A 56,844-nucleotide genomic window follows, 5' to 3' on the forward strand; every position below is an offset into this window, starting at 1 on the left:
GCGACTGGCGACTGGCGACTGGCGACTGGCGACTGGCGACTGGCGACTGGCGACTGGCGACTGGCGACTGGCGACTGGCGACTGGCGACTGGCGACTGGCGATGGTGGCCGGTCTATGGCGCCCGGTCAAGGTCGCCCGTGGCCGGTCGATGGTCTACGGTCGACGGGGGCCGGGGGCCGGGGGAAAGAGCCCGCCGACGCCGGGAAGCCGGCGGCGGCCAGGCGGCGGCCTCAGGTCGTCTTCTCGCGCCGGGCCCGGCTCGGTTGGACCCGCTTCGGTTCGCCGGGCATCTTCGGGTACTCCGGCGGGTAAGGCAGGTCGCCCAGGCCGTGGTCGTGTTCGTCGCGGCGGGCCAGTTCCAGCAGGGCGTCCAGGGAGAAGGCGTGGTCGTCCATGTCGGCGTGCACATCGCCGAGTTCGGCGAAGCGGCCCGGCATGGTCGCGAGGTCGAAGTCGGCGGGGTGGGCCACGCCGACCTCGTCCCAGCGCAGGGGCGCCGAGACGGGGGCGTTGGGCCGGGGACGTACGGAGTAGGCGGAGGCGATGGTGCGGTCGCGGGCCGTCTGGTTGTAGTCGAGGAAGATACGGCGGCCCCGCTCCTCCTTCCACCACTTGATCGTCACGTGGTCCGGCATCCGGCGTTCCATCTCGCGGCCGACGGCGATGGCGGCGCGGCGCACCTGGGTGAAGGTCCAGCGGGGTTCGATGGGCACGAAGACGTGCAGGCCGCGCCCCCCGGAGGTCTTGGGCCAGCCGCGCAGCCCGCCGAACTCGTCGAGAACGGCGCGCAGTTCGTGGGCGGCGCGGGCGGCGTCCGCGTAGTCGGTTCCGGGCTGCGGGTCGAGGTCGATGCGGAGTTCGTCGGGGCGGTCGACGTCCGTGGCGCGCACCGGCCAGGGGTGGAAGGTGAGCGTGCCGTACTGGGCCGCCCAGACGACGGCGCCCTCCTCGGTGGGGCACATCTCGTCGGCGCTGCGACCGCTGGGGAAGGTGATGTGGGCGGTCGGGATCCAGCCGGGCATGCCCTTCGGGGCCCTCTTCTGGAAGAACCACTCCCCGCCGACGCCGTCGGGGTAGCGCTCCAGAGTGGTGGGGCGGTTGCGCAGCGCACGCAGGATCCCGGGGCCGACGGCGACGTAGTACCGCGCCAGGTCCAGCTTGGTGAATCCCCGCTCCGGGAAGAAGACCTTGTCCGGGCTGGACAGCCGTACCGTCCGGCCGCCGACCTCCAGTTCCACCGCATCACCCATGCGGCCACGGTAGGCGCACCCCGCACAGCTCGCATACCGGGCAACAAGGGGCATATGCGAGCAGAATCAAGGGCATGGACCTGCCGGTGATGCCGCCTGTGAAGCCCATGCTCGCCAAGCTGGTGGCGAAGATCCCGCCGGGTATGCACTACGAGGCGAAGTGGGACGGGTTCCGTTCGATCGTGTTCCGGGACGGGACGGAGGTCGAGCTGGGCAGCCGTACAGGGAAGCCGCTGACCAGGTACTTTCCTGAGCTGGTGGGGGCGCTGAGGGAGCGGGTGCCGAAGCGGTGCGTGCTCGACGGGGAGATCGTGATCGCGCGGGAGGGGCATCTGGACTTCGACGCGCTGACCGAGCGGATTCACCCGGCGGACTCCCGGGTGCGGATGCTGGCCGAGAGGACCCCGGCGTCGTTCGTCGCCTTCGACCTGCTCGCGCTGGACGACGAGTCACTGCTCGACGTGGAACTGACCGACCGCCGGGCGCTGCTGGACCGGGCGCTCGCCGGGGCCACACCGCCCGTGCATGTGGCGCCCGCGACGACGGACCTCGGGGTGGCGGAGCAGTGGTTCGAGCAGTTCGAGGGCGCGGGACTCGACGGGGTCGTCGCCAAGCCGCTCGACCTGCGCTATCTGCAGGACGAGCGGGCCATGTTCAAGATCAAGCATGAGCGGACGGCGGACGTGGTCGTGGCCGGGTACCGCTTCCACAAGAACGGCCCGGTGGTCGGCTCGCTGCTGCTGGGGCTGTACGACGACCACGGCAGTCTCCAGCACGTGGGCGTGTCGGCCGCCTTCGCCATGAAGAAGCGGGCCGAGCTCGTCGAGGAGTTGGAGCCGCTGCGCATGGACGACGTGGCCGGGCATCCGTGGGCGGCCTGGTCGGACGAGGCCGCCCATGAGACGGCCCGGCTGCCAGGGGCACCGAGCCGCTGGTCCGGCAAGAAGGACCTGTCGTGGGTGCCGCTGCGGCCGGAGCGGGTCGCGGAGGTGGCTTACGACCACATGGAGAACAGGCAGCGCTTCCGGCACACCGCCCGCTTCCGCCGCTGGCGCCCGGACCGGACACCGGAGAGCTGCACCTACGCCCAGCTGGAGGAGCCGGTCCGCTACGACCTCGCGGAGATCCTCGGCGAGAAGGACCGGGGCTGAGGGCTCAGGGCTCAGGGCTGCATGAGGACCTTGATGGCGCCGTCCTGCTTGCGCTGGAACATCTCGTAGGCGTGCGGTGCCTCGCTGAGCGGCAGCCGGTGAGTGGCGAAGTCCTCGACACCCAGGGGGTCCTCGTCGGTCAGATACGGCATGATCAGGTCGGTCCAGCGGCGGACGTTGGCCTGGCCCACGCGCAGCTGGATCTGCTTGTCGAACAGGGTGAGCATCGGCATCGGGTCGGCCATCCCGCCGTAGACGCCGCTGAGCGAGATGGTGCCGCCGCGCCGGACGAGATCTATGGCCATGTAGAGGGCGCCGAGCCGGTCGATGCTGAAGCGCTCGGCAAGGGGCCCACTGAGCTTGCGGGGCAGGAGCCCGGTGGCGGTCTGGGCCAGCTTGGCGGCGGCGCTGCCGTGGGCCTCGGTGCCGACGGCGTCGATCACGGCATCCGGGCCCCGGCCGCCGGTCTCGTCGCGGATGGCGTTGACCAGCGCCTTCTCGTCGTCGAAGGCCCGGAGGTCGTATGTCTCCACGCCGTCCCGGGCGGCTCGCGCGAGCCGTTCCGCCACCAGGTCGACGCCGAACACCCGCTCCGCACCGCGTGCCTTCGCGATCCGGCAGGACATGTCGCCGATGGGGCCGAGACCGAGGACGGCGAGGGTGCCGCCGGGCGGGACGCCGGCGTACTCGACGGCCTGCCAGGCGGTGGGCAGGACGTCGGAGAGGTAGACGAAACGGTCATCGGGCGGGCCCTCGGGTACCTTGATCGGGCCGAACTGTGCCTGTGGGACACGCAGGTACTCGGCCTGGCCGCCGGGGACGGCGCCGTACAGACGGGTGTAGCCGAACAGCGCGGCGCCCATGCCCTCGCCGGTGACCTGGGTGGTCTCGCACTGCGTCGGCAGTCCGGTCAGGCACATCCAGCAGTTGCCGCAGGCGATCTGGAACGGCACCACGACCCGGTCCCCCGCCGCGAGGTCCGGCACACCCGGGCCGACCTCCTCGACGATGCCCATCGGTTCGTGGCCGAGGATGTCGCCCGGGGTCATGAACGGGGTGAGCACCTCGTACAGGTGCAGGTCGGAGCCGCAGAGTCCGGTGGATGTGACGCGGATGACGGCGTCCGTGGGTTCCTCGATCCGCGGGTCGGGGACGTCCTCGACCCGGACGTCCCGCTTGCCCTGCCAGGTGACTGCCTTCATGGGGTCGCGCTCCCTCGGTGTCCGGCGTGCGGTGGCGCCCGGGTACCCGTGCCCACCTGCACCGAACCCCGGCCGGGACCTTGCTGGGAAGAACGATGCTGACGAGGAGGCGGGGCGGGCCGACGGGACTGGGGTGACCCTGTTCCGGTCGCCGGAATGCAGTCCACCGAATCCGGTCAGGTGTATACGGCTCGCCTGAATCCGGTCAGCTGTATACGTCCGCCTGAATCCGGTCAGCTGTATACGTCCGCCTGTATCCGGTCGGCTGTATACAGTCCGTTTCCAGTATTCCGGTCAGCCGCTAAGTCGTCCGCCTGTATGCAGTCGACCGTATGCGGTCAGCTGCATACGGTCGACCGTAGCCCGCTACCGCAACCCCCGCCCCGTCTCCAGTACCTCCCTCGCCTGGGCCACCAGCCCCTCCGCCCCGCACGCCCGGGCGAGGTCCAGGCCCCGGCCCAGTTCCGCGACGGAGCGGGCGGCGATGCCGTATTCGACGCGGGCCGCCGCGTGTTCGTACTGGCAGGGTGAGGCCTCCAGGTAGGTGACGGCCTGGGCGGCGAGCTGGACCGCGCGGCCGCCTGTCTCCAGGGCGGCGGCGCAGCGCAGGGCCTCGCCGATGGCGGTGTCCGTGCCGAAGCGCTCGGCCTGCCGGCGGGCGTCGGCGGCGAGCTGGGCGGCGCGGGCGGGGTCCTGGCCGGCGAGGGCCTTGGCGAGGTCGATGGACCAGGGTGAGAGGACGGGGTTGTGGCCGCCGCGTGAGGCGGCCGTCTTCTCGGCGGCTTCCAGTTCGTGGATGCCTTCCTCGGTGCGGCCGACGGCGAGCAGCAGCCGGCCGCGGACGCAGCGGATGTCGGGCAGCACGATGGTGGACGGGTAGGGCGGCGCGAAGCCGTACTGCTCGGCGATCGACCAGGCCTCGTCGATGCGGCCGCGGGCCAGCAGGGTGTCGACGAGTCCGCAGGTCGCCGACCAGTACAGCGGCAGGCGGCGGCCGACGCGCTCGGCGAGGACGAGGGCCTCGCGCAGGGTGGACTCGGCGTCGCGCAGCCGGCCCTGTCTGCGGTAGGCGAGCCCGAGGAAGGCGTTGGCGAGGGAGAGGTGGCCGCCGCGCCAGCCTGCGGTGGTGTAGGCGCGCAGGGCCTCGGCGAAGAGGCTCTCGGCGCGGTCGAGCCGGTCGGCGTAGGCGTACGCGCTGCCGAGCATCATCAGCAGCTCCATGCCCCACTCCTGGTCGGTCCAGCCGAGGCCGGGTGCGAGGCGGCCGTTGACGAGGGCGCGGTCGCACAGTTCGAGGACTTCGTCGGCGCTCTCGCCGTGGGTCATGGCGTCGAAGCCGCGCAGGATGAGCAGGGCGCGTTCGGCGTTGTCGCGGCCGGCGCAGGTGCGCGCGAGGTCGGCCAGGCTCTTGGAGCGGGCCGGGGAGACGGTCTCGCCGTGGATGGCCTCCCACATGAACTGCACGGCCTGGAGCCGCAGCTTGACGGGGCCGGGTTGGTGCCGGGCGGCCTCGGCCTCGATGGTGCGGACGGCCTCCTCCAGCTGGTCGTTGTGGAGCAGCGCCCGGGAGAGCCGGACCACCGCGTCGACGCGCCGCTCGCCGTCGAGGCCGGGCATGCCGAGGGCGTGCTGGAGGTGTTCGACGGTGACGGCGGGTGCGGTGAGCAGGGTGGCGCAGCCCAGTTCGTAGAGGACGTGTGCGTGGACGTCGGGGAGCGGGGGTTCCTGCAGGGCGCGTTCGAGGCAGGTGCGGGCGGCGTCCGGGGCGCCGACGGCGAGGTGTTCGCGGGCGGCTTCGCGCAGCTGCTCGACGAGTTCCTCGTCGCCGTCCGGGTGCACCTTCAGCAGGTGCCGGGCGGCCTGGGCGGCGCCGCGGCCCAGCTCGGTGATGATCTGGGCGGCGACGCCGTGCATGGCGGTGCACACGCCGGACGGGATGGAGTTGTAGACGGCGGTGGCGATGAGCGGGTGGACGAACTCCAGCTCGTCCTCCTCGCGTTCGGTGCCGGCGCCCGGCGTCTTCGCGGGCTCGGGTTCGGTGAGGATGCGCGCGGCGCGGAGCAGGTCGGCGCAGTGCCGGGCGACGGCCTCGTCCATGGTGGCGAGGCGGGCGACCATGTCGACGGTGATGCCGGTGCCGAGGATGGCGGCGGCCCAGGCGAACTGGGTGGCTTCCAGGCCGAGTCCCTTCAGCCGGTCGACCAGTCCGCCGCCGCGTGCGGCGCGGTTGAGGGCGCGCAGTTCGCCGGCCCGGCTCTCGACCGGCTGGAGTTCGCTGTCCTGCACCTTGGCGAGGAGTTCGACGGTCTCGTAGGGGTTGCCGGCGGTGACGGCCCAGACCTCGCGGCAGAACGCGTCGTCGGCGTGCCGGCCGAGGGTGGCGCGGGTGAGGCCGGCGGCGGCGTCCGGGGTGAGGGCCCTGAGGGTGGTGACGGGGCGGCGCGCGGCGGCGGCCACGGCGTCGAGGTGGCGGGCGCTGTCGCCGCTGACCTCGCCGGGCCGGCGGGCGACCACGACGAGGAGGGAGAGGTCGTCCAGGCGTTCGGCGAACGCGGCGAGCCAGCGCAGGGTCTCCTGGTCGGCCCAGTGGGCGTCGTCGATCAGCAGCACGAGCGGCCACTCGCGGCGGGCGAGCCGGCGTACGGCCGCGACGAGGCCGTCGCACACGTACTGGGGGTCGGCGCTGCCCTCCTGCGGGTCGGTGATGCCGAGGGCGGGCCCGGCGATGTCGTACCAGTCGCCGAGGTACTCGCGGGCCTCCTCCGGCAGCAGGGACAGCAGCGCGGGCTGGAGCAGCTGCCGTACCACGTTGAACGGGACGGACTTCAGGGTCTCCGCACCCCGCGCGGACCATACGGTGCAGCCGCGGCGTTCGGCGATGCGGCGCACCTCGGCGAGCAGCGCGGTCTTGCCGAGGCCCGCCTCGCCGCGGACGACCAGCAGGCTGCCCGCGGACGACTGGTCGGCACAGAGCAGGTCGAGTGCCCGTGCGACGGTGGCGATCTCCCCGTCCCGCTCCCACAGGGAAGCCGAGGCAGCCGCCGGCGGCCGTCCCTCCGTCATTCCGTTACCTCCCCAGGTCGCCCGAATGACGTACAGACCACGAGCCTAGCCGTCCGGTGGGATGTGTGGTGGCCGGTCGGGGCAGCTGTTGCCCCGGTGGGTGAAGACGGGTGCGGCCGGGCGACGCGTACCCGGCCCGAGCAGCCGGTCAGCAGCGGACGGAGCGTCAACCATGGTGGGCACGCAACCTGTTTCCGGCGCCCGGGCGCCCTCACGCGGCCCGGCGGTGCGCGCGGTGGCGGCGGGGTCGGTGGGCAATCTCGTCGAGTGGTACGAGTTCGGGGTCTACGGCTTTCTGGCCACGGTGCTGGCCGAGCGGTTCTTCGCACCGGCGGGCGGCGGCACGGCCGGGGCGCTGGTCCGCGCGTACGCCTCGTTCGCGCTGGCCTTCTTCTTCCGGCCGCTCGGCGCGGTGCTGTTCGGCCGGCTGGGAGACCGGTGGGGGCGGCGGCCGGTGCTGCTCGCGGTGGTCGGGCTGATGTCGGGGACGACGACGCTGATCGGTGTGCTGCCGACGTACGCCACGGCGGGTGCGCTGGCACCGTGGCTGCTGACGTTGCTGAGGGTGGTTCAGGGGCTGTCGGCGGGCGGTGAGTTCGGTGGGGCGGTGACGGTGCTGACGGAGTTCGCGCCGCCGGGGCGGCGGGGGCTGTACGGGGCGTGGCAGTCGTTCACGGTGGCGCTGGGGCTGCTCTGCGGGGCGGGCGTGGCGGCGCTGACGGCGACCGTGCTCTCCGGACCCCGACTGACGGCCTGGGGGTGGCGTCTGCCGTTCCTGCTGGCGTTGCCGCTGGGTCTGGTGGCGCTGTGGCTGCGGGCGGGGCTGGCGGAGACGCCGTCGTTCCTGGCGCACGCGGAGGAGGAGGGTGCGCGGACGGTGCGGCTCGGGCTCGGGGCGCTGCTGCTCGCGGCGGCGCGGGTGGCGGGCTGGGCGGCGGCCGGGTACACGTTCCTGGTGGTGCTGCCCTCCTACCTCCAGGTCTCGCTGCATGCGCACGCGCACCAGGCGCTGCTCTCGGCGGCCGTGGCCAACGCCGGGTTCACGGCGGCGATCCTGCCGGCGGGACTGCTCAGCGACCGGGTCGGGCGGCGCCCCGTACTGCTCGCGGGGGCCGCGCTGGTGGCGGTGTCGGCGCTGCCGCTGCTCAACGTCCTGCAGGATCCGGCCGCTTCGGTGTACGCGAAGGGGTGGGCGCTCGCCGCCGCGGGCGCGATGGTGGGCCTGATGGCCGGTCCGGGCCCCGCGCTGCTGGCCGAGACGTTCCCGACCCGGGTGCGCTGGACGGGCCTCGGTCTCGCCTACGCCCTGGCGAACGCGGTGTTCTCCGGCTGCGCGGGTCTGGTCATCACGGAGGCGGTACGCCGTACCGGCGACCCGGACGTGCCCGCGTACTACGCGGCGACGGCGTGCGCGGTCAGCGCGCTGGCCCTGCTCGTACCCCTTCGGCGCACGGGAGACACCCCTCGGAGAAGGCGGGTTGACCGATGCTGGTGATCGGTTTGATGTCGGGGACGTCGTACGACGCGGTCGACGCGGCGGCGGCCGGGCTGCGGCTCGACGGTGACACGCTGCTGCTGCGGCCCCTGGGGATGGTGAGCAGCCCGTACGACGCCGGTCTGCGCGCGGCGCTCGCCGGGGCGCTGCCGCCGGCCGCCGTGCCGCTCGCCGAGGTGTGCCGGCTGGACACCGGCATCGGGCGGGCGTTCGCGGCGGCGGCGGTGCGGGCGGACCGTGAACTGTGCGGGGGGCGGGCGGAGTTGGTGGCCTCGCACGGGCAGACCGTGTATCACTGGGCGGAGGGCGGCCGGGTGCACGGCACGCTGCAGCTGGGGCAGCCCGCCTGGATCGCGGAGGCGACCGGGCTGCCGGTGGTCGCCGACTTCCGGGCCCGGGACGTCGCGGCAGGCGGCCAGGGCGCGCCGCTGGTCAGCCTGGTGGACCTGCTGTGGCTGCGTGGACGGCCGGGCCGGGCGGTGGCCCTGAACATCGGCGGCATCGCCAATCTGACCGCGCCGGACGGGACGGCGTTCGACACCGGGCCGGGCTGTGCGCTGCTGGACGCGGCGGTCCGGGAGTTCAGCGGCGGGCGGCAGGCGTACGACGCGGACGGCGCGCTGGCCGGGCGCGGGCGGCCGGAGCGGCGGCTGCTGGACCGGCTGCTCGCGGAGCCGTACTACGCGCTGCCGCCGCCGAAGACGACCGGCAAGGAGGTGTTCCACGCCGGGTATCTGCGGTCGGCCGGGCTGTTCGACGGCATCCGCCCCGAGGACGCGCTGGCGACCCTCGCCCTGCTGACGGCCCGGACGGTCGCGGACGCGGTGCGGTCCGTCGGTGCCGGCGAGGTGATCGCGTCCGGCGGCGGCATCCGCAACCCGGTGCTGGCGGGGATGCTCCGGGAGGAGCTGGCACCGGTTCCGGTGCGTGCCTCGGACGAGCTGGGGCTGCCCGGCGCCGCGAAGGAGGCGTACGCCTTCGCGGTCCTCGGCTTCCTGACCGCCCATGGCCTGCCCGGTACCGATCCGCGGAGCACGGGCGCCCGCCGGGCGAGCGTGCTGGGGTCGCTGACGCCGGGCAGGGACGGGTTCCGGCTGCCGCGGGCCGGGGCGCGCGGACCGGTGCGGCTGGTGGTGGAGGGGGCCGGCGGGGGGCCGTGACGAGGGAGGGTGTGGATCCTCTCATCGCGCTTTCACCGTCGCCTCATACGGTAGGGGGCATGACGCAGGTGACTCCCCCCGGGTGGTATCCCGACCCCGGGCAGACGAACGACGGTCCGCCCACCGAGCGCTGGTGGGATGGCAAGGCCTGGACGGACCGGACCCGTCCCGCCGGGACGGCCGCCCCGTGGGGTCCCCCGGCACAGCAGCCGGCGCATCCGGCGATGCCCTCCGCTGCACCCGTGTACGGCGCACAGCCCGGGTATCCGGCGTATCCGGCCTGTCCGGCTCCGCCCCGGGGCGGGTCCCGGCGCCTTCGCACCGGCATAGCCGTCACGGTGGCGGCGGCGGTCCTGGCGAGCATCGCGGGGGGCGTGTGGGCTCTGACCAGGAACCACGGCGGCGGCGCCGACCGGGCCGGGACCCGGCAGGGGGCCGCGGACGGGCGGGGCGGCGGCCGGGGCGGCGGCCCGGACGGTTCCGGGGGTTCGGGCGGTTTCGGCGGTCCGGGCGGGTCGGGTGGCGGGTCCGGTGGCGGCTCGCCGTCGCCGGGTCCGTCCGGGGCGCCCAGGGTCAAGGGCGGCGGGACGGTGCCGGACCTGGTCAGCGGGATCAGCCTGCCGGTGCCCCAGGGCTGGACCGGGCAGACGATCGGCGTCGGCGCGGAGGTGACCTCCGACGACTCCTACAAGTGCCCGGGCGACTCCACCCAGACCTGCACCTCGGGCGGCGCCTACTCGGCTCCGGCCCGGGCGCTGCACATCAAGGGCGACACGGCGGAGAAGGTCGCCGAGGCGGACATCGCGGCGAACGCCAGGCAGTCCTACGGCGGGAGCACCTACGGCAGCATCACCTCGCACCAGGTGCTGGACTCGGGGGCGGTGACGGTGGCCGGGCAGAAGGGCTACATGGTGCGGTGGAAGGCGGTCACCAGCAAGGGCGCCGACGGATACGTCGAGTCGGTCGCGTTCCCCTCGCCCGACGACGCCCGGCAGATCGTGGTGGTGCGCTTCGGCATCGACGTCGGGCAGAAGACGTCGGTCATCGACCGGATCCTCAGGGGGATCAAGGTCTCGTCCGGCGGCGGGAACGGGCAGGACGTCTGATCCCCCGCCGGAAGCGATGTGGCCGGGCGGGGCTCCCCTCCGCTCAAGAGGAGCCCCGCCCGGCCGGGGGTGCGCGCCGCCCCCGTCCCCACGGTGCGGCGCGGGCAGGTCGCCGTCGAGTCATCCCGTGAACGGCGACCTGGGTCCTAGGTCAGCCCGAGCGCGGGCAGCACGGCGGCCTCCACGAACCGGGCGAGGTAGTCGGCGTCGGCGTACTGGCCGCTGAGCACGGGCCGCACGCGCAGCACGCCGAACATCATCGCGGGGATGTACTCCAGGGCCGGGTGGTCCGCGCGCACCTCGCCCCGGGCCACACCCCGCGCGAGCATCTCCTGCAACGCGGCGATCTCCGGGTACACCAGCGCCTCGCGCAGCGCCCGGGCCAGTCCCTGGTCGGCCGTCACCGCGTGCCCGAGCGCCTGCAGCAGCTTGGTGTCCTTGCCGGACCAGTCGCCCGCGGCCCGCGCGGCCCGGCGCAGGTCCCCGGCGAGCGATCCGGTGTCGATGCCGGCGAACCGCACCCGGCGGCTGGCGCGCAGCGCGGCCGCGACGAACTGGGGCTTGGTCTTCCACTGGCGGTAGAGCGTGGACTTGCTGCAACGGGTGCTGGCGGCGACGCCCTCCATGGTGACCGACTCATAGCCGCACTCGCGGATCTGTTCCAGCACGGCGTCGAAGAACTCCCGCTCACGCTCCGGCGTGATCTTGGAGCGGCGCGAGGCGACGACCGTCTCCGGTCCGTCCGCGGCCTGCGACGTCATGCGGTGTTTCCCCTCACTCGTGGGCCCGGGCCGACCCTGTCTCTCCAGTGTGTCGCACTTCAATCGATACGCCAGTGTACCGGTACGGAAGCGTATCGGTACACTGACGTATCGGTACGCAAGCGTATCGATGATGTGTACACCCGCACCACCGTCAGCGAAGGGGCCGGGGGATGAATGCCCGAACCGAGCCTGCAGAGGCAGAAGCGGAGCCGGACGCGACCGCGCGTCCGGCACTGATACGTGAGCTTCTGCTGGTCGCGGGGCTCTTCCTCGTCTACAAGCTCGGCCGGCAACTGGCCGTCGGACACACCGGGAACGCCTTCCGCAACGCGCACCGCGTGTGGGACGCGGAACGGACCCTGCGTCTCCCGCCCGAGACCGCCGTGCAGTCCGCACTGCTGCACGGCCACACCCTCGTCCGCCTCGCGAACACCTACTACGCCACCGTCCACTTCCCGGCCACGCTCGCCTTCCTGGTCTGGCTCTACCTCAGGCGGCCCGCGCACTATGTGTGGGCCCGCCGGGTCCTCGCGGTGGTCACCACGGCCGCGCTGGTGCTGCCGTTCACCTTCCCGCTGGCCCCGCCGCGGATGCTGAGCGGCACCGGCCTGGTGGACACCGCCCGCCGCTACGGCCCGTCCGTGTACGGCCCGCCGGCCGCCGACCACCTGTCCAACCAGTTCGCGGCGATGCCGTCGCTGCACTTCGGCTGGGCGCTGATGGTGGCGGTCGGCCTGATCGCGGCCACCCGGTCCCGCTGGCGCCGGCTGTGGCTGCTGCACCCGCTGATCACCCTGCTGGTGATCGTGGGCACGGCCAACCACTACTGGCTGGACGCGCTCGTGGCCACGGCCATGCTCGGCATCACCCTGGCCGTGATCCGTCCGCCGCACCGGACGGCCACCGCAGCGGGACGCGGCACCGGCCGGCTCGCGCCGCGCGAGCAGGTCCTCGCGGGAGCGGGCCGATGAGCGCCGCCGCCCTGGCCGCCGTAGCCCTCTCCCTCGTCTCGGCCGTCGCCTACGCGCTGGCCGCCGTCGCCCAGGAGCGCCTCGCCTCCCGCAGCCCCGGCACCGGCCTGCTGCGGCTGCTCGGCACCGGCGCCTGGTGGTCGGCGGTCGGCCTGAACGCGGTCGCCGCCCTGCTGCACGTCGCCGCCCTCACCTACGGTCCGCTCACCCTCGTCCAGCCGCTGGGCGCGCTCACCCTGGTCGCGGCCGTGCCGCTCGGGGCGCGGGCGGCCGGTCGCCGGGTCGGCACGGCGGAGTGGCGGGGTACGGCGCTGACGCTGCTCGGGCTCGCCGCGCTGCTCGTCACCGCCTCCGGCCCGGCGCCCGCGCGGGTGCTGACGCTGACCGAGGCGCTGGCGGTCGCCGGTACCACCGCCGCCACCATCGGCGTGCTCTCCTGGCCTGGCACCCGGCCGGCCCTCCGGCACGCGACGGCGTCCGGCTTCGCCTCCGGTGTCGCCTCGGCGCTGACCCAGACGGTGACCGTGGCGGCCACCGACCGCACCGGGCCGGGACTGGACACCGAGGTGATCGTCGTCGCCGTGCTCGTCGCCGCCTTCGCCGTCGGCGGGCTGCTGCTGTCCCAGGCCGCCTACCGCGGCGGCCTCGGCGCGCCGCTGGCGGTGGTCACCCTCGCCAACCCGGTGACCGCCGCGATCATCGGGCTCACCCTGCTCGGCCAGGGCCTGAGGGGCGGCCCGGCCGGCGTCCTGCTGGCCCTCGCCGGAGCGGGCCTCGCCTCCTGTGGCGTGGTCCTGCTCACCCGGGTCGCACCCCAGGCGGCACCCGAGCCGCCGGGCGGGGACGAGGAGCACCCCGTGGCCGCGGTACTGGCCCTGGAACCGGGTACGGCGACCGCCGAACCGGTGCTGGTGCCACGCCGGCCGGAACAGCCGGGGCACCTGACCGCACGGTGAGGAGACACGGCGGCGGCCGGTGCGCTTCCCTTCGCGCACCGGCCGCCGTCGCCGTACTCCCCCGCCCGGGGCCCGCTCAGTTCCAGCCCCGCGAGTCCTGCTTCAGCGCGGTGTCGACGGTCAGGGCCGTGGCCAGCACGAGGCTCAGCAGCGGCTCGGGCAGCTGGTAGTGGATCTGCAGGACGTAGTTGTCCGCGCTCGTGAAGAGCGTCTTGGCGAGGCCCTCCCAGGTCTTGGTGATGCGGGCGACCTCGTTGTCCGCGTGGTCGACGATGGCGAAGTTCCACGCCCGCCAGTTCTCCGCCTTGATCGCGCCGACCTGCTGGCCGTTCGCGTTCATCGCGAAGTTGATCTTCCCGATCATGTTCTGCTGGACGATCTCACCGACCGGCGAGCCGTCCGGGCGGGTCACGATCACCCGGGACTTGAAGATCTTCGCGGGCCGGGTCAGCAGCAGCTGCGGCTGGCCGTAGGCGTCGCGGATCTCCAGCTTGTGGGTCAGGAACTGGTCCCAGCTGGAGATGAAGCGGAAGATCTTCCTCAGCACACCCTGGCCGACCTCGGTGACCGAGCCGATGTCGCGGCCGTGCTGGTCCATGACCTTGTACTCGTTGGTCACCTCGATGAGCTTGGCCTTCTGGTTCACCACCAGCACGGGCTCGGTGAAGAGGGTGCCCCCACCGGGACCGCTGGGCGCGACCCCGGCCTGCTGCTGCACCTGGCGCTGCACCCTGGGGTCGGCGGCCTGCGCCTGCGGGGCACCGTACTGCTGCGGGGCGGCCTGCTGCTGCGGAGCGGCCTGCTGCTGCGGGACCTGACCGGCGGACGCCTGTGCCGGGTTGGTGTGCTGGGTCCACTGCGCGCCGTCCCAGTAGCGGAGCGTCTGCGGCGCTCCGTGCGGATCCGGGTACCAGCCTGCAGGAGTGTTCGATTGCGTGGTCACCGGGGCACACTACCCTGCGGTGACCGGTACCTGACCAGTCCGCACGGAGCGCTGTTCATCGCCCGTTCACTCCGTCGCGATCGCCGGGTCGCTGACGCCGGGGCGCCCGTTCTCGACGTGGCCGGCGAAGCCGCGCAGGAAGGCCGGGTCGGCGTCGCAGGTGACCGTCACGTCGTACCAGCGCTTGCTCGCCGTGAGGTCGACGGTGCGCCTGACGGTCGCGCCGGGCCGTACGGTCACGGTGGCCGGGCTGCCGCCGTATCCGCTGACGAGCTTCAGCCTCACCGTGCCGGAACCCTTGTTGGTGAAGGTGAGTTCCAGGTGGTCGCCCACGTGCCGGGCGGTCGCCTCCGGTCCCGCGGCCCTGCCCTTGCCCTTGAAGACGCGCAGGAAGCCGTTGGGACCGTGCACGGCGAGGTCGTGGACCCCGCCGGAGTAGGCCGAGTCCCAGGTGTCGGACAGGGACTTGCCGGCCTGGGTGGTGTAGGTCCAGGGGCCGTCGGCGCGGTTGCCGGAGGTCACGAGGAAGGCGGCGCCCGCGTGCGCCCCCGAGGCGAACGTGAGCGTGAAGGTGCCGGCCGCCGGGTCCGCGGAACCGTCCACCACCGGGGCGTACTTCAGCGGGCGGGTGGGCCGGCTGCCGCGCTCCTGCCCGGGCAGCGAGGGGTGGGCGGGCAGCTTGGGCACGTAGTCCGGGTGGCGGTCCCGGTCCGGCGGCTCATAGGCGGCCGTGGACGGCAGCGCGACCGGCTTGGTGTCCTTGCGGGAGAAGTCGAAGGCACTGGTCAGGTCACCGGTGACGGCGCGGCGCCAGGGCGAGACGTTCGGCTCGTGGACGCCGAAGCGGCGCTCGATGAACCGTATGATCGAGGTGTGGTCGAAGGTCTCGGAGCAGACATAACCGCCCTTGCTCCAGGGCGAGACCACCAGCATCGGCACCCGCTGGCCGAGCCCGTAGGGGCCGGCGACATGGCTCGCGTCGCCCTGGTACAGGTCGAGCGAGGGATCGACGGTCGACTTGCCCTGGGCGCCGGAGGACGGCGGGAAGGGCGGGACGACGTGGTCGAAGAAGCCGTCGTTCTCGTCGTACGTGATGAACAGCGCCGTCTTGCCCCACACCTCCGGGTCGGAGGTGAGCGCGTCCAGGACCTGGGCGATGTACCAGGCGCCGTAGTTGGCGGGCCAGTTGGGGTGCTCGGTGAAGGCCTCGGGGGCGACGATCCAGGACACCTGCGGCAGCTTGCCGGCCTTGACGTCGGCCTTCAGCCGGTCGAAGAAGCCCTCGCCCTTCTTCGCGTCGGTGCCGGTGCGGGCCTTGTCGTACAGCGGGTCGCCGGGCTTGGCGTCGCGGTACTGGTTGAAGTAGAGCAGTGAGTTGTCGCCGTAGTTGCCGCGGTAGGCGTCGTTGATCCAGCCCCAGCCGCCGGCGGCGTCCAGGCCGTCGCCGACGTCCTGGTAGATCTTCCAGGACACCCCGGCCTGCTCCAGGCGCTCGGGGTACGTCGTCCAGCCGTAGCCCTTCTCGTCGTTGCCGAGGACCGGGCCGCCGCCCTTGCCGTCGTTGCCGACGCAACCGGTCCACATGTAGTAGCGGTTCGGGTCGGTCGAGCCCATGAACGAGCAGTGGTAGGCGTCGCAGAGGGTGAAGGCGTCGGCGAGCGCGTAGTGGAACGGGATGTCCTTGCGGGTCAGGTACGCCATGGTCGTGGTGCCCTTGGCGGGAACCCATTTGTCGTACTTGCCCCCGTTGAAGGCGGCATGCGTGTCCTGCCAGCCGTGCGGCAGGTCCTGGATGAACGCCAGGCCCAGGTCGTCGGCGTCCGGGTGGAAGGGCAGGATGTCCTTCGTGCCGTCGGACTGCTTCCAGACGGACCGGCCGTTCTGCGTGACCGAACGGGGGTCGCCGAAGCCGCGGACGCCTCGGAGCGTGCCGAAGTAGTGGTCGAAGGATCGATTCTCCTGCATGAGGACGACGATGTGCTCGACGTCCTCGACCGTCCCGGTGCGGTGGTGCGCGGGCAGGGCGGCGGCGCGCTGGATGCTGCCGGACAGCGCGGTGAACGCGGTGGTGGCGCCCGCGAGTTGAAGGAAACGGCGCCGGTTGACTTCGGCCATGGGTGTGAGGGTCCTCTCGTCCTGACGTACGTGATGCCGCCGTGATGACGTACAGATGACGGAATCTGCGCGCAGCGAGTGTTCCAAGAGCAGCAAACGTCAGGGAAGGGTCTGGTGGCGCCTGTGTGAAACTCGGCGGTCCGTGCGGTGCGCGCCCCGGGGGACATGAGGCGGCGGCCGCCGGGGCCAACGCCTGTGCCGTGCCGACGACTTCGGGCTGCCGAGCGGTCTGCCGCACCAGGGCGGGGCCCGGTTGCGGCGGGTCCCGTTCGCCCTGCGCGTACAGGGCCGTGGCGAGTTCGGGGCGGCGAGGGCGAGGCCGGTCCGCGTCTTTCGCACCCCCCGCGGCTCCGCGGGGCGCGCTCCCCTTCCGGCCCGGTGCCGCCGGTGGCCTGAGCGCCGGCGGTGCCGGGTCAGTCCTCGGGGGTGCGGACGACCGTGAGGTGTCCCGCCGGGCCACGTGGCCGGCGCGGGCGGCGTACGGGGGCGGCGGGCCGGCGGTTCTCGCGGAGGACCAGGGAAAGGCGCCGGTAGCCGAGGCCGCGCAGGACCTCCGGCGTCTCCTCGACGATGCGGCACTCGGTGGGGCCGCGGCGCGGGTCGGGATGGACCAGCAGCCGCACGGCCCCGTCGAGCCGGGTCGCCGTCTCCCCCACGGCCCGGATCCAGTGCGGCAGGCCCTGCCGGTAGGCGGCCTCCATGAGCGGGTCCTGGGCGATGTCCCGGCGGACCGCCTGGAGTTCGGGATCGTGGCCGTACGTCTCCAGGGCGGACCTGAGATGGGCCAGCATCGGCAGGCACCAGCCCTGCTCGTGCTCACCGAGGACGTCGCCGGCGTCCGGGTGGAACAGGACGAACCGCAGGAAGTTGTCCCCGGGCATGGCCGCCGCGTGCCGGCGCACCCCGCGGAAGAGTGTCTCGAACGCGCCGTTGGCCATGACCACGTCCCAGCGGTGGTCGACGACCAGGGACGGGCAGCCGTGGGCCTCCAGCAGTACGCCGTAGTCCTGCAGATACGCCTGGGTCTCGCAGGTCTCGGGGACGGGCCGCGGTGCCGTCCGCCACCCTCCTGCCTGATGTGCCATCGGGAGGTCACCCCTCTTGCCTCTGCCGCCTTCACGCGGCTCTGCGATCCTGCGGCCCCCGGCAAGACCGTGTCAACTATCGTGGCATTCCAGGCCCATTGACGGCCGAAATTCGCCACAGTTGTGGCGACACCTGGATGTGAGTTCGAGGCACCCGCTACTCTCCGGGAAGTTCACGGCGATCGCTCGTGAGAAGCACGGACACATCTGAAGCCCGCGAGAGACCTAGGAGTTCTGTCGGTGACGGATGGCTACGAGGATCCGGGCGCCACGGCGACCGCCCAGCTGCCGGCCGTCGTCGCCCGCGTCACCGCACTCGCCGACCGGCTCGGCGTGCCGCAGGCCGAGGTCTTCGACGTCGGGCGGCTCTCCGTGGCCTGCGGTGTGCCGGAGGCGGTGGTCAAGGCCCTGCTCAGTGGCCGGCCGGCCGGTGAACCGGACGTCCAGGCCCGCTTTCTGCAGCGCCTGGGCCTGCTGCGGCGCACCCGGCTGAAACCCAACGGGCGCACGTACACCCAGCAGGAGATCGCCGACGGTGCGGGCATGTCCCGGCAGCAGGCCGGCGCCCTCATCAACGGCGACCGGCGGCCGACGATGGAGCACTGCGACGCGCTGCAGCGTTTCTTCCGGGTGCACGCCGGCTTCCTCACCGCCGAGGACCCCGAGGCGCTGGCCGGTGCGCTGCAGCGCACCGAGCAGGAGCTGCTGCAGAAGCTCGCCGACCGGGAGCGGGCCGCCGCCAGGGCCGACCAGGATCCGCTGGAGCGGCTGCTGCAGGACCACGGGGTGCGCGGCATAGCCTGGCGGGCCGCGCAGCTGCCCACCGACCAGCACCGGGACAAGGTCGCGGAGTGGCTCGACATGCTTCTGGAGAGCGTCAAACGGCCCGAGTCGTGAGCCTGGGGAGGACTGTGGGCATCGGCAGGGACATGCGCCGGCTCTGCAACGAGCTGGCGGGCGGGCTGAGGCTGCCCGTGCCGGCACCGCCGGGAGAGCTGTACCGCGCGCTGTGCGAGGCGATGAGCCGCCGCCGCGGCCGGCCGGTGCACTTCCGGGCCGCCGCGTTCCCGCCGGGCACGGCGAGCGGGCTGTGGCTGGACCTGGCCGACCGCGACCTCGTCGTCGTCGAGGAACGCACCGCGCCGGTCCACCAGTTGGTGATCCTCGGCCACGAGCTCTGGCACCTGCAGGCCGACCACCGCGGACACCACGTCGACGGCATCGGGGTCGCCGCGCGGCTGCTGCACGACGACACCGACCAGGACGCGTTCCAGGCCACGGTGCGGCGGGTCGCGGCGCGGACCCGCTTCGACCTCGCCGAGGAGCGGGAGGCCGAGGCCTTCGGTCTGCTGCTGGCCAGCAGGTGCCGTACCTGGCTGGCCGGTTCGGCGCGGGCTCCGGTGCAGCTGGACGACGTGGTCGGACGCATCGAGGCGTCCCTCGGGTACCACGCGGGCGCCCAGGGCTGACCCCAGGACGTCCGCCGCGGCGCCCTGGTCCGCGCGCCAGGGCGCACGCCGTCATGGGCACGGCTCGCTCTTCCGGCTCCGCTGAGCGGGCGAACCGGCGCGGAGCCGGACGGCGTTGTCAGTGGTGGGCGGCAAGCTGGAGGGGTGCGCCGTACTGCGCGGCGCGCGGCGCCGCAGGGCGCCCGACCGTGACGCCTACCCGGGGAGAGCCGACCGATGCCCACCGCCGTACTGACCGACCGTGAGCGCACCGCCGTACAGGCCTACCTCCGGCTGCTGCACACGGTGCGCGCCGCCTTCGACGGGCCCCCGGACGCGGGCCGGCCCGCCGTGGTGCCGCCCGCCGTGCTGGCCGAGGCGGAACGGGCCCTGGCGGGCGCGGGTCTGGCGGGCAACGAGGAGGAGTTCTTCCGTCTGCTGCGCGACTGGTGCCCGCCGGCCTGAGCGGACCTCCCGCGCCGGGGCCGCGCTCGCCGCGCCCCGGCGGGGCTTCAGGGGTGCGGGACGACCACGGCGGTGGCGACCAGCCCGTCGCACACGGCCCACCGGCCGTCGAAGACCTGAAGCCGGCGGTCGCCGATCCGGGGTCCGGGGACGAGGAGTTCGGCGCGCAGGGTGCCGTACGACGCGCCGTCGGGGCCCGGGTGGAGGGTGATGTCCGCCTCGGAGAAGTCCAGCCACAGGCGGGTGAGCGGGAACCACGCCTTGTAGACGGACTCCTTGGCGCTGAACAGGATCCGGTCCCAGTGCACGGCGGGCCGCTGCCCGGCGAGCCGGGCGAGCCGCTCGCCCTCCGCGGGCAGGAAGACGGAGGGACCGACGCCCTCCGGGAGCGGACCGTGCGGTTCCGCGTCGATGCCGAGGGAGGCCAGGTCGTCCGCGCGGGCCAGGGCGGCGGCGCCGTAGCCGTCGCAGTGCGTCATGCTGCCGATCAGACCGGCCGGCCAGCGCGGTGCGCCCCGCTCGCCGCTGAGCACGGGCTGCGCCGGCACGCCCAGCTTCTCCATGGCCTGCCGGGCGCAGCCGCGTACGGCGGTGAACTCGCGGCGGCGCCTGTCCACCGCGCGTTCGACGAGCGCGGCCTCCTCGGGATAGAGCGGGGCGTCCCACAGCGGATCGTCACCGTGTGCCTCCACGACCACGACCGACTCCGGGAGCAGCACCTCGATCACCGGTTCCGACCTCCATCGGCAGGATGCGGCGCAGCCTTCCCGGCGGTTCCGGGCGCTTGCGCCATTCGCGGGGGTAGCCTACGGAGACCTCTTCGAAGCGGACTCCGTCGTGCCAGGTGGTGCGCGGGATGTGCAGATGGCCGTAGACCATCGTGGCGACGGGGAAGCGGCGGTGCCAGTCGGCCGTCAGCTCGGTGCCGCACCACATGGCGAACTCGGGATACCACAGCACCTCGGTCGGATGCCGGTGCAGCGGATAGTGGTTGACCGGTACGACCGGCAGGTCCGCGGGGAGCGCGGCGAGCCTTCGCTCGGTCTCGGCGACCCGCGCCCGGCACCAGGCGTCACGGGTCGGATAGGGGTCGGGGTGCAGCAGGTACTCGTCGTTGCAGACGACGCCCGTGTCGTGCGCGTAGGCCAGGCCCTCGGCCTTGGTGGCACAGCCGGGCGGCAGGAACGAGTAGTCGTACAGCAGGAACAGCGGGGCGACGGCGACCGGTCCGCCGGGGCCCCGCCACACCGGGTAGGGGTCCTCGGGGGTGACGACACCCAGCTCCCGGCACAGCTCGACCAGGTGGTCGTAGCGGGCGACGCCGCGCAGGGTGACGGGATCCTTCGGGTGGGTCCACAGCTCGTGGTTGCCGGGCGCCCACAGCACCTTGCGGAACCGGCCGGCCAGCTTCTCCAGGGCCCAGCGGATGTCGGCGACCGTCTCGGCGACGTCACCGGCCACGATCAGCCAGTCGGCCTCGTTCGTGGGCCGCATCTCCTCGACCAGGGCACGGTTCTCCGGATAGCTGATGTGCAGGTCGCTGATGGCCAGCAGCTGTCCGGCCCCGGCCGCAGCCTCCACACCGCACCCCTTCCGATCATCCTCTGCCTGTTCCGATCATGCTCTGCCTGGACCACAAGAACACATTCCCGGACAGCGGAGCAAGCGGCAATCCGTCACACTCGCGTGACACGCGCGGGCGCTTGAAAGCCGTATGATCGCCCCGGCATCAGCACCCCAATCTCCCTTTTCGCAGGGGTTGTTCGGTGTCCCTTCCTCCCTCCTGCCCGGGCACGGGCCGCCGAGCCCTGCCCGAAAACCCCGAAAGGCGGCCTGCATGCTCTCTCGCGTACGCGTCTGGCTCAACCGCACGTACGCGGAGAACGTGTTCTTCATGGATCAGCTGCGCAGAAATCCCAGCGACCGCGCGGTGGAGATCCATGCCACGCACGGGGACCCCGACTCCCCCGTCCTGGCCGCCGCCGACACCGCCGACCTGGAGCCGGAGGGCCTGTCCCCGGCCGGGTACGTCGAGTACGCCCTCGACCAGTGCGTCCGGCGCGGCATCGACGTGTTCGTGCCCCGGCTGCACCAGGCGGCGATCGTCGCGCACCGCGCGGAGTTCGCGGCGGCCGGTACGGCGCTGCTGGCGCCGACTCGCGAGGCGGTGGCCGTGTTCGAGGACAAGGCGACCGCGTACGAGGCGGTCCGTTCGGTGGGCGTCCCGGTGCCCCCGTGGTGGCGGGTGCGCACGGCAGACGAACTCCTCGCGGCCGTCGGGGAGTTGGAGGCGGCCGGGTACACGCCGTGCGTCAAGCCGGCCGCCGGGGCCGGCGGCGTCGGCTTCCGGATGGTCACGCGCGCCCCGTTCTCGCTGGCCAATCTCGCCGGGTTCCCGAGCCCGTACGTCCAGCTGGACCTGGTGGTCGAGGCGCTGCGGCGGGCCGACGAGCAGGTGGACTGGCTGGTGATGCCGCGCCTGGAGCAGCCCGAGGTGTCCGTGGACTGCCTGACCGGACCGGACAACCGGCTGCGGCTCGCGGTGGGCCGCACCAAGAACGGCCGCCGGCGGGGCTTCACCCTGGACGAACGGTGGCTGGCACCGGCCCGGCTGATCGTGGAGGGCTTCGGGGTGCACCATCTGTCCAACATCCAGTTCCGCATGCTCGGCGACCGGCCGGTACTGCTGGATGTGAACACGCGGCCCTCCGGGGGCCTGCACCAGCTGGCCCTGTGTGGGGTGAACGCGCCCTGGGCCGCCGTGCAGTTGGCGCTGGGCGAGGAGCCGGGCGTGATCGAGCCGCCGTTCCTGGGACAGGACTACACCGTGGTCTCGGCGCCGCGGCCGGTGGGGCCCGCTTCGGTTCCTCGGCAGAGGGAAGCGGGGATCACCCTGCCGGCGGTGCCTGCGCAGGCGGGGTCGGCGGTTGCGGCGCTGCCGCTGTAGGCCGTGGGGCGGCCGCGGGTGCTCCGCCGCCCGGCGGGGTCGCGCGGCGGAGCCGCACAGGGAACACGGTTCCGCGATTTTTTTTCCGCGGGGGGTGTATCAGAGCGCGGGCCCGCCGCTCTCCATATGGCGACGGGGGAATCCACGGGGGGAAACGGGGGATCCACGGGGGACGGGGGAACGGGCCGGCCGGTCGCGGTCACGGGGGGCGACCGGCCGGCCCGGTGGGGTGCGGAACGCGATGCGGTGCCGCCCGTCCGGCGTCCGTACGCCTGGCCCGCACGGTCTACGACCGGCCCGCGCGGCCTACGACCGGCCCGCCCGGCCCCGCCGCAGACGCAGGGTCAGGATCTGGAAGGGCCGCAGCGCGACCGGCACCGAGCCGTCGCGGCGCACGTCCGCCTCGGCCAGCGGTCGCTCCAGCAAGTCGGTGACCTGGGCACCTGCCAGCGGGAACCCCGTGCGCAGCACTCCGGCGGTCCGGCCGCCCCGGCACTCGTACAGCCGTACCACCACGTCCCCGGAGCCGTCGTCGGCGAGCTTGACGGCTTCCACCGTCACGCCCTCGCCCTCGGCGGAGACGACCGGTTCCGGCTCGCCCGCCGAATCCGCCACGCGCAGCGGGAGGTTGAGGGCGTAGCCCTCGGCCACCGCGTCCTCGATGCCCGCGCCGGGCAGCAGCGCGTAGGTGAAGCGGTGCCGGCCCTGGTCGGCCTCCGGGTCGGGCACACGCGGGGCGCGCACCAGGCTGAGCCGGACCGTGGTGGTCGTGCCCCCGTCCTCGCGGACGGTACGGGAGACGTCGTGGCCGTAGGTGGAGTCGTTGATGAGGGCGACGCCGTAGCCGGGTTCGGCGATGTGCACCCAGCGGTGGCCGGAGACCTCGAAACGGGCCGCTTCCCAGCTGGTGTTGGTGTGGGTGGGCCGCTGGACGTGCCCGAACTGGATCTCGGCACAGGAGTGCGGGGCACGCAGGTCGACGGGGAAGCCCGCCTTGAGGATCTTCTCCTTCTCGTGCCAGTCGATGTCCGTCTCGATGTCGATGCGGGCGCTGCCGGCCCGGACGGTGATCGTCTGGGTGATGCCGGAGCCCTTGCCGAAGGAGCGCACCACTCGGATCGCGCCGACCAGAGGGGTGTCCTCGACCACGGTCACCGAGTCGGGCTCCAGCAGGTCGGTGTACCGGTTCTTGTAGTGCTTGTCGATGTCCCAGGCGTCCCAGCAGTTGGGCAGATCCGTGTGCAGGCGGAGCAGGTTGCCCTGGCCGGCGAGGACTTCGCGGGCCGACCGTAGATCGTATACAGACGACAGTGTTCCGTCGTCCGTCACCTGTACACGGACGATCCCGTTGTCCAGGGTGAGCCCGGTGACCGTGACCGGCCGCGGGGGTTCGGCCGGAGTGAGGGGCGCGGAGCCGTTCGCGGGCACCCTCACGTACACCGGTGCGCCCCCGGGAGCACGGACCACCTCGGCGCGCTCGAACGGGCCGGCGTTGAACACGCGGGGCCCGCCGGCACCCAGCGCGGCGATCGCCTCGCCCGTGAGCGCCTGCAGCTCCTCGGCGATCCGGGCGTACGCGGCCTCGGCCTCGCGGTGCACCCAGGCGATGGAGGAGCCGGGCAGGATGTCGTGGAACTGGTGCAGCAGAACCGTCTTCCACACACGGTCCAGCTTCTCGTACGGGTAGGTGTAGCCCGGCGCGTGCAGGGCGGCCGTGGTGGCCCACAGCTCGGTCTCGCGCAGCAGGTGTTCGCTGCGCCGGTTGCCCTGCTTGGTGCGGGCCTGGGTGGTGTAGGTGGCGCGGTGCAGCTCCAGGTACAGCTCGCCCGCCCAGACCGGGGCGTCCGGGTATTCCGCGCGGGCCTTGGCGAAGAACGCGTCGGGGTGTTCGATCTCGACCTTCGCCGAGCCCTCCAGGTTCTTCAGACGGCGGGCGCGTTCCATGATCTCGCGGGTGGGGCCGCCTCCGCCGTCGCCCCAGCCGAAGGGAGCGAGGGAGCGGGTGGCACCGCCCTTCTCGGCGTAGTTGCGGACGGCCCGGGCCATTTCCTCGCCGCTGAAGCGGGCGTTGTAGGTGTCGATGGGCGGGAAGTGGGTGAAGATCCGGGTGCCGTCGATGCCCTCCCACCAGAAGGTGTGGTGGGGGAAGGTGTTGGTCTGGTTCCAGGAGATCTTCTGGGTGAGGAACCACTCGTTGCCGGCGAGCCGGGCCAGCTGGGGGTAGGCCGCGGTGTAGCCGAAGGAGTCGGGCAGCCAGACGCCCTTGGTCTCGATGCCGAAGTGGTCCAGGAAGAACCGCTTGCCGTGCACAAGCTGGCGGGCGAGGGCCTCACCGCCGGGCAGGTTGCCGTCGGCCTCCACCCACAGGCCGCCGACGGGCGCCCACTGGCCCTTCGCCACGGCCTTCTTGATCCGCTCCCACACCTGCGGGTAGTGGTCACGCACCCACGCGTACTGCTGGGCCTGGGAGCAGGCGAAGACGAACTCCTCGTACTCGTCGGCGAGCGCGGTGGCGTTGGAGAACGTCCGGGCCGCCTTGCGCTTGGTCTCCCGGATCGGCCACAGCCAGGCGGTGTCGATGTGCGCGTGGCCGACGCCGGAGAGGAGGTGGGCGCTGGCATGGGCGGGCTTGGCGAGCACCGGGCGCAGGGCCTCGCGCACGGCGGGCGCCGAACCGGAGACGTCGTCCAGGTCGAGCAGGTCCATGGCCCGGTCGAGGGCGTGCGTGATCTCGTGCCGGCGCGGGTCGTGCTCGCCGAGTTCCACCATGAGTTCGCGCAGCACCTGCAGGTCGAGGTCGAGGTGCCAGACCTGCTCGTCGAGTACGGCGAGATCGGCGCGGCGGAGTGCATACAGTGGACGGTCGCCTGCCGTCCGTACATCGCCGAGCGGGGTCGGTCCGGCGAAGCCGTTCGCCAGGATGTCCGGGTTGGAGGCCGCCTCCACCAGATAGTCGACCGTCTCCCCGCCCGCCGCCGGGTGGGCGACCGGCACGTACTGGTTGAGCGGGTTGACCGCCTTCAGCGGGGTGCCGTCGGTGCGGTGGACCAGCGCCTCGGCCTGGTTGCCGGGCCAGTCGCCGACGAAGCCGAGGTCGATGACCGACTCCACCCGCTCGCCCGCCCACTCGGCGGGCACCCGGCCCCGCATCCGGAACCAGGTGGTCCCCCACGGCGGTCCCCACGGCGTGTCCCTCGCGAAGGGCGTGTACGGGGCGGCCGCGGCCTCCTCGAAGGAAACCGGTTCCCCGGGGGCCTGCCAGGCCTCCACCTCCAGGGGGACGGCGGCGGCGTAGAGCGCGGGCCTGATGCGCTGGTGGTGGAGGCGTTCGACGCGCTCCTCGATCCGGCGGCGTTCGTCGTGCATGGCGGTCTCCCAAGGACGCTGGGGGAGCAGAGGACGCTGGGAAGGCGGAGGACGCTGGGGCGCAGGGACGCTCGGGGGCGGAGAGACGTGGTGGAAACGCTTACTTCAGGTACGCCAGGCCAGGATGGACCTCGGTGTACGCCTCGACCAGTCTGCGGGCCACATTGACCGAATCGACCAGCGGATGCAGCGCGAAGGCCTTCACGGCCGTCCGCCGGGATCCGGACTCGGCGGCGGCGAGCACCTCGCGCTCGACGGCCTTGACGGAGCAGACCAGCCCGGTGGCGTGGCCGGGCAGCGGGGCGACGGCGACCGGACGGGCGCCGCCCGCGTCGACCAGGCAGGGGACCTCGATGACGGCATCCGCGTCGAGCGCGGCGAGGGTGCTCCGGTTGCGCACGTTCAGGATCAGCGTCGTCCGCTCGTCCCGGGCGATGGCCCGCATCAGCGCCAGCGCCACCTTCTCGTAGCCGCCGGACAGGTCCTCGGGCTCGCGCTCCCCCGCACCGGCGCTCTCCCGGTTGTCGGCCATGTAGGTGGCCTCGCGTTCGGCGCGGGTGCGGTTCCACACGTCCAGCGCGGACCGGTCCGTGCGCAGGGCTTCAACGTAGAAACGGGCCTGCTGATCGCGCAGGAAGGCACCTCGGGTCTGCTCGGCCTCCTGGTAGGCGCGCACGGTTTCGCGGTTGAAGTAGTAGTAGTGCAGATACTCGTTGGGGATCGCGCCGAGCGACTGCAGCCAGTCGGCCCCGAACAGCCTTCCCTCCTCGAAGGAGCCGAGCAGGGCGGGGTCGGCGAGCAGGCGCGGGAGTTCGTCGCGTCCGGCGACGCGCAGGCCGCGTACCCAGCCGAGGTGGTTGAGGCCGACGTAGTCGACGAAGGCCTCCGCCGGGTCGGCGCCGAGGACGCGGGCGATACGGCGGCCGAGGCCGACGGGTGAGTCGCAGATGCCGATGACGCGGTCGCCGAGGTGCCGGGACATGGCCTCGGTGACCAGGCCGGCGGGATTGGTGAAGTTGATGACCCAGGCGTGGGGGGCGAGGCGGGCCACGCGCCGGGCGATGTCGACGGCGACGGGGACGGTGCGCAGACCGTAGGCGATGCCGCCCGCGCCGACGGTCTCCTGGCCGAGCACCCCCTCGGCGAGCGCTACCCGCTCGTCGTCGGCGCGGCCCTCCAGGCCGCCGACGCGGATCGCGGAGAAGACGAAGTCGGCGCCGGCGAGGGCCTGGTCGAGGTCGGTGGTGGCGGTCACCCGGGGCGCGTCGGAGAGACCGGCGGCTTGCGCATCCAGTACACGGGTTACCGCATACAGTCGACGGTCGTCCAGGTCGTGCAGAACGACCTCGGTCACCCGCCCTTCGGCGCGGTCGGTCAGCAGGGCACCGTACACAAGCGGCACGCGGAATCCGCCGCCGCCCAGAATCGTCAGCTTCACGTCTGCACCCTTCCCGGAGCTCCCGCCACGACCACCTCGACGCCCGCTTCCCGGGACGCGGACCGGCCGGCCGGGTCCACCGCCGCGTCCGCCACCGGTGCGTCCGTCATCGGTGCGTCCAGGACGGGCAGCGTGACACGCCGTCATCGTAGTGGCGCCGCATCAGCGACCCCTTCCCCGGATCACCCTCAGGGCCCGGACAACGGGCCACCCCCGCAACGGGCCGCGCTCGCGGACCACCGCGCCGCCGCCGAGTCCACCCCGGCGCTTCAGGGCGACTTCACCCGGCGGCCCCGTGACCACGGAATTCTGCACGGTGTGAGCGACGGAAATCCGGCCGGGCGCGGCGGTGCCCGGCCGTACGAGTACCAGGCGTGCCGGGCTCCGGTGCGTATCCGGTGCCACCAGCACGAGGGAATCGTGCTCGTCAACGACCACTACGTCCGGGGCCTCGGCCGGCTGGCGGCGGTCTGGGAGCTGGTGCGGGCCGACGGCCGGATCCTGACCGCTCCCGCAGGCCTGCCCGACCTGAGGCCGGGCGAGACGGCGGCCGTACTGCCGCCGTTCCGGCTGCCGCGGGAGTGCGGCGAGACGTGGCTGACGCTGCGGGTGGTGACGGCGGTGGACGAGCCGGGGGCACCGCGTGGTACGGAGCTGTGCGCGCCGCGGGTCCGGCTGCGGACGGCTCCCCCGGCAGCCCGGCAGGCCGATGCCGACGGTGTCGTACGGCCGTTCCCCCCGGCTCGGGCCGGGAACCAGCGCCGGAAGCGGCCCCTGCGCGCCCTCTGACCCGGCTCGCCTCCCTCCCCCGGCTCCCTCCCGCCGGCTGCCTCGGCTCCGTCATGAGCCGCTGACCGGGAGGCTTCACCCAGTGAACTCCCTTACGCTGAGGGGACTTTCTTTGTTTCAAGCCTTGACGGCCGTGGGGGCGGGGAGCACATTTGGCGGCACCTGAGAGCGCTCTCACAACTCGTGGAGGGCGCCCGGCGCAGAGTCCCGTACACCCCGTACCCGAGAGGCCTGCCATGAGCGATTCCTCCGGCATACCCGGAAAACGCCCCCAGCGGCACCGCCTGCGGCGCGCGCTCGTCGCCGTCGTCGCCACGTTCGGCCTGGCCGCGGCCGTCGCCACGGCGGCCGGCGCGCCCGCGAACGCCACCGCCCCCGCCCCTCCCGCGGGCTGGACCCAGCTCTTCCTGGACGACTTCGACGGCGCGGCCGGGTCCGGCGTGAACACCGCGAACTGGCAGTACGACACCGGCACTTCCTACCCGGGCGGCGCCGCGAACTGGGGCACCGGCGAGGTCGAGACGATGACCTCGGGCACGGACAACGTGGCGCTGGACGGCAAGGGCGATCTGCTGATCACGCCGCGCCGGGACGCCTCCGGCAACTGGACGTCCGGGCGGATCGAGACCACCCGTACCGACTTCCAGCCCCCGGCCGGCGGCAGGCTGCGCGTGGAGGCCCGCATCCAGATGCCGAATGTGACCGGGGACGCGGCGGCCGGCTACTGGCCCGCCTTCTGGATGCTGGGCGCCCCCTACCGCGGCAACTACCAGAACTGGCCGGGCGTCGGCGAGCTGGACATCATGGAGAACGTCCAGGGCCTGAACAAGACGTGGGCCACCGTGCACTGCGGCACCAATCCCGGCGGCCCGTGCAACGAGACGACGGGCCTCGGCAACTCGACCGCGTGCCCGAACACCACCTGCCAGGCGGGCTTCCACACCTACACGATGGAGTGGGACCGCTCGGTGAGCCCCGAGGCCATCCGCTTCGCCGTCGACGGCGTGACCTACCAGACGGTCACGGCGAACCAGGTGGACGCGACGACCTGGGCCAACGCCACGAACCACGGCTTCTTCATCATTCTGAACGTGGCGATGGGCGGCGGCTTCCCGGGGGCGTTCGGTGGCGGCCCGACCGGCGCGACGGAGCCCGGCCACCCCATGGCCGTCGACTATGTGCGGGTCCTTGAGTCCTCGGGCGGCGGGGGTGGCACCACTCCCCCGCCGTCCGGCAACCGCGACGCCTACAGCGCCGTCCAGGCCGAGTCGTACGACAGCCAGTCCGGCATCGACACCGAGACCACCACGGACACCGGCGGCGGCCAGGACATCGGCTGGATCGCGAACGGCGACTGGGCGCTGTACAAGGGCGTCAGCTTCGGCTCCGCGGCGGCCACCCAGTTCCACGCGCGCGTGGCGAGCGGGGCGACGTCCGGGGTGAGCGGTCTGGTGGAGGTGCGGCTGGACAGCCGGAGCAACGCGCCCATCGGCAGCTTCGCGGTGGGCAGCACCGGGGGCTGGCAGACGTGGAAGACGGTACCGGCCAACATCAGCGCGGTCACCGGCACCCACGACGTCTATCTGACGTTCAGCAGCGGCCAGTCCGCGGACTTCGTGAACGTGAACTGGTTCGACTTCGGTCACTGACCGCGACGGTCGTACGGCCGCGGGGCGAGCACCAGAACGGCCGTCACGGCGCCCGGCGGGGCGTTCAGCGCAGCTCCGCCCGGAACGCGACCGGTGTCTGACCGCTGTGCAGATGGAAGAACTTGGTGAAGTTCGCCGCGTCGGGGAAGCCCACCGCTGCCCCGACGCGGCCGATCGGCATGTCGGTGTGGGCGAGGAGGCGTTTGGCCTCCAGGACGACGCGTTTGTCGATGAATCCCTTGGGGGTCTCCCCGGTGGCGGCGCGGACGGCGCGGACGAGGGTGCGGCGGGAGTAGCCGAGGGCGTCGGCGTAGGCGCTGACGCTGTGGTTGGTGGCGAAGTCGTGCTCGACGGCGTCCCGGAAGCGGGTGAAGGTGCTGTCCGTCTGCTGCCGGGTGACCTGTGCGGAACTGGCCGCGAGGTGCGCGAGGCGCAGCAGGAACGCGGTGAGGGTGTGCCTGAGGACGGCGGTGTGCAGGCTGAGCGGGAGGGTGGCGGTGTCCTCGTACTCGCGGCGCAGCTGGTCGAGGGAGGCCTGCAGGGCGGTGAGCCGGTCCGGGCCGGGGTGCAGCAGGGGCGGGAGGTCGTAGCGGTACAGGCCGGTGGCCTCGACGGTGGCCCGCGGCAGGAAGCCGGGTTGCATGGTCAGGACGGTTCCGCGGTACACGGTCTCGCGGGAGAAGCGGTGGACCTGTCCGGGGCGGATCCAGAGCAGGTCGCCGGCGCCGGCCTCGTACTCGGCGAAGTCGATCATGTGCCGAACGGGGCCGTCGGTGAACAGCATGACGACGTGGAAGTCGATGCGGTGGACGCGGTGCAGGGGGGCGTCGGCGTGCCAGGTGCGGTCGGTTCCCATGGGGCCGATCTGCATGCCGACGCCGCCGACGGCCAGTTCCGTCGGGAAGGGGAAGGTTCTGATGCCGTCGCCGTCGGTGGGAGGGGTTCCGCCTGCCATGTCCTTTTCGTGCCGTCCCTGTCGCTGTCACTGTCCCAGATTCACCACAGGCTGACACACCCCCACCTTTCTTCGAAAAAGTCAGACTTTTAAGTTTGAACGCGTCAAGCCAGCAATCCCGCTCCGAACGAGGACTTCTTGAAGATGACCGCGCAGAATCCCGAAGGCTTCGAGTGGACCGACCTCGACCGGCGTGCCGTGGACACCGCCCGTCTGCTGGCGGCTGACGCGGTCCAGAAGGTGGGCAACGGCCACCCGGGCACCGCGATGAGCCTGGCACCTGCCGCGTACACGATCTTTCAGAAGGTGATGCGTCACGATCCCGCCGATCCCGAGTGGGCCGGCCGGGACCGTTTCGTCCTCTCCCCCGGCCACACCTCGCTGACCCTGTACACCCAGCTGTTCCTGTCCGGGTACGAGCTGGAGCTGGACGACCTGAAGGCGTTCCGGACCCAGGGCTCCAGGACGCCGGGGCACCCCGAGTACGGGCACACCGCCGGCGTCGAGACCACCACCGGCCCGCTCGGCCAGGGTGTCGCCAACGCGGTCGGCATGGCGATGGCGGCGCGCTACGAGCGCGGCCTGTTCGACCCGGACGCGCCGCGGGGCGAGTCCCCCTTCGACCACACCGTCTGGGCGATCGTCTCCGACGGCGACCTGGAGGAGGGCGTCTCCGCCGAGGCCTCCTCGCTCGCCGGTCACCAGAGGCTCGGCAACCTCGTCCTCCTCTACGACGACAACCACATCTCCATCGAGGGCGACACCGCGACCGCGTTCTCCGAGGACGTGCTGAAGCGGTACGAGGCCTACGGCTGGCACACCCAGCGCATCGAGCCCACCGCCGGCGGCGACATCGACGTGCCCGCCCTGTACGCGGCGCTGAGGGCCGCGCAGGCCGAGACCGGGCGGCCCTCGATCATCGCGATGCGCACGATCATCGCCTGGCCCGCCCCGAACGCGCAGAACACCGAGGCCTCCCACGGCTCCGCACTCGGCACGGAGGAGATCGCCGCCACCAAGCGCGTCCTCGGCTTCGATCCCGAGCAGACCTTCCAGGTCGAGGACGCCGTACTGAAGCACACGCGCCGGGCCCTGGACCGGGGCGCCGAGGCGCACGCCGCCTGGGACAAGCGGATCGCCGAGTGGCGTGCCGCCCAGCCGGAGCGGGCCGGGTTGTTCGACCGCGTCAGCAGGGGCGAGCTGCCCGAGGGCTGGGAGAACGCGCTGCCGGTGTTCGAGGAGGGCAAGTCGGTCGCCACCCGCGCCGCCTCCGGCAAGGTGCTGCAGGCGCTCGGCCCGGTGATCCCCGAGCTGTGGGGCGGCTCCGCCGACCTCGCGGGGTCCAACAACACCACCATCGACCGGACCAGCTCCTTCCTGCCGGCCGGCAACCCGCTGCCCGAGGCCGACCCCTACGGCCGTACCGTCCACTTCGGCATCCGCGAGTTCTCCATGGCCGCGGAGATGAACGGCATCGCCCTGCACGGCAACACCCGGATCTACGGCGGCACCTTCCTCGTCTTCTCCGACTACATGCGCAACGCGGTGCGGATGTCGGCGCTGATGCAGCTGCCGGTGACGTACGTGTGGACGCACGACTCCATCGGCCTGGGCGAGGACGGCCCCACCCACCAGCCCGTCGAGCACCTCGCGTCCCTGCGCGCCATCCCCGGCCTGAACATCGTCCGCCCGGCCGACGCCAACGAGACCGCGGTCGCCTGGGCCGAGATCCTGAAGAGGCACGCCACCAGCCCCGCCCCGCACGGGCTCGCGCTCACCCGCCAGGGCGTGCCGGTGTACGCGCCGAACGAGGACGCGGCCAAGGGCGGCTATGTGCTGCGCGAGTCCTCGACCGAGGTCCCGGAGGTGATCCTCATCGCGACGGGCTCCGAGGTGCAGCTGGCCGTGGCCGCGCGGGAGCAGCTGGAGACCGGGGGCATCGGCACGCGGGTGGTGTCGATGCCGTCCGTGGAGTGGTTCGAGGAGCAGCCGCGCGAGTACCGCGAGCGGGTGCTGCCGCCGGCCGTGCGGGCCCGGGTCGCCGTGGAGGCCGGGATCGGGCTGACCTGGTACCGGTTCGTGGGCGACGCGGGACGCATCGTCTCCCTTGAGCACTTCGGCGCCTCCGCCGACGCCGGGACCCTGTTCACCGAGTTCGGCTTCACCCCTGAGAACGTCGCCGCCGCGGCCCGCGAGTCGCTCGCCGCCGCGCGCGCCTGACACCGACGTCCGATACCGACGCAAGCAGAAAGATGATCACAGTGACCGAAGCAATCGCGCCCCCGGGAGCCCTCAAGCGCCTCGCCGACGAGGGCGTGTCGATCTGGCTCGACGACCTGTCGCGCAAGCGGATCACGTCGGGGAGCCTCGCCGAGCTGGTGGCGAGCGGCAGCGCCGTCGGTGTCACCACCAACCCGTCGATCTTCCAGGCCGCCATCGGCTCCGGCGAGGGCTACGAGGAGCAGCTCACCGACCTCGCCGTACGGGGTGTGACGGTGGAGGAGGCGGTGCGGATGATGACGACCGCCGACGTGCGGACTGCCGCCGATATTCTGGATTCTGTATACAGAACATCGAATGGTGTAGACGGCCGGGTCTCCATCGAGGTCGACCCGCGCCTGGCCCACGACACCGGGGCCACCGTCGCCGAGGCCAAGCAGCTGGCCTGGCTGGTGAACCGCCCCAACGTGATGATCAAGATCCCGGCCACCAAGGCCGGCCTCCCGGCGATCACCGAGGTCATCGGCCTCGGCATCAGCGTCAATGTGACCCTGATCTTCTCGCTGGAGCGCTACCGCGAGGTCATGGCCGCCTACCTGGCCGGACTCGAGAAGGCCCGCGAGCGCGGCATCGACCTGGCCACCATCCACTCCGTGGCGTCGTTCTTCGTCTCCCGCGTGGACTCCGAGATCGACAAGCGGCTGACCGCCCTCGGCACCGACGAGGCCCTCGCCCTCAAGGGCCGCGCGGCCCTCGCCAACGCCCGCCTCGCCTACGAGGCGTACGAGGAGGTGTTCGCCTCCGAGCGCTGGGTCGCCCTCGCCGGTGCCAAGGCCAACAAGCAGCGCCCGCTGTGGGCGTCGACCGGTGTGAAGGATCCTGCATACAAGGACACCCTGTACGTGGACGAGCTGGTCGCGCCGGGCACGGTCAACACCATGCCGGAGGCCACGCTGAACGCCGTCGCCGACCACGGCGAGATCACCGGCGACACGGTGACCGGCGGCTACGACCGGGCCCGCGCCGACCTGGCCGCCCTGGAGCGGCTCGGTATCTCCTACGGCGAGGTCGTCCAGCAACTGGAGGACGAGGGCGTCGCCAAGTTCGAGGCGGCCTGGCAGGAGCTGCTGGACGCCGTGGCGAAGTCCCTGAAGAGCAAGGGAGTTGACGCCCGATGACCGACAACGCACCCGCCGCCGCCCCGGCGCCCGAGGAGGTTCCGGCCCCGGCGGCCCTTCCGGCAGAGGGCGCCGCCGACTGGGTGAACCCGCTGCGGGACGCCCGTGACCGCAGGCTCCCGCGGATCGCCGGCCCGTCCGGGCTGGTCATCTTCGGTGTGACCGGTGACCTGTCCCGCAAGAAGCTGATGCCGGCCGTGTACGACCTGGCCAACCGCGGTCTGCTGCCGCCGGGCTTCTCCCTCGTCGGCTTCGCCCGCCGGGACTGGGAGGACCAGGACTTCGCCCAGGTCGTCCACGACGCGGTCCGCGAGCACTCCCGCACCCCGTTCCGCGAGGAGGTGTGGCAGCAGCTCGCCGAGGGCATGCGGTTCATCCCCGGTGACTTCGACGACGACACCGCGTTCAAGCAGCTCAAGGACGCCGTGGAGGAGCTGGACGCCTCCCGTGGCACGGGCGGCAACTTCGCGTTCTACCTCTCGGTGCCGCCGAAGTTCTTCCCGAAGGTCGTGCAGCAGCTGAAGAAGCACGGCCTGGCGAGCCCGCCGCAGGGCGCCTGGCGGCGCGCGGTCATCGAGAAGCCGTTCGGGCACGACCTGGACAGCGCCCGTGACCTGAACGCGATCGTGCACGAGGTGTTCGAGCCGGACCAGGTGTTCCGCATCGACCACTACCTCGGCAAGGAGACCGTCCAGAACATCCTGGCGCTGCGCTTCGCCAACCAGATGTACGAGCCGATCTGGAACCGGTCGTACGTCGACCACATCCAGATCACCATGGCCGAGGACATCGGCATCGGCGGCCGGGCCGGCTACTACGACGGCATCGGCGCCGCCCGTGACGTCATCCAGAACCACCTGCTGCAGCTGATGGCGCTGACCGCCATGGAGGAGCCGATCGCCTTCGACGCGGAGGCGCTGCTCACCGAGAAGCTGAAGGTGCTGAAGTCGGTGCGGCTGCCCGAGGACCTCGGCCGGCACACCGTGCGCGGCCAGTACGCGGAGGGCTGGCAGGGCGGCGAGAAGGTCGTCGGCTACCTCCAGGAGGACGGCATCGACCCCAGGTCGAAGACCGACACCTTCGCCGCGATCAAGCTGGGCATCGACAACCGCCGCTGGGCCGGCGTCCCCTTCTACCTGCGCACCGGCAAGCGGCTGGGCCGCCGGGTCACCGAGATCGCGGTGGTCTTCAAGCGGGCTCCGCACTCCCCGTTCGACTCCACCGCGACCGAGGAGCTCGGCCAGAACGCGATCGTCATCCGGGTCCAGCCGGACGAGGGCATGACCGTGCGGTTCGGCTCCAAGGTGCCGGGCACCTCGATGGAGATCCGCGACGTGTCCATGGACTTCGCCTACGGCGAGTCGTTCACCGAGTCCAGCCCGGAGGCGTACGAGCGGCTCATCCTGGACGTGCTGCTCGGCGACGCGAATTTGTTCCCCCGTCACCAGGAAGTGGAAGAGTCCTGGAAGATCCTCGACCCGATCGAGGAGTACTGGGCGGCGCACGGCCGGCCGGCGCAGTACGCGTCGGGCAGCTGGGGACCGAGGGAAGCGGACGAGATGCTCGCACGAGACGGACGGAGCTGGCGCAGGCCATGAAGATCGACCTGACCGACACCACGGCAAGCAAGATCAACAAGGCGCTGGTGCAGGGCCGCCGCGCCATCGGCACCCCGGCCGTGGGCATGGTCCTGACGATGGTCATCGTCACGGACGAGGAGAACGCCTACGACTCGGTCAAGGCCGCCGAGGAGGCCTCCCGCGAGCACCCCTCGCGGACCCTGGTCGTCATCAAGCGGCACGCCCGCACCCTGCGCGACCGCACCCACTCCCGGCTCGACGCCGAGGTCCGGGTCGGCTCCGAGGCCGGCACCGGTGAGACGGTCGTGCTGCGCACCTACGGCGAGGTGTCCGAGCACGCCGACTCGGTCGTGCTGCCGCTGCTGCTGCCGGACGCGCCCGTGGTCGTGTGGTGGCCGGGGGACGCCCCCGACGCCCCCTCCGAGGATCCCCTGGGCGCCCTCGCCCAGCGCCGGATCACCGACCTGTACGCGGTCGAGCGGCCGCTGGAGGTCCTGCAGACCCGGGCCCGCACCTACGCGCCCGGAGACACCGACCTCGCCTGGACCCGGCTGACCCTGTGGCGGTCGATGCTGGCCGCGGCCCTGGACCAGGCCCGGGTGAAGGTGACCTCGGCGGCCGTGGAGGCCGAGGCGGACAACCCCAGCGCCGAACTGCTCGCACGCTGGCTCGAAGCACGCCTGGGAGTCAAGGTGGACCGGGTGGTGAGCGCCGGCCCGTTCGTCACGGCCGTGCGCCTCGGCACCGCGAACGGCGAGATCGTCGTCGACCGCCCCGAGGGCCCCCTCGCGACCCTGACCCTGCCGGGCCAGCCGCCGCGCACCCTGGCCCTGAAGGTCCGCCCCACCTCCGAACTCATCGCCGAGGAACTGCGCCGCCTCGACGCAGACGAGATGTACGCCATCGCCCTCAAGGGCGAGGCCGCCAAGGAGAACGCCTGAGATGGCCCAGTCCGAGTGTGTGAAGCTCACCGACCGGCCCGAGTGGACGGCCCTCGCCGACCACCGCGCCGAGGGCCGGCCGAGGCTGCGCGAGCTGTTCGCGGCGGACCCCGGCCGCGCCGAGCGGTATGCCGTACGGGCCGGTGACCTGTACATCGACTACAGCAAGCATCTGATCACCGACGAGACCCTGGCCCTGCTCCAGGAACTCGCCACCGCCACCGGCGTGTTCGCGCTGCGTGACGCCATGTTCCGCGGCGAGCGGATCAACGTCACCGAGAACCGGGCCGTGCTGCACACCGCGCTGCGCGCCGCCCGGGACGCGGTGGTCGAGGTCGACGGCGAGAACGTCGTCCCGAAGGTGCACGCCGTCCTCGACAGGATGGCCGGCTTCGCCGACCGGGTCCGCTCGGGCGAGTGGACCGGCCACACCGGCAGGCGGATCAGGAACGTCGTCAACATCGGCATCGGCGGCTCCGACCTCGGCCCCGCCATGGCCTACGAGGTGCTGCGCCCGTACACGGCACGGGAGTTGACGTTCCGGTTCGTGTCCAACGTCGACGGCGCCGACCTGCACGAGGCCACCCGTGACCTGGATCCGGCGGAGACCCTGTTCATCGTCGCGTCCAAGACGTTCACCACGATCGAGACGATCACCAACGCCACCTCCGCACGCACATGGCTGCTCGACGGGCTGGGCGGCGACGAGAAGGCGGTCGCCAGGCACTTCGTGGCGCTGTCCACCAACGCCGAGAAGGTCACCGGCTTCGGCATCGACCCGGACAACATGTTCGAGTTCTGGGACTGGGTCGGCGGGCGCTACTCGTACGACTCGGCGATCGGGCTGTCCCTGATGATCGCCATCGGCCCGGAGCGGTTCCGGGAGATGCTCGACGGCTTCCGGCTGATGGACGAGCACTTCCGCACCGCCCCCGCCGAGGCCAACGCCCCGCTGCTGCTGGGCCTGCTGGGCATCTGGTACGGCAACTTCCACGACGCCCAGTCGCACGCGGTGCTGCCGTACAGCCACTACCTGTCGAAGTTCACCGCCTACCTCCAGCAGCTGGACATGGAGTCCAACGGCAAGTCGGTGCAGCGCGACGGCGAGCCGGTGCGGTGGCAGACCGGGCCGGTCGTGTGGGGCACCCCCGGCACCAACGGGCAGCACGCCTACTACCAGTTGATCCACCAGGGCACCAAGCTGATCCCGGCGGACTTCATCGGCTTCGCCCGCCCCGTCGACGAGCTGAGCGGGGAACTCAAGGCCCAGCACGACCTGTTGATGGCCAACTTCTTCGCCCAGACCCAGGCGCTCGCCTTCGGCAAGAGTGCCGAGGAGGTGCGTGCGGAGGGCGTGCCCGAGGAGCAGGTGGCGCACCGCACCTTCCCGGGCGACCACCCCACCACCACGATCCTCGCGGGCTCGCTGACCCCGTCCGTGCTCGGCCAGCTGATCGCCCTCTACGAGCACAAGGTGTTCGTGCAGGGCGCGGTGTGGAACATCGACTCCTTCGACCAGTGGGGCGTGGAACTCGGCAAGGTCCTCGCCAAGCGGGTCGAACCGGCCCTCACCGAGGGTGCGGACGTACCCGGTCTCGACCCCTCCACCACGGCCCTCGTCGCCGCCTACCGCACTCTCAAGAACACTCAGGAAGTGAACTGATCATGCAGCTCGGTCTCATCGGTCTCGGCAAGATGGGCGGCAACATGCGCGAGCGGATCCGCCGCGCCGGCCACACCGTCATCGGCTACGACCGCAACCCCGAGGTCTCCGACGTCAAGTCCCTCGCCGAACTGGTCGAGAAGCTGGACGCGCCCCGCCATGTGTGGGTGATGGTGCCGGCCGGCACCGCCACGCAGACCGTCGTCGACGAACTGGGCGACCTGCTGCAGCCCGGCGACACGGTGATCGACGGCGGCAACTCCCGCTGGACGGACGACGAGAAGCACGCCGCCGCCCTCGGCATCAAGGGCATCGGCTTCGTCGACGCCGGTGTCTCCGGCGGGGTGTGGGGTCTGCAGAACGGCTACGCCCTCATGGTCGGCGGCGACAAGCAGCACGTGGAGCCGCTGCAGCCGATCTTCGACGCGCTCAAGCCGGAGGGCCCGTACGGCTATGTCCACGCGGGCCGGGTCGGTGCCGGGCACTTCTCCAAGATGGTCCACAACGGCATCGAGTACGCCATGATGCAGGCGTACGCCGAGGGCTGGGAGCTGCTGGAGAAGGTGCACTCGGTGGAGAACGTCCGCGAGGTGTTCCGCTCCTGGCAGGAAGGGACGGTCATCCGGTCCTGGCTCCTCGACCTCGCGGTCAACGCCCTGGACGAGGACGAGCACCTGGAGAAACTGCGCGGCTACGCGGAGGACTCCGGCGAGGGCCGCTGGACGGTGGAGGCGGCGATCGACAACGCCGTACCGCTCCCGGCGATCACGGCCTCCCTCTTCGCCCGGTTCGCCTCCCGGCAGGACGACTCGCCGCAGATGAAGATGATCGCGGCGCTGCGCAACCAGTTCGGCGGCCACGCGGTCGAGAAGAAGGACTGACCCGCCGTGGCCGACCTCCTGCTGGTCCGCCACGGTGAGACGGAGTGGAGCCGGTCGGGACAGCACACCAGCTGGACCGACCTGCCCCTGACCGGGCACGGTGAGGAACAGGCCAAGTCCCTCGCCCCGCTCCTCACCGGCCGGACCTACGCCCTCGTGCTGTCCAGCCCGCTGGGCCGCGCGCTGCGCACCGCCGAACTGGCGGGCCTGACCGGGGTGGTGCCCGAGCCGGGCCTGCACGAGTGGGACTACGGCGGCTACGAGGGTGTCACCACCGCCGACATCCACCGCACCCGCCCCGACTGGGACCTGTGGACCGACGGGGTGCCGCCCGGCCCCGCCGGGCACCCCGGCGAGTCGCCGCAGCAGGTCGGCGCCCGCGCCGACCGGGTGCTGGCCCGCGTCGAGCCGGCGCTCGCCGGGGACGACGGGGACGTGGTCCTCGTCGCCCACGCCCACTTCCTGCGGGTGCTCACCGCCCGCCGGCTGGGCCTGCCGCCCGCCGAGGGCCGGCTGTTCCAGCTGGCCACGGGCACGGTCAGCCGGCTCTCCACCGAGCACGGCCGGCCTGTGATCACCGAGTGGAACAGACGGCCGTGACGGCCCGCGACCGCGGCCCGGTTCACCTCGGGTGAGCCGGGCCGCGGTCGTAGCCGGGGTCGCGGGCGGCGCACGGACTGTGAGGAACATCCCGGTCACCGCCCCGGGCGCCGCTTCTACAATCTCCGGCACGCACAGCGAGCGTGCCGCCCCGGCGGCCACCGGCCCGAAGGACAGCGATGACCAGCGTCGAAGAGCCCGTACGCCCCGCGGGACGGGTGCGCGACGCGGCCCGCACCAAGGCGGAGATCCTCGACGTGGCCACGCAGGAGTTCGCCCGGGCCGGATACGACGGCGCCCGGGTGGACGAGATAGCGGCCCGCACCCGCACCACCAAGCGGATGATCTACTACTACTTCGGCGGCAAGGAACAGCTGTTCACGGCCGTGCTGGAGCGGGCGTACGGAGCGCTCCGCGAGGCCGAGCGGCAGCTGGACGTCGAGCATCCGGACCCGGTCGCCGCGATCCGGCGCCTCGCCGAGCTGACCTTCGACCACCACGAGCGGCACCCGGACTTCGTCCGCCTGGTCAGTATCGAGAACATCCGTGGCGCCGGGCACATCGCGGCCTCCGGGAAGCTCGGCAGGCTCGGTTCACCGGCCCTGGAGGTGAGCCGCCGGATCCTCGCCGCGGGGCAGGAGTCCGGACTGTTCAGGGCCGATGTGGACGCGGTCGACCTGCACGCGGTGATCAGCTCGTTCTGCTTCTTCCGGGTCACCGGCCGGCACACCTTCGGCGCGCTGTTCGGCCGGGACCTGGTGGACCCCGCGCAGCGGGGCCACTACCGGGCCATGCTCGGCGACCTGGTGGTCGCCTATCTGACGGCGGTGCGGGCGGCGGGCTGACTGCCTTGCCCCCGTTCACCGGACCGGGACCACCGCCGCGTCGAGGAGCGGGCCGAGTTCCCGTACGGCCGTGGTGAGGGGAGCCGTGTCCTGTGCGGCGCGGGCCAGCAGGATCGCCCCCTCCAGGGTGCTGATCATCAGCGTGGCGAGGGACGCCGCACGGGCCGCGGGTACGCCCAGGTCCGTCAGGGCGTCGGCGAGCGGGTTCCGCCACAGGGCGAACGCGGCGGCCACGGCCTCGCGGGTCGAGCCGCCGGCGGAGGCGCACTCGACCGTGGCGGCGGCCACCGGACAGCCAGCCGCGAAGCCGTCCGCCGCGTACTCGTCGGTCCACTGCGCGGCCATCGCCGCGAACAGACCGCTCGGCGTCGGCTCCTCCAGTCCCGCCAGAAAGCGTGCGATGCGCTTGCCCGCGTACCGTCCGGCCCATGCGACCGCCTCGTTGACCAGCTGTTCCTTCCCGCCCGGGAAGTAGTGCTGGAGCGAGCCGCGCGGTGCGCCGGCGTGCGCGGCGACCTCGCGCAGACCGGTCGCGGCCACTCCGTCGCGGCGGATGAGCTGGGCGGCGCTGAAGACCATCCGCTCCCGCGGCCCCCGTCGCGCCTCGCTCATCGCGGCCCTCCGTTCCTCACGACGCCACTCTATGACCGGTGTCATAACGGCCGCTACTATGACAGCGGTCATAGTCGGCTCCGGAAGCAGAGGGAGGTCCCCGTGCGCGTCGGCTTCATCGGTCTCGGGGTGATGGGCCTGCCCATGGCGCAGCGCCTGGTGTCCGCCGGCACTCCCCTGGTGGTCTGGAACCGGACCCCGGAACGCGCCGCGCCCCTGCGCGCGGCCGGCGCCTCGGTCGCCGCGGACGCCGACGAGGTGTTCGCACGCTCCGGCGCGGTGCTGATGATGCTCGCCGACGAGGCCGCGGTGGATGCCGTACTCGGGCGTGGCACCCGCGCGTTCGCCGCACGGGTCGCGGGGCGCACCGTCGTCCACATGGGCACCACGTCCCCCGAGTACTCCCATGCCCTGGAGGCGGACGTCCGGGCCGCCGGCGGCCGGTACGTCGAGGCGCCCGTCTCCGGGTCCCGGGTACCGGCGCAGGAGGGCCGGCTGGTGGCGATGCTCGCCGGGGAGGCGGACGCCGTGGACGCCGTACGGCCGCTGCTCGCGCCGCTGTGCCGGGAGACGTTCGTGTGCGGTCCCGCGCCCGGCGCCCTGCTGATGAAGCTGTCCGTGAACCTGTTCCTGATCACGCTGGTGACCGGGCTGACCGAGGCGTTCCACTTCGCCGAGCGCCAGGGCCTGGACCGGCGGCTGTTCCTGGAGGTCCTCGACGCGGGGCCCATGGCCAGCGCGGTCTCCCGGATGAAGGCGCCCAAACTGTATGAGCGCGACTTCTCGGTGCAGGCGGCCTCGCTGGACGTCCTGAAGAACAACCGGCTCATCGCCGGGGCGGCGCGCAGGGCCCGGCTGGCCTCACCGCTCCTCGACGTGTGCCACACCCTGTTCGCGGAGACGGTGGCGCAGGGGTACGGCGGCGAGGACATGGTGGCGGTGCTGCGCACGATCGAGGCCCGGACCGCCGGCGCGTCGTAGCCGGCCGGCGCGGGTCAGCGCTTCGGTACGCCGTAGACCCGGTCGACGTGCAGGCGCACCACGAGGCGCCGGTCGCGGACCATCGCGGCCCGGTAGTCGTCCCAGTCCGGGTGCTCGCCGAGCACGTCCCGGTAGAGCCGGATCAGTTCCTCGACGGTGTCGTCGTGCGGGTCCCGGGCGACCGGGGACAGCTCGGCCGCACCCTCGGCGACCGTGTACGCCCAGCGGTCGGCGCTGGTGACGTGGTAGGAGGCGCGGGGGTCGCGGCGCAGGTTGCGGGTCTTGGCGCGGTCGTCGGTGACCGAGATGCGGATCAGCCGCTCGCCGGGGTAGTAGGCGTGGCTGACGTTGGACAGCTGGGGGCGGCCGTCGCGCTTGAGGGTGACCAGCACCCCGCCGTGGCCGTCGGAGAGGAGGTCGAGCAGCGCGTCCTGTGCCGGTTCCTGGGGTTCCTGGGTCATGACTGGGTCAACCCCCCGGCGCCCACCGGGCATTCCCGCCACCGGGAGATGCGGTAGACACTGTCTACGATGGGTGGTAGACAGTGTCTATGACTGAGTCCGACAACGGTGACGACGCCTTCGGCGCGCTGCTCGATGCGGTGCCGGTGGCCCGCCTGGGCGCGGAGGGCGACCGGTGAACCGGCGGTGGACGCTGGCGAGCAGTGTGGCGGGCGCGGTGGTCGTCGCGCTGGACGGTACGGTCCTCACGGTCGCGCAGCCGCGGCTGCAGAGGGACCTGGGCGCGTCGTTCGCCGAGGTGCAGTGGACCAGTACGGCGTATCTCGTCGTGGTGGCGAGCCTGCTGGTGTTCGCGGGGCGGCTCGGTGACCGGTACGGGCAGCGGCGGGTGTTCGCGCTCGGCCTGCTGGGGTTCGGGGCGGCGTCGGCGGCGATCGGTGCCGCGCCGTCGGTGGGCTGGGTGATCGGACTGCGGGCGGTGCAGGGGGTGTTCGGGGCGCTGTTGCAGCCGGCCACGCTGGGCATGCTGCGGGCCGCGTTCCCGCCGGACCGGCTGGCCGGGCCGCTCGCCGTGCGGACGGCCGCGATCGGGCTGGCGGCGGCTGCGGGGCCGCTGGTGGGCGGGGCGCTGGTGACGACCCTGGGCTGGCGGGCGGTGTTCTTCGTCAACGTGCTGCCCGCGCTGGTCTTCGCCCTGCCGGCGCTGCTGCGGCCGGGGCCGCCCGCCGGGGGCTCCCGGACGCCGCTGGACGTGCCGGGTGCCGTGCTGCTCGCGGTGTCCCTGGGCTGCCTGGTGCACGCGCTGACCGCGCGGCCCGTCTCCGGGGCGGGCCTCGCCGTCGCCGCGGTCACCGCCGCCGTCCTCGTGCGGCACGAACGGCGTACGGAGCGCCCGCTGCTGCCGGCCGCGGTCATCGGTTCGCGGGCGGTCGGGGCGGCGCTGGGGGTGCTGGTGGTCGTGTCGGCGGCGCTGTTCGGCGCCCTGTTCGTGGCCGCCTATGTGCTGCAACGCCGGCTCGGCCTCGACCCGTTGGGCAGCTCCCTGCGGAGTCTCCCCCTGGCGGTGCTGATGGTGGCGTCCGCCGCGCTGTGCCCGGTGCTGCTGCGCCGGTTCGGGGCACGCATGACGACGGCGGCGGCGACGGCCCTCCTGGCGCTCGGTGTCCTCGTGCTGTCCCGGGCCACCTCCATACCGGCGCTCGGCTGCGCGTTCGCCCTGCTGGGCGCGGGGTTCGGCACGGTGATGGTGGCGGCCACCCAGGTCGTCGTACGGCGCGCGGAGGTGGCGGTGGCCGGAGTGGCGGGCGGACTGCAGCAGACGGCGCTGAACGTCGGCCCGGCCGTCGGCGTGGCCACGGCGACCGCCCTCATCGGCACCGGGACCGGTCGGGCACTGCTGACCCTGGCGGCCGTGGCGGCACTCGGCGTGCCCCTGGCCTGCGCGCTGCCCCGAACCGAGCAGGACCGTCCCGCGCCCGGGACCGACAGCGGCTGCCCGCAGCCCGGGGCTGACGGCGGCCGTCCGTCGCCGTTGACCGAAACCCCCTGCCCGCGGCCCGCCACCGAGAACCACCACCTGATGCCCAAGACCTGACGCGACGCCGCCTTGCCCGGGGGGTCGGCGGTGGTTCTTCTGTGTCCAGGGCCGTCGGCGATCGCCCGCTGTCCGGGAAGACGGCGGGCGGGCGCCGGCGGACAGCGCCGGTGGGCGCGTGCCGCCCCGGGCGGAGGGCGTCGTGCCGGTCGAGGCGGGCGGGGGTGCTGCTGCGGGACGATGAGGGGCGGGTGCTTCCGGCGGGCGGCCGGGGCGGCGCGGACGAGGCGACCGGAGGAGAGCGATGGCACAGCTGCGGCAGGAGACCGACCCGGGTGAGGCGGGGCTGGACGCCAAGGCGCTGGACCGGCTGGACCGGCATGTCGCCCACTACGTCGACCAGGGGCGGCTGCCCGGCTTTCTGGTGGCCCTGTCCCGCGGCGGCCGGGTCGCCCACCTCACCACGTACGGCCGGCGCGATGTCGCGGCCGGCCTGCCGGTCGAGGCGGACACCCTGTGGCGCATCTACTCGATGACCAAGCCGGTCACCGCGGTCGCCGTGCTGCTGCTGGCGGAGGAGGGCGGGCTGTCCCTGGACGACCCGCTGGAGCGCCATCTGCCCGCGTTCGCCGACCCGGTGGTGTACGAGGGCGGTGCGGGCGCCGAGCCGCGCACCCGCCCGGCCGCCGGCCCGATCCTGATCCGGCATCTGCTCACCCACACCGCGGGCCTGACCTTCGGTTTCTACTACCGGCACCCGGTCGACGCCCTGTACCGCGAGGCCGGCCTGGAATACTCGGTGCCACCGGGCAAGGACCTCGCCGAGACGGTCGAGGTGTACGCGCGCATGCCGTTGCAGTTCAATCCCGGCACGCAGTGGAACTACTCGGTCGCCTCCAACGTGCTGGGCCGGGTCGTCGAGGTGGTGTCCGGGCAGCCCCTGGACGCGTTCTTCGCCGAGCGGATCCTGCGTCCGCTCGGCATGACCGACACCGGTTTCCACATCGGGCCCCAACAGGCCGAGCGGCTGGCCGAGTTGTACGGCGAGACGGACGAGGGCGGGATCGAGCCGGTGCCGGGTCTGCCGGTGCGCGGCCGGCCGCGGTTCCTGTCCGGCAGCGGCGGCCTGGTCTCCTCCGCGTACGACTTCCACCGCTTCCTGGAGATGCTGCGCCGGGGCGGCGAACTGGACGGTGTCCGGCTGCTGTCCGCGGACAGCGTCGCGCGGATGACCCGCAATCAGCTGCCCGGCGGCGCGACGCTGCGGTCCTTCGGCGCACCCGTCCACCAGGAGCCCGGCAACGACGGGCTCGGCTTCGGCTTCAACGTGTCGGTGGTGACCGACCCGTCCCGCACCCTGGCCCCGTCCGCCCTCGGCACATACGGCTGGACGGGTGTGGCCACGACCGCGTTCTGGGTCGATCCGGCCCATGAGCTGACCGTGCAGTTCATGTCGCAGGTACGCCCGAAGACGCTGAAGATCTTCCCGGAGCTGCGGCGGCTCGTGCACGAGGCGCTGGCGGACTGAGAGCCGGGCGCCACCCGCCCGGCACGGCGGCCCGGAACCGCGCCCGCCGCCGTCTCCCGCGGGGAGGGGCGGCGGGCCGCGCGATCTCGCGTCAGGAGCCGTGCGCGACGGCGTCCAGATGGGGCAGGATGTGGTCCATCCGCTCCCGTTTCGTGCGCAGATAGGTGATGTTGCTCTCGCACGGCTCGATCAGCAGCGGCACCTGCTCGGCGACCTGGATGCCGTGCCGGACCAGCGCCTCCCGCTTGCGCGGGTTGTTGGACATCAGGCGTACCGAGCGCACCCCGAGGTCGCGCAGGATCCCGGCCGCGACGCCGTAGTCGCGGGCGTCCACGGGCAGGCCGAGCGCGAGGTTCGCCTCCACCGTGTCCAGGCCCTCCGCCTGCAGGGCCATCGCGCGCAGCTTGGCGAGCAGTCCGATCCCGCGGCCCTCGTGGCCCCGCAGGTAGACGACGATCCCGCTGCCCTCGGCGGCCACCGCGCGCAGGGCGGCCTCCAGCTGGTCGCCGCACTCGCAGTGCCGGGAGCCGAACGCGTCCCCGGTCAGGCACTCGGAGTGCAGCCGGACCAGCACGTTCTCGGTGCCGATGTCGCCGTACACCAGGGCCACTTGCTCGTCACCGCGGTCGTGGTCCAGGTAGCCGATCGCCTGGAACGGCCCGTACACGGTGGGCAGGGGTGCGTTCACGACGCGTTCCACGCCCGAACGCCGCGAGGACTTCTTGCCGAGTACGCCGAGGTTGGCGCCGGTGGTTTCTGTCATGATCTATTCCTAAGCAGAGACGAAAGGCCGTGAAAAGATGAGTGGTTCGGGCGCGCGTGCGGCGGCAGGCGGGGGGACGTACGACGTGGCGAACGGCGTGGTTCCGACGGACACCACGGAAGACGTACGGACCCGGGGGGCGGGCGTTTCAGCACAGGTCGCCGTCCTTCCCGTCGGGAGCTTCGAACAGCACGGTCCGTTCCTTCCGCTGGCGACCGACACGCTCATCGCCTGTGCCGTGGCGCGGGAGATCGCCGCCGCGTACCCGGTGCACCTCCTTCCTCCGGTGACGGTCTCCTGCTCGCACGAGCACGCGGGCTGGCCGGGGACCGTCAGCATCTCCTCCGTGACCCTCCACGCGGTGGTCCGGGACATCGCGGCGTCGCTGCGCCGCTCGGGCGTCGACGCACTGGTCGTGGTCAACGGGCACGGCGGCAACTACGTGCTGGGCAACGTCGTCCAGGAGGCCTCCGCGCGCGGTGAGCGGATGGCGCTGTTCCCGGCCGCCGAGGACTGGGAGACGGCGCGGCAGCGGGCGGGGGTGCGCACCTCGCTGCTCACCGACATGCACGCGGGAGAAATCGAGACCTCGATTCTGCTGCACGCTCACCCCGAATTCGTCCGCCCTGGTTACGAGTCCGCCGATTTCACCGCTGACGATCGTCGTCATCTGCTCACCGTGGGAATGTCCGCCTATACCGAATCGGGCGTCATCGGCCGTCCTTCGCTGGGGTCGGCGGAAAAGGGAAAGGAACTGCTGGCGAGCCTGACGGAATCCTTCGCACCGTATTTCGCGTTGCTCACCTCGGCGGAGGGGCGCGGGTAGTCCGCGGTCGCGCCCGGGGGGCGCAGGCCGGCGTACCAGCGCGCGGCCAGGACCACGGCGCCGGGCAGGCTCGCCACGAAGCTCAGCACGCCGTACACGACGGCGACGGCGACACCGGTGCTCGCGCCGAGTCCGGCGGCGCCGAACGCCCAGGCGGTCACGCCCTCGCGCGGTCCGAAGCCGCCGACGTTCAGCGGCAGGCCCATGGCGACCAGGGCGAGGACCGCGATCGGGACCAGCACCGCGACGGGGGCGGCACAGCCGGCGACCCGGGCCGCCACGACGAACATCGCCAGGTGCCCGGCCAGGACGAGGGCGGAGGACAGGGCGATGCCCGGTCCGCCGCTACGGGACAGCAGGCCCCGGCGTGCCTCGCCGAGGGCGGTGTGCAGGGCCCCCGCCCGGCGCGAGGGCGCGCGGTTCAGACGGACGGCGAGGCCGACGGCGAGCGCGCCGGCCGCCGCGAGGGCCACCAGCGGGGCGAAGTCGCGGGCCTCGGCGCGCACCGGGGACGGCAGGGCCGGCAGCACCGCCGCGGCGAACACGGCCAGCGCGATCTGCCCGGCGACGCGTTCCAGTACGACGGCCTTCACTCCGCGCCGCAGGTCACCGGCGCTCTGTCCGTGCCGGACCGCCCGGTGCACATCGCCCAGGATCCCGCCGGGCAGCGCCGCGTTCAGGAACAGCGCCCGGTAGTAGTCGGCGACGGCGGGCCCCAGGGGCAGCCGGATGCGCAGGCCGCGGGCCACCAGCTGCCAGCGCCAGGCGCTCAGCACGGTGGTGGCGACGCCGATGCCCAGCGCGGCCAGCACCGTCACCGTGTCGATCCGGCGCAGCCCGTCGAGGAGCACACCGGTGCCCAGCCGCCACAGCAGGAAGCCGAGGAGGACGACGCCGGCGACGCTGCCCACGTGCGTACGGAGGGCACGGAGTCCGCGACGGCGGGGGCCGAGGGGCTGCGCGGCATGCGTCCCGGCCGCGCTCCCGCCGGACGGCGGTTCCGTGCCCGGGGGCGAGGACGGTACCGGGAGCCGGGTGCCGGCCGCGCGGGCGGGTGCGGGTGCCGCGGCCGTGCCCGCGCTCCGCACCCGCGCGTGAACCGTGCCGGTGCCGCAAGCCCTCGCGTCCGCCGGGCCGGTGGGCGTCACGCGCGCGTGGGCTGCGGACCCGGTGAGCCGGGGCTCCGCCTGCGCCGCCGCCGACCGCGGGGTCATGAGATGCCGCCCGTCGGCCGGGGCAGGGCCAGCAGGTCGCTGTGGTGGACCACGACCCGCAACTCACCGGCGGCGCAGGCGGCGAGCCGGTCCCGCAGATAGCGCTCGGCACGGTCGCGCAGCTCGGGCCGCTGTTCCACGGCGGCGCCGACCCAGCCGCGCAGCCACTGCTCGGTGAGCGCCGCCTCCTCGGGGCCGAGCCGCCACGGGCTCGGATGCACCCGTACGCCGGCCCCCCGCTCTGCGAACGCCTCGCAGGCCGCCGTGACCGCGTCGGGGCCGAGCAGCCCGGCGCGCCGCTGGTGGGCGTTGAACGCCTCGGTGATCTCCGCGTCCAGCGGGTCGGCCGGGGTGAGTTCGACGCGGCCGGCGACGGACAGCGTGAGCAGCGCGGGGCAGCCGGCCCCCGCACAGGCGTCGGCGAGGGTGACGACCTCCTCGCGGGTGAGGACGTCGAGCAGCGCGGACGCGGTGACCAGGGAGGCGCCGGCCAGCGCGTCCGGGGTGAGCCGGGCCACGTCGCCGCGCCGGGTCTCGACGGTGACGCCGCTGCCGTCGGCGGCGGCGCGCGGGGAGCCGACGGCGGCGAAGTGCAGCAGGTAGGGGTCGTGGTCGTGCAGGACCCAGTGCTGTGCTCCGTCCAGGCGGGGTGCGAGCCAGCGGCCCATCGAGCCGGTGCCGCAGCCCAGGTCGTGCACGGTCAGCGTGCCGGTGCGGGCGGACGGGTCCGCCAGCCGGTTCCGCAACGGTTCCAGCAGCTCCTGTGCGCGGGCGGCGGCGTCGGCCCCTTCCCTGAGCCGCAGCCATTCGGGCGCGTACCGGGGCGGCTCCTCGGGCTCGCTCGCCCGCAGCCGCACGGTGGCCCGCTCACCGGAACGCCCCACGGGCCCGGCCCCGGCGACGACCGCGCCCTCCTCACCGCGTCCCCCGTCACCGACAGCACCGCCAAACGCCCCGGCAGCCGTCGCCCCGTCGGGCACGCCGTACGCCCCGCCTCCGGCGACGACCGGCCCACCGGAATCCCCGGTACGTCGCGCCGCCCCGTGGGCCACACCGCTCTCCCCGTCCCCGGCGACGGCCCGGCCGGCCGAGTCCCCGGTGTCTCCGGCCGACTCGAAGACACCGTCCGTGTCAGGACCGGTCTCCAGCACCGGTTCCGCCTCGTCCCGCGCCCCGCGGGCCGCGCGTACCTCCCTCGGTCCGGCCTGTGCCGGGACCGACGGCATGTCATGGGTGGTGGTCTGCGGGCCGGTCATGCCGCCCTCCTCGGGGCTTCGGGGAGCCGGGAGAGGACTCCGGCCAGGCTGCGGGCGGTGGTGGCCCAGCCGTCGAGCGCGGCGCGGCGGCCGCGGGCCGCGGCCTTGAGCCGGCGGCGTACGTCGGGCTCGCCGAACCAGCCGCGCAGTTCGGCGGCGAGCGCGGCGGGGTCCTCCGGCGGGACGAGGATGCCGGGCACCCCGCCGTCGGGGGCGCGGCCGACCGCCTCCGGCAGGCCGCCGACGTCGGTCGCGAGGACCGGGATGCCGCGGGCCAGGGCCTCGGTGACCGCCATGCCGTAGGTCTCGGCGTAGGAGGTGAGGACCATCAGGTCGGCGGCGGCGTAGGTGGCGTCGAGGTCCGCGCCGGAGCGCGGGCCGGTCAGGTGCAGCCGGCCGGCGAGACCGTACCGGGCGATCAGCTCCCGCAGCCGGTCCACGTACGCGGGGTCGTGGGCGAGTCCGCCGACCAGCTCGCAGGTCCACGGCAGGTCCCGGACCGCCGCGAGCGCCTCCACGAGCCGGTGCTGGCCCTTGCGCGGGGTGACCGCGGCCACGCACAGCAGCCGGGACACGCCGTCGGTGCCGGGGGCGAGCGGTGCGATGTCGGCGCCGGGCGCGGCGACGTGCACGCGTTCGGGGGCGAGGCCGTGATGGGAGACCAGCCGGCGCACGGCCCAGTCGCTGGTCGCGATCACGGCGGGCACGGCGCGCAGCACGGCGCGTTCGCGGGCGTCCAGGCCGGCGGCGACGGCCGGGTCGAGGCCGGTCTCGTCGCCGAGCGGGAGGTGGACGAGTACCGCGAGGCGGAGCCGGTCGGCCTCCGTGGTGATGATCTCCGGGACGGCGCAGGCGACGAGCCCGTCCAGCAGGACGACCGCGTCGTCCGGGAGCTCCCGCAGGGTGCGGGCGAGGCCGTCGCGAGCGGTGCGGTCGGGCCGCGGCCAGGCGCCGGGGACGGCGTGCGGGGTGACCTGCCAGCCGAAGCCGGGCAGGTCCAGGCTGACCCGGCGGTCGTAGGCGTTGCCGCCGCTGGGCGCGGCCGGGTCGTCGACGCCGCCCGGCAGGACGAAGTGGACGGTGCGCAGGGACATGGGGATGATTCCGGCCTTCTCGACGGCGACGGTCTTCTCGACGGCGACGGCCTTCTCGTCGGCGGTGGGCTGCACGGGCACATAGGCCAGGCGCGCCGGTGCCGTGGTCGTGTCGGTCACAGGCCACGCTCGTAACTCGCCCAGGCGACATGGGACTCGTGCAGGGTGACGGCGATGCCCGCGAGGCCCTTGGCGCCCTCGCCGAGGGCGCCCTTGTGGACGCGTTCGGCGAGCCGGTCGGCGATGACCCTGGCGAGGAACTCGGTGGAGGTGTTGATGCCGGCGAACTCGGGTTCCTCGTCGAGGTTGCGGTAGTTCAGCTCGGCGGCGATGGCGCCCAGTTCCCGCGTGGCCAGGCCGATGTCGACCACGATGTTGTCCTCGTCCAGCTGCTCGCGGCGGAAGGTGGCGTCCACCAGGAACGTGGCGCCGTGCAGGCGCTGCGCGGGTCCGAACACCTCGCCGCGGAAGCTGTGGGCGATCATGATGTGATCGCGGACGGTGATGCTGAACAACGGACGACCCTCCAGGTACGGCGCGTCTGGCCCCCCTGCCCTTACCCGTAGGGGGATGCCGGATAGTACGGCTCTCCGCTCCCCCGTGTTCAGCCCTCGCTCACTCTTTTCTCAGGTCAGGCCTGTTCCGGTGTACCGGACCCGGTGGCACAGGGCCGGGATCTCACCGGAGGCGAGTTTCGGCAGGACGTCCGGGAGTTCCTCGAAAGCGCTCTCCCCCGTGATGAGCGCGTCCAGGGCCGGGTCGGCGAGCAGGTCGAGGGCGAGCGCCATCCGGTCGGCGTAGCCGCGCCCGGGGCGGGCGGCCGGGGAGACGGTGCCGACCTGGCTGGCGCGCACGGTGAGCCGGCGGGAGTGGAAGGCCTCGCCGAGCGGCAGGGCGACGCGCCGGTCGCCGTACCAGCTCAGTTCCACCACCGTGCCCTCGGGGGCGAGGAGTTGCAGGGCGCGGGTGAGGCCGGCCTCGCTGGCGCTGGCGTGCACCACGAGGTCGCAGTCGCCGAGGGCGCGGTCGGGCGTGGCGAAGTCCACGCCGAGCGCCTCGGCGGTCTTCGCGCGGGCCGGGTCGGCGTCGACGAGCTGCAGCCGCACGCCGGGGAAGCGGGCGAGCAGCGCGGCCACCGAGCAGCCGACCATGCCGCCGCCGACCACCGCGATCCGGTCGCCGACCAGCGGCGCCGCGTCCCACAGGGCGTTCACGGCGGTCTCCACGGTCCCGGCGAGCACGGCCCGCGCGGCGGGCACCCGTTCGGGCACGACGGTCACGGCGCTCACCGGGACGACGTAGCGGCTCTGATGCGGGTAGAGGCAGAAGACGGTGCGTCCGACCAGCTCGGCCGGGCCCGCCTCGACCTCGCCGACGCTCAGGTAGCCGTACTTGACCGGGCCGGGGAAGTCGCCCTCCTGGAAGGGCGCCCGCATCACGGCGTGCTGGCTCAGGGGCACCCCGCCGCGGAAGACGAGTGTCTCGGTGCCCCGGCTCACTCCGGAGTACAGGGCGCGCACCAGGACCTCGCCCTCGGCGGGCTCCGCGAGGGTGACGTCGCGCAGCTCGCCGTGGCCGGGTGAGCGCAGCCAGAACGCGCGGGCCGAGCGGTTCATCGGCATCCTCCTGAACGATAGGGAAGTTGTTCACGTACCGAGAAGTGCACAGGCCGCGCACAGTACGCGGCGTTGATCGACTCTGTCACTCGGCCGGAGGGTGTGCGGTGGCCCTGAACAACACGTATGACGCGAGGCTCCAGCAGGAGACCGCTGTGGGAGCGGGCGTACAACTGCTGCTGCTCGCGCTGCTCGGCACGGCGATCGGCATGGGGCCGGCCGGCTGGCTGACGGGGCTGGCGTTCGCGTTCGCCACCTGGGCCGTACTGGCCCGCGCGCTGCACCGCTCCCCCCTGCGCTCCTTCGGCCCCGCGAACCGGGTCACGCTCGGCCGGGCGACCCTGGTGGGCGGGGTGACAGCCCTGGTCGCGGACTCCTTCGAGAGCGCCCCGCCGGTGGCACTGCTGGTCGGTCTGACCGCGGTCGCCCTGCTCCTGGACGGCGTCGACGGCAAGGTGGCCCGCCGCACCGGAACGTCGACCGCGCTCGGCGCGCGCTTCGACATGGAGGTCGACGCGTTCCTGATCCTGGTGCTGAGCGTGTACGTGGCCACGCAACTCGGCCCGTGGGTGCTGCTGATCGGCGGGATGCGGTACGCCTTCGTCGCCGCCGCCCGGCTGGCCCCCTGGCTGAACGCCCCGCTGCCGCCGTCCTTCGCCCGCAAGACCGTCGCGGCGGTCCAGGGGATATGCCTGCTCCTGGCCGGTGCCGAACTGCTCCCCCGCCTGGCGAACCTCGCGGTCGTGCTGCTGGCGCTGGGGTCGCTGGTGTGGTCGTTCGGCCGGGACGTGCGGTGGCTGTGGCGCGCCTCCCGGACGGCCGCGGAGCCGGCGGCCGGGGTGAACGTGCTGGAGCTGGCGGCGCGCTGAGCGCGGGCCGACGGCAGCACGGAGGGCCCGGACCGGTCACCCGGTCCGGGCCCTCCGTCATGTCTGTCCGGCTGCTACGACCGCGCCGCCCGGCCGCGTACGAGCGCGAACGCGGCGGCCGCGAGGCCGAGGACGCCGACGACCAGGCCGGCGATGCCGAGCCCACGGGCGGTGGAGTCGCTGCCGTCGGCGGCCTCGGCGGTGGCGCCGGCGGTCCTGGCGGGCGTCGCCGCGGCGGTCGCGTCACCGGCCGTCAGCTTCAGCACCGGGGCCGGGTTCTCCGGCTCCTGTCCGCCGCTCGGCTCCTCGATCCAGCGGACGGTCTTGCCGTCGGAGTAGGTCTGCAGGGTCTTGAACACCAACTGACCGGTGTCGTCGGGCAGTTGGCCGAAGGCGACGTTGAAGTCCTCGTACTGCCCGGCACCGATCTTCCCGCCGCTGAAGGTGATCTCGGATGCGGCCTCGGTGATGGTGCCGTCGTCGGTCTTGACCGGCTTCTTGAGCTTGGTGGTGGTGACCTTCGCGGTCCAGCCGTCCTGCGGGTGGACGAGCACGCCGAGGACGGGGTGGTCGGTGGGCAGGAAGACCTGCACCTTGGTGGTGGCGGCGCTGTCCTCCTCGTTCGGCACGCGGAAGGTCAGCACGCCGTCGGTGGCGCCCTTGGCGTAGCTGTCGGGGTGGACGGTGACGTGCGCGGAGGCGGCACCGGCGGCGAGCAGGACCATGGCGGCGCCGACGGCGGCGACGGTGCCGGCGCGGCGGGCGGTGAGACGTGATGCGGACATGGGTGAGTCGGTCTCCGTACGGGTGATGTGTCGTTCGGGGGTCAGAGCGGGTACGGGACCGGGGCCGGGGGTCCGCGCCGGCTGACCGCGTGCCGCAGCAGGGCCGGGCGGGGGCGTGCGGGGGCGGCCGGGACGCGTGGGGCGTCACCGTCGGGGGCGGGCAGCGGGGTGTCGCGCCACCAGGCGGAGAGGGCGGGTACGAGTGTGGCGGCCCGGCGCAGCAGCGACCACAGGGCGGCCTCGCCCCGCCGCAGCCACCAGGACGCGGCGAGCGCGGCGAGGAGATGGGCGGCGGTGGCGTGGCTCGTGAGGTGCGGGTGCGCTGTCACCGGGGCGTGCGGGTGCATCGCGGCCATGGTGTGACCCGGCAGGGCGGCCATGCGCGCGGTTCCGGGGCCGGGGCGGGCGGCGGCGTCGAAGCCGAGGTGCAGTCCGGCCTGGGTGAGCAGCATGGCCGCGCCGATGCCGGGCAGCGACCGCTCCCGGCCGCCGGGGATCCAGCCGAGCGCGAACACGGCGAGGAATCCGGCCGCGTCGGCCCACAGCGGCGGCAGGGCGCCCATGGCAAGACCGTGCCCGGCGGCGGCGAGCAGCACGCACACCGCGGCGAACACCGCCGCGCGCAGGGCTCTCACCGCCGGGGACGCACTCATGCTGGGGATCCTCCCATGGCCGGGTGATACGCGGGGCGCGGACGCTCCGTTCAGCGGCCGGGCGGCCGGGGAGTGCGGGCCCCGCGTATCACCCGGCCGGTGCGCGGGGCCCGCACCCCGTACCGCGTCCGTCTCACGGGCCCGCACCCCGTACCGCTTCGGTCCGTGGTGCGGGCCCGTGCCCGTCCTCGTTACCGGACCGGCACCGGTCGTGGTGCCGGGGCGTAGCCGGCGGGCCGGGTCGTGAAGGTGCCCCGGCCCTGGGTGCGGCTGCGCAGCCGGGTCGCGTAGCCGAACAGTTCGGCCAGCGGCACGGTCGCGGTCACCACGGCCGCCCCGCCGTGGGTCCGCGAGCCGCTGACCCGGCCGCGCCGCGCCGCCAGGTCGCCGAGGACCGAGCCCACGGCGTCCTCCGGCACGGTCACCGTGACCTCGGCGACCGGTTCCAGCAGGGCGATCGTGCAGGCGCGCAGGGCCTCGCGGAGCCCGAACCGGCCGGCGGTGCGGAAGGCCGTGTCGGACGAGTCCTTCACATGGGTGGAGCCGTCGGTGAGGGTGACCCGCAGCCCGGTCACCGGGTGCCCGTCGAGCGGTCCCTCGGCGAGCGCGTCCCGGCAGCCGGCCTCCACCGCCCGCACGTACTCCTGCGGCACCCGCCCGCCGGCCACGGCCGAGCGGAACTCGAAGCCGGTGGCGCCGGCTTCGGGCCCGAGCGGTTCCACGTCGAGCACGACATGCGCGAACTGCCCCGCACCGCCGTCCTGTTTGACGTGCCGGTAGACGAACCCGGTCACGCCTTGCAGGACCGTCTCGCGGTGGGCGACCCGCGGCCGGCCCACGCCGATCTCCGGACCGCCGTCGCGGCGGATCTTCTCCACCGCGACCTCCAGATGGAGTTCCCCCCTCCCGGACAGCACGGTCTGCCCGGTCTCGGCGTCGGTGCGCACCACCAGCGAGGGGTCCTCCTCGGCCAGCCGTGCCAGCGCCGCCGACAGCCGGCCGGTGTCCGTGGCGCGCCGGGCCTCGACCGCCACGGACACCACGGGTTCGGCGGCCACGGGCGGCTCCAGCAGCAGCGGTGCGCCGGGGTCGCACAGGGTGGAGCCGGCCCGTGCCGACTTCACGCCGGCGAGCGCCACGATGTCACCGGCGACCGCCCGGTCGAGCTGGGCGTGCCGGTCCGCCATGACCCGCAGGATGCGCGCGACGCGCTCGGTGCGCCCGGTGCCCGGGTCCCACACGGTGTCCCCCTTCTCGATGGTGCCGGCGTAGACGCGTATATAGGCCAGCCGCCCGGTGGCGCCCGCGTTCACCTTGAACACCAGCCCCGCGAACGGTGCCTCGGGGTCGGCGGTCCGCCGCTGCTCGGTGCCCTCGTGGACCCCGCGTGCGGCGGGGACGTCCAGCGGCGAGGGCAGATAGGCCACGACCGCGTCCAGCAGCGGTTCGATGCCGCGGTTGCGGTAGGCGGAGCCGCACAGCACGACCACGCCGGCCCCGGTGCGGGTGAGGTCGCGCAGGGCGGCGGCGAGGGTGCCGGCGTCGAGCGTCTCCCGCTCGCAGAACTCCTCCAGGGCGGCCGGGTGCAGCTCGGCCACCGACTCCTCCAGCGCCCGGCGCCGCCGTAGCGCCTCCTGCCGCAGCGGCTCGGGCACGGGCCCCGCCACGGCCGTACCGGCACCGTCGGCCCAGACCAGCGCGCGCATCCGGACCAGGTCGACCACTCCGGTGAAGCTGTCCTCCGCGCCGATCGGCAACTGGACGACGAGCGGCGCGGGATGCAGCCGCCGCCGGATGGACTCGACGGCCCGGTCGAGGTCGGCGCCCGCGCGGTCCATCTTGTTGACGAACGCGATTCTCGGCACGCCGTGCCGGTCCGCCTGCCGCCACACCGACTCGCTCTGCGGCTCGACCCCGGCGACGGCGTCGAACACGGCGACCGCGCCGTCGAGGACCCGCAGTGAGCGCTCGACCTCGTCGGCGAAGTCGACGTGCCCGGGGGTGTCGATGAGGTTGACGCGGTGGCCGTCCCAGGCGCAGCTGACGGCGGCGGCGAAGATGGTGATGCCGCGGTCGCGTTCCTGCGGGTCGAAGTCGGTGACGGTGGTGCCGTCGTGCACCTCGCCGCGCTTGTGGGTGGTGCCCGTCGCGTACAGGATCCGCTCGGTGACGGTGGTCTTGCCGGCGTCGACATGGGCGAGGATGCCGAGGTTGCGGACGGCGGCGAGGGTGGTGGGGTGGGTGCGCACGGCCCAGGGCCTTTCTGACGATCAGGGAAAGGGCAGCGCGATTACCCGTGCGTCCGGGTCAGCGGGGCGTCACGGGCGTCCGGTGCCGGCCGCGCAGCGGGCACCGGCCGGACCGGGACACGAGGATCACCTCGTACCGTGAGCGGGGAGCGACGACAGCGGTGCGTGCGCGCACG

At 73.2% G+C, this 56,844-nt stretch carries 47 protein-coding genes and 1 pseudogene; 25 read left to right on the forward strand and 23 right to left on the reverse strand.

Annotation, left to right across the window (positions count from 1 at the left end; all coding sequences use genetic code 11):
- Window positions 1-231: 231 nt before the first annotated feature.
- A complete protein-coding gene (gene ligD / locus ABT171_RS33690) occupies window positions 232-1,251 on the reverse strand; it encodes a non-homologous end-joining DNA ligase (protein WP_351250196.1) in 1,020 nt (339 codons plus the stop codon).
- Window positions 1,252-1,325: 74 nt separating this feature from the next.
- On the opposite strand from ligD, the gene ABT171_RS33695 reads away from it, so the two are divergent.
- Window positions 1,326-2,402, forward strand: a complete 1,077-nt coding sequence (locus ABT171_RS33695) for an ATP-dependent DNA ligase (protein ID WP_351250197.1) — start codon at window positions 1,326-1,328, stop codon at window positions 2,400-2,402.
- Between the two features lie 11 nt (window positions 2,403-2,413).
- Here the strand turns inward: ABT171_RS33695 and ABT171_RS33700 are convergent, their stop codons facing one another.
- Both ABT171_RS33700 and ABT171_RS33705 read right to left on the reverse strand, forming a co-directional pair.
- A complete protein-coding gene (locus tag ABT171_RS33700) occupies window positions 2,414-3,604 on the reverse strand; it encodes a zinc-dependent alcohol dehydrogenase (protein WP_351250198.1) in 1,191 nt (396 codons plus the stop codon).
- A 366-nt stretch (window positions 3,605-3,970) separates the two neighbouring features.
- On the reverse strand, window positions 3,971-6,667 hold the full coding sequence (locus ABT171_RS33705; RefSeq protein WP_351250199.1) for an ATP-binding protein: 2,697 nt from the start codon (window positions 6,665-6,667) through the stop codon (window positions 3,971-3,973).
- Window positions 6,668-6,839: 172 nt separating this feature from the next.
- Here ABT171_RS33705 and ABT171_RS33710 point away from each other — a divergent pair, with 172 nt between their 5' ends.
- From ABT171_RS33710 to ABT171_RS33720, 3 genes are read left to right on the forward strand one after another with little or no spacing between them, the layout of a single operon-like run.
- Window positions 6,840-8,162 carry an MFS transporter gene (locus ABT171_RS33710; RefSeq protein ID WP_351250200.1) on the forward strand — a complete coding sequence of 441 codons (1,323 nt, stop codon included), beginning with the start codon at window positions 6,840-6,842 and terminating at the stop codon, window positions 8,160-8,162.
- The gene (locus tag ABT171_RS33715; protein WP_351250201.1) at window positions 8,153-9,322 is read left to right on the forward strand and encodes an anhydro-N-acetylmuramic acid kinase; all 1,170 of its coding nucleotides are present in this window, start codon (window positions 8,153-8,155) and stop codon (window positions 9,320-9,322) included. Before ABT171_RS33710 ends, ABT171_RS33715 begins: the two co-directional genes overlap by 10 nt.
- Window positions 9,323-9,381: 59 nt before the next feature.
- Window positions 9,382-10,428, forward strand: a complete 1,047-nt coding sequence (locus tag ABT171_RS33720) for a DUF2510 domain-containing protein (protein ID WP_351250202.1) — start codon at window positions 9,382-9,384, stop codon at window positions 10,426-10,428.
- Window positions 10,429-10,574: 146 nt separating this feature from the next.
- Here ABT171_RS33720 and ABT171_RS33725 read toward each other — a convergent pair whose 3' ends face one another.
- A complete protein-coding gene (locus tag ABT171_RS33725) occupies window positions 10,575-11,189 on the reverse strand; it encodes a TetR/AcrR family transcriptional regulator (protein ID WP_351250203.1) in 615 nt (204 codons plus the stop codon).
- Between the two features lie 173 nt (window positions 11,190-11,362).
- On the opposite strand from ABT171_RS33725, the gene ABT171_RS33730 reads away from it, so the two are divergent.
- Both ABT171_RS33730 and ABT171_RS33735 read left to right on the forward strand, forming a co-directional pair.
- The gene (locus ABT171_RS33730; protein WP_351250204.1) at window positions 11,363-12,163 is read left to right on the forward strand and encodes a phosphatase PAP2 family protein; all 801 of its coding nucleotides are present in this window, start codon (window positions 11,363-11,365) and stop codon (window positions 12,161-12,163) included.
- Entirely contained in the window at window positions 12,160-13,119 is a 960-nt protein-coding gene (locus tag ABT171_RS33735; protein WP_351250205.1) for a DMT family protein, read from the forward strand. Before ABT171_RS33730 ends, ABT171_RS33735 begins: the two co-directional genes overlap by 4 nt.
- Window positions 13,120-13,195: 76 nt before the next feature.
- Here the strand turns inward: ABT171_RS33735 and ABT171_RS33740 are convergent, their stop codons facing one another.
- From ABT171_RS33740 to ABT171_RS33750, 3 genes are all read right to left on the reverse strand, one after another.
- Window positions 13,196-14,062: an LURP-one-related family protein gene (locus ABT171_RS33740; protein ID WP_351250206.1), complete on the reverse strand. Its 867-nt coding sequence runs from the start codon at window positions 14,060-14,062 to the stop codon at window positions 13,196-13,198.
- A gap of 66 nt (window positions 14,063-14,128) precedes the next feature.
- The gene (locus ABT171_RS33745; RefSeq protein ID WP_351250207.1) at window positions 14,129-16,177 is read right to left on the reverse strand and encodes a phosphocholine-specific phospholipase C; all 2,049 of its coding nucleotides are present in this window, start codon (window positions 16,175-16,177) and stop codon (window positions 14,129-14,131) included.
- 413 nt (window positions 16,178-16,590) lie between these two features.
- Window positions 16,591-17,262, reverse strand: coding sequence for an MmyB family transcriptional regulator (locus tag ABT171_RS33750; protein WP_351250208.1), 672 nt, complete (start codon window positions 17,260-17,262; stop codon window positions 16,591-16,593).
- Between the two features lie 240 nt (window positions 17,263-17,502).
- Between ABT171_RS33750 and ABT171_RS33755 the strand changes: the two genes are divergently transcribed.
- From ABT171_RS33755 to ABT171_RS33765, 3 genes are all read left to right on the forward strand, one after another.
- On the forward strand, window positions 17,503-18,159 hold the full coding sequence (locus ABT171_RS33755) for a helix-turn-helix domain-containing protein (protein ID WP_351250209.1): 657 nt from the start codon (window positions 17,503-17,505) through the stop codon (window positions 18,157-18,159).
- Window positions 18,160-18,173: 14 nt separating this feature from the next.
- Entirely contained in the window at window positions 18,174-18,731 is a 558-nt protein-coding gene (locus tag ABT171_RS33760; RefSeq protein ID WP_351250210.1) for a toxin-antitoxin system, toxin component, read from the forward strand.
- Window positions 18,732-18,947: 216 nt separating this feature from the next.
- Window positions 18,948-19,175 (forward strand): hypothetical protein, encoded by a 228-nt coding sequence (locus ABT171_RS33765; protein ID WP_351250211.1) that lies wholly within the window; start codon window positions 18,948-18,950, stop codon window positions 19,173-19,175.
- A 47-nt stretch (window positions 19,176-19,222) separates the two neighbouring features.
- Here the strand turns inward: ABT171_RS33765 and ABT171_RS33770 are convergent, their stop codons facing one another.
- On the reverse strand, window positions 19,223-19,903 hold the full coding sequence (locus ABT171_RS33770) for a 4'-phosphopantetheinyl transferase family protein (RefSeq protein ID WP_351250212.1): 681 nt from the start codon (window positions 19,901-19,903) through the stop codon (window positions 19,223-19,225).
- On the reverse strand, window positions 19,851-20,756 hold the full coding sequence (locus tag ABT171_RS33775) for a metallophosphoesterase family protein (RefSeq protein WP_351250213.1): 906 nt from the start codon (window positions 20,754-20,756) through the stop codon (window positions 19,851-19,853). The genes ABT171_RS33770 and ABT171_RS33775 overlap by 53 nt, the downstream gene beginning before the upstream one ends.
- 256 nt (window positions 20,757-21,012) lie before the next feature.
- Here ABT171_RS33775 and ABT171_RS33780 point away from each other — a divergent pair, with 256 nt between their 5' ends.
- Window positions 21,013-22,122, forward strand: coding sequence for an ATP-grasp domain-containing protein (locus tag ABT171_RS33780; protein ID WP_351250214.1), 1,110 nt, complete (start codon window positions 21,013-21,015; stop codon window positions 22,120-22,122).
- Between the two features lie 306 nt (window positions 22,123-22,428).
- On the opposite strand, the gene ABT171_RS33785 is transcribed toward ABT171_RS33780, so the two are convergent.
- Both ABT171_RS33785 and ABT171_RS33790 read right to left on the reverse strand, forming a co-directional pair.
- Window positions 22,429-25,488 (reverse strand): glycoside hydrolase family 38 N-terminal domain-containing protein, encoded by a 3,060-nt coding sequence (locus ABT171_RS33785; RefSeq protein WP_351250215.1) that lies wholly within the window; start codon window positions 25,486-25,488, stop codon window positions 22,429-22,431.
- A gap of 100 nt (window positions 25,489-25,588) precedes the next feature.
- Window positions 25,589-26,926 (reverse strand): 6-phospho-beta-glucosidase, encoded by a 1,338-nt coding sequence (locus ABT171_RS33790; protein WP_351250216.1) that lies wholly within the window; start codon window positions 26,924-26,926, stop codon window positions 25,589-25,591.
- A gap of 318 nt (window positions 26,927-27,244) precedes the next feature.
- Between ABT171_RS33790 and ABT171_RS33795 the strand changes: the two genes are divergently transcribed.
- Window positions 27,245-27,715: a DUF4981 domain-containing protein gene (locus ABT171_RS33795; protein ID WP_503077570.1), complete on the forward strand. Its 471-nt coding sequence runs from the start codon at window positions 27,245-27,247 to the stop codon at window positions 27,713-27,715.
- Window positions 27,716-27,951: 236 nt separating this feature from the next.
- A complete protein-coding gene (locus ABT171_RS33800; RefSeq protein WP_351250217.1) occupies window positions 27,952-29,364 on the forward strand; it encodes a glycoside hydrolase family 16 protein in 1,413 nt (470 codons plus the stop codon).
- A 64-nt stretch (window positions 29,365-29,428) separates the two neighbouring features.
- Here the strand turns inward: ABT171_RS33800 and ABT171_RS33805 are convergent, their stop codons facing one another.
- Window positions 29,429-30,319 (reverse strand): helix-turn-helix domain-containing protein, encoded by an 891-nt coding sequence (locus ABT171_RS33805; RefSeq protein WP_351250218.1) that lies wholly within the window; start codon window positions 30,317-30,319, stop codon window positions 29,429-29,431.
- 144 nt (window positions 30,320-30,463) lie between these two features.
- Here ABT171_RS33805 and tkt point away from each other — a divergent pair, with 144 nt between their 5' ends.
- From tkt to ABT171_RS33845, 8 genes are all read left to right on the forward strand, one after another.
- The gene (gene tkt, locus ABT171_RS33810) at window positions 30,464-32,539 is read left to right on the forward strand and encodes a transketolase (RefSeq protein ID WP_351250219.1); all 2,076 of its coding nucleotides are present in this window, start codon (window positions 30,464-30,466) and stop codon (window positions 32,537-32,539) included.
- A 32-nt stretch (window positions 32,540-32,571) separates the two neighbouring features.
- Window positions 32,572-33,717 carry a transaldolase gene (gene tal, locus ABT171_RS33815; RefSeq protein ID WP_351250220.1) on the forward strand — a complete coding sequence of 382 codons (1,146 nt, stop codon included), beginning with the start codon at window positions 32,572-32,574 and terminating at the stop codon, window positions 33,715-33,717.
- Window positions 33,714-35,315, forward strand: a complete 1,602-nt coding sequence (gene zwf / locus ABT171_RS33820) for a glucose-6-phosphate dehydrogenase (RefSeq protein WP_351250221.1) — start codon at window positions 33,714-33,716, stop codon at window positions 35,313-35,315. Before tal ends, zwf begins: the two co-directional genes overlap by 4 nt.
- Window positions 35,312-36,238, forward strand: coding sequence for a glucose-6-phosphate dehydrogenase assembly protein OpcA (gene opcA, locus ABT171_RS33825; protein ID WP_351250222.1), 927 nt, complete (start codon window positions 35,312-35,314; stop codon window positions 36,236-36,238). Before zwf ends, opcA begins: the two co-directional genes overlap by 4 nt.
- A 1-nt stretch (window position 36,239) precedes the next feature.
- Window positions 36,240-37,901, forward strand: a complete 1,662-nt coding sequence (gene pgi / locus ABT171_RS33830; protein ID WP_351250223.1) for a glucose-6-phosphate isomerase — start codon at window positions 36,240-36,242, stop codon at window positions 37,899-37,901.
- A gap of 2 nt (window positions 37,902-37,903) precedes the next feature.
- Window positions 37,904-38,782, forward strand: coding sequence for a phosphogluconate dehydrogenase (NAD(+)-dependent, decarboxylating) (gnd, locus tag ABT171_RS33835; protein WP_351250224.1), 879 nt, complete (start codon window positions 37,904-37,906; stop codon window positions 38,780-38,782).
- 6 nt (window positions 38,783-38,788) lie between these two features.
- Window positions 38,789-39,382: a histidine phosphatase family protein gene (locus ABT171_RS33840; protein WP_351250225.1), complete on the forward strand. Its 594-nt coding sequence runs from the start codon at window positions 38,789-38,791 to the stop codon at window positions 39,380-39,382.
- A gap of 179 nt (window positions 39,383-39,561) precedes the next feature.
- A complete protein-coding gene (locus ABT171_RS33845) occupies window positions 39,562-40,227 on the forward strand; it encodes a TetR/AcrR family transcriptional regulator (protein WP_351250226.1) in 666 nt (221 codons plus the stop codon).
- Between the two features lie 15 nt (window positions 40,228-40,242).
- On the opposite strand, the gene ABT171_RS33850 is transcribed toward ABT171_RS33845, so the two are convergent.
- Window positions 40,243-40,839, reverse strand: a complete 597-nt coding sequence (locus ABT171_RS33850) for a TetR/AcrR family transcriptional regulator (protein ID WP_351250227.1) — start codon at window positions 40,837-40,839, stop codon at window positions 40,243-40,245.
- 102 nt (window positions 40,840-40,941) lie between these two features.
- On the opposite strand from ABT171_RS33850, the gene ABT171_RS33855 reads away from it, so the two are divergent.
- Window positions 40,942-41,820, forward strand: a complete 879-nt coding sequence (locus ABT171_RS33855) for an NAD(P)-dependent oxidoreductase (protein WP_351250228.1) — start codon at window positions 40,942-40,944, stop codon at window positions 41,818-41,820.
- A 14-nt stretch (window positions 41,821-41,834) separates the two neighbouring features.
- On the opposite strand, the gene ABT171_RS33860 is transcribed toward ABT171_RS33855, so the two are convergent.
- Window positions 41,835-42,281 (reverse strand): PPOX class F420-dependent oxidoreductase, encoded by a 447-nt coding sequence (locus ABT171_RS33860; RefSeq protein WP_351250229.1) that lies wholly within the window; start codon window positions 42,279-42,281, stop codon window positions 41,835-41,837.
- Window positions 42,282-42,456: 175 nt separating this feature from the next.
- On the opposite strand from ABT171_RS33860, the gene ABT171_RS33865 reads away from it, so the two are divergent.
- Window positions 42,457-43,875: an MFS transporter gene (locus tag ABT171_RS33865; RefSeq protein ID WP_351250230.1), complete on the forward strand. Its 1,419-nt coding sequence runs from the start codon at window positions 42,457-42,459 to the stop codon at window positions 43,873-43,875.
- 244 nt (window positions 43,876-44,119) lie between these two features.
- Entirely contained in the window at window positions 44,120-45,343 is a 1,224-nt protein-coding gene (locus tag ABT171_RS33870) for a serine hydrolase domain-containing protein (protein ID WP_351250231.1), read from the forward strand.
- Window positions 45,344-45,434: 91 nt separating this feature from the next.
- On the opposite strand, the gene ribA is transcribed toward ABT171_RS33870, so the two are convergent.
- Window positions 45,435-46,106, reverse strand: coding sequence for a GTP cyclohydrolase II (gene ribA, locus ABT171_RS33875; RefSeq protein WP_351250232.1), 672 nt, complete (start codon window positions 46,104-46,106; stop codon window positions 45,435-45,437).
- 37 nt (window positions 46,107-46,143) lie between these two features.
- On the opposite strand from ribA, the gene ABT171_RS33880 reads away from it, so the two are divergent.
- On the forward strand, window positions 46,144-46,932 hold the full coding sequence (locus ABT171_RS33880; RefSeq protein WP_351250233.1) for a creatininase family protein: 789 nt from the start codon (window positions 46,144-46,146) through the stop codon (window positions 46,930-46,932).
- 119 nt (window positions 46,933-47,051) lie between these two features.
- Here ABT171_RS33880 and ABT171_RS33885 read toward each other — a convergent pair.
- From ABT171_RS33885 to ABT171_RS33905, 5 genes and pseudogenes are all read right to left on the reverse strand, one after another.
- Window positions 47,052-48,146: pseudogene (locus ABT171_RS33885) on the reverse strand (lysylphosphatidylglycerol synthase transmembrane domain-containing protein); the annotation flags it as partial.
- Window positions 48,143-49,030 carry a class I SAM-dependent methyltransferase gene (locus ABT171_RS33890; RefSeq protein ID WP_351250289.1) on the reverse strand — a complete coding sequence of 296 codons (888 nt, stop codon included), beginning with the start codon at window positions 49,028-49,030 and terminating at the stop codon, window positions 48,143-48,145. The pseudogene ABT171_RS33885 and the gene ABT171_RS33890, both read right to left, overlap by 4 nt.
- Before the next feature lie 368 nt (window positions 49,031-49,398).
- Window positions 49,399-50,616 (reverse strand): glycosyltransferase family 4 protein, encoded by a 1,218-nt coding sequence (locus tag ABT171_RS33895; RefSeq protein WP_351250234.1) that lies wholly within the window; start codon window positions 50,614-50,616, stop codon window positions 49,399-49,401.
- Window positions 50,613-51,011 (reverse strand): 6-pyruvoyl trahydropterin synthase family protein, encoded by a 399-nt coding sequence (locus ABT171_RS33900; RefSeq protein ID WP_351250235.1) that lies wholly within the window; start codon window positions 51,009-51,011, stop codon window positions 50,613-50,615. Before ABT171_RS33900 ends, ABT171_RS33895 begins: the two co-directional genes overlap by 4 nt.
- Before the next feature lie 111 nt (window positions 51,012-51,122).
- Window positions 51,123-52,112 carry a zinc-dependent alcohol dehydrogenase gene (locus ABT171_RS33905; protein WP_351250236.1) on the reverse strand — a complete coding sequence of 330 codons (990 nt, stop codon included), beginning with the start codon at window positions 52,110-52,112 and terminating at the stop codon, window positions 51,123-51,125.
- Between the two features lie 107 nt (window positions 52,113-52,219).
- Between ABT171_RS33905 and ABT171_RS33910 the strand changes: the two genes are divergently transcribed.
- Entirely contained in the window at window positions 52,220-52,981 is a 762-nt protein-coding gene (locus ABT171_RS33910) for a CDP-alcohol phosphatidyltransferase family protein (RefSeq protein ID WP_351250237.1), read from the forward strand.
- Between the two features lie 74 nt (window positions 52,982-53,055).
- Here ABT171_RS33910 and ABT171_RS33915 read toward each other — a convergent pair whose 3' ends face one another.
- The 3 genes from ABT171_RS33915 to fusA all read right to left on the reverse strand — a co-directional run bounded on the left by ABT171_RS33915 (window position 53,056) and on the right by fusA (window position 56,668).
- Window positions 53,056-53,766, reverse strand: coding sequence for a YcnI family copper-binding membrane protein (locus ABT171_RS33915; RefSeq protein WP_351250238.1), 711 nt, complete (start codon window positions 53,764-53,766; stop codon window positions 53,056-53,058).
- A 41-nt stretch (window positions 53,767-53,807) separates the two neighbouring features.
- Window positions 53,808-54,419 (reverse strand): hypothetical protein, encoded by a 612-nt coding sequence (locus tag ABT171_RS33920; protein ID WP_351250239.1) that lies wholly within the window; start codon window positions 54,417-54,419, stop codon window positions 53,808-53,810.
- Between the two features lie 191 nt (window positions 54,420-54,610).
- Window positions 54,611-56,668 carry an elongation factor G gene (gene fusA / locus ABT171_RS33925; RefSeq protein WP_351250240.1) on the reverse strand — a complete coding sequence of 686 codons (2,058 nt, stop codon included), beginning with the start codon at window positions 56,666-56,668 and terminating at the stop codon, window positions 54,611-54,613.
- Between the last annotated feature and the right edge of the window lie 176 nt (window positions 56,669-56,844).

Origin of the sequence: Streptomyces sp. NPDC001851, from assembly GCF_040297165.1 — a bacterium.
Taxonomy (GTDB): Bacteria; Actinomycetota; Actinomycetes; order Streptomycetales; family Streptomycetaceae; genus Streptomyces.

Bases quoted from the DNA above. Each gene is read 5' to 3' on its own strand.
- ABT171_RS33735 (WP_351250205.1), top strand. From the start codon at position 12,160: ATGAGCGCCGCCGCCCTGGCCGCCGTAGCCCTCTCCCTCGTCTCGGCC.
- ABT171_RS33805 (WP_351250218.1), bottom strand. From the start codon at position 30,319: ATGGCAGGCGGAACCCCTCCCACCGACGGCGACGGCATCAGAACCTTC.
- ABT171_RS33880 (WP_351250233.1), top strand. From the start codon at position 46,144: ATGAGTGGTTCGGGCGCGCGTGCGGCGGCAGGCGGGGGGACGTACGAC.
- ligD (WP_351250196.1), bottom strand. From the start codon at position 1,251: ATGGGTGATGCGGTGGAACTGGAGGTCGGCGGCCGGACGGTACGGCTG.
- ABT171_RS33905 (WP_351250236.1), bottom strand. From the start codon at position 52,112: ATGAACCGCTCGGCCCGCGCGTTCTGGCTGCGCTCACCCGGCCACGGC.
- ABT171_RS33800 (WP_351250217.1), top strand. From the start codon at position 27,952: ATGAGCGATTCCTCCGGCATACCCGGAAAACGCCCCCAGCGGCACCGC.
- ABT171_RS33870 (WP_351250231.1), top strand. From the start codon at position 44,120: ATGGCACAGCTGCGGCAGGAGACCGACCCGGGTGAGGCGGGGCTGGAC.
- ABT171_RS33765 (WP_351250211.1), top strand. From the start codon at position 18,948: ATGCCCACCGCCGTACTGACCGACCGTGAGCGCACCGCCGTACAGGCC.
- ABT171_RS33720 (WP_351250202.1), top strand. From the start codon at position 9,382: ATGACGCAGGTGACTCCCCCCGGGTGGTATCCCGACCCCGGGCAGACG.
- ABT171_RS33730 (WP_351250204.1), top strand. From the start codon at position 11,363: ATGAATGCCCGAACCGAGCCTGCAGAGGCAGAAGCGGAGCCGGACGCG.
- ABT171_RS33780 (WP_351250214.1), top strand. From the start codon at position 21,013: ATGCTCTCTCGCGTACGCGTCTGGCTCAACCGCACGTACGCGGAGAAC.
- zwf (WP_351250221.1), top strand. From the start codon at position 33,714: ATGACCGACAACGCACCCGCCGCCGCCCCGGCGCCCGAGGAGGTTCCG.
- ABT171_RS33705 (WP_351250199.1), bottom strand. From the start codon at position 6,667: ATGACGGAGGGACGGCCGCCGGCGGCTGCCTCGGCTTCCCTGTGGGAG.
- ABT171_RS33920 (WP_351250239.1), bottom strand. From the start codon at position 54,419: ATGAGTGCGTCCCCGGCGGTGAGAGCCCTGCGCGCGGCGGTGTTCGCC.
- ABT171_RS33750 (WP_351250208.1), bottom strand. From the start codon at position 17,262: ATGGCACATCAGGCAGGAGGGTGGCGGACGGCACCGCGGCCCGTCCCC.
- ABT171_RS33915 (WP_351250238.1), bottom strand. From the start codon at position 53,766: ATGTCCGCATCACGTCTCACCGCCCGCCGCGCCGGCACCGTCGCCGCC.
- ABT171_RS33850 (WP_351250227.1), bottom strand. From the start codon at position 40,839: ATGAGCGAGGCGCGACGGGGGCCGCGGGAGCGGATGGTCTTCAGCGCC.
- ABT171_RS33700 (WP_351250198.1), bottom strand. From the start codon at position 3,604: ATGAAGGCAGTCACCTGGCAGGGCAAGCGGGACGTCCGGGTCGAGGAC.
- ABT171_RS33860 (WP_351250229.1), bottom strand. From the start codon at position 42,281: ATGACCCAGGAACCCCAGGAACCGGCACAGGACGCGCTGCTCGACCTC.
- ABT171_RS33745 (WP_351250207.1), bottom strand. From the start codon at position 16,177: ATGGCCGAAGTCAACCGGCGCCGTTTCCTTCAACTCGCGGGCGCCACC.
- ABT171_RS33715 (WP_351250201.1), top strand. From the start codon at position 8,153: ATGCTGGTGATCGGTTTGATGTCGGGGACGTCGTACGACGCGGTCGAC.
- ABT171_RS33695 (WP_351250197.1), top strand. From the start codon at position 1,326: ATGGACCTGCCGGTGATGCCGCCTGTGAAGCCCATGCTCGCCAAGCTG.
- tkt (WP_351250219.1), top strand. From the start codon at position 30,464: ATGACCGCGCAGAATCCCGAAGGCTTCGAGTGGACCGACCTCGACCGG.
- ABT171_RS33785 (WP_351250215.1), bottom strand. From the start codon at position 25,488: ATGCACGACGAACGCCGCCGGATCGAGGAGCGCGTCGAACGCCTCCAC.
- ABT171_RS33710 (WP_351250200.1), top strand. From the start codon at position 6,840: ATGGTGGGCACGCAACCTGTTTCCGGCGCCCGGGCGCCCTCACGCGGC.
- gnd (WP_351250224.1), top strand. From the start codon at position 37,904: ATGCAGCTCGGTCTCATCGGTCTCGGCAAGATGGGCGGCAACATGCGC.
- tal (WP_351250220.1), top strand. From the start codon at position 32,572: ATGATCACAGTGACCGAAGCAATCGCGCCCCCGGGAGCCCTCAAGCGC.
- pgi (WP_351250223.1), top strand. From the start codon at position 36,240: ATGGCCCAGTCCGAGTGTGTGAAGCTCACCGACCGGCCCGAGTGGACG.
- ABT171_RS33725 (WP_351250203.1), bottom strand. From the start codon at position 11,189: ATGACGTCGCAGGCCGCGGACGGACCGGAGACGGTCGTCGCCTCGCGC.
- ribA (WP_351250232.1), bottom strand. From the start codon at position 46,106: ATGACAGAAACCACCGGCGCCAACCTCGGCGTACTCGGCAAGAAGTCC.
- ABT171_RS33845 (WP_351250226.1), top strand. From the start codon at position 39,562: ATGACCAGCGTCGAAGAGCCCGTACGCCCCGCGGGACGGGTGCGCGAC.
- opcA (WP_351250222.1), top strand. From the start codon at position 35,312: ATGAAGATCGACCTGACCGACACCACGGCAAGCAAGATCAACAAGGCG.